Annotated in this window: 50 protein-coding genes and 1 pseudogene (1 of these 51 running past the window's edge); 29 read left to right on the top strand and 22 right to left on the bottom strand. The window is 39.5% G+C overall.

Features of this window, described 5'->3' with window-relative positions:
* The 3 genes from nrdA to ubiG all read right to left on the bottom strand — a co-directional run.
* A protein-coding gene (nrdA, locus tag I6F48_RS07345; protein ID WP_165727487.1) for a class 1a ribonucleoside-diphosphate reductase subunit alpha crosses the window boundary here: on the bottom strand, nucleotides 1-645 show its 5' end (the start). Its footprint begins 1,638 nt before the window's first position; the window shows 645 of its 2,283 coding nt (coding positions 1-645); its start codon is at nucleotides 643-645; its stop codon lies off the left edge, out of view.
* 1,064 nt (nucleotides 646-1,709) lie between these two features.
* Nucleotides 1,710-2,390 (bottom strand): HAD family hydrolase, encoded by a 681-nt coding sequence (locus I6F48_RS07340; protein ID WP_166419022.1) that lies wholly within the window; start codon nucleotides 2,388-2,390, stop codon nucleotides 1,710-1,712.
* Nucleotides 2,390-3,100: a bifunctional 2-polyprenyl-6-hydroxyphenol methylase/3-demethylubiquinol 3-O-methyltransferase UbiG gene (gene ubiG / locus I6F48_RS07335; protein ID WP_166419021.1), complete on the bottom strand. Its 711-nt coding sequence runs from the start codon at nucleotides 3,098-3,100 to the stop codon at nucleotides 2,390-2,392. The genes I6F48_RS07340 and ubiG overlap by 1 nt, the downstream gene beginning before the upstream one ends.
* Nucleotides 3,101-3,277: 177 nt before the next feature.
* Between ubiG and gyrA the strand changes: the two genes are divergently transcribed.
* From gyrA to I6F48_RS07285, 10 genes are all read left to right on the top strand, one after another.
* Nucleotides 3,278-5,977, top strand: coding sequence for a DNA topoisomerase (ATP-hydrolyzing) subunit A (gene gyrA / locus I6F48_RS07330; protein WP_165727490.1), 2,700 nt, complete (start codon nucleotides 3,278-3,280; stop codon nucleotides 5,975-5,977).
* A 118-nt stretch (nucleotides 5,978-6,095) separates the two neighbouring features.
* On the top strand, nucleotides 6,096-7,178 hold the full coding sequence (gene serC / locus I6F48_RS07325) for a 3-phosphoserine/phosphohydroxythreonine transaminase (protein ID WP_165727491.1): 1,083 nt from the start codon (nucleotides 6,096-6,098) through the stop codon (nucleotides 7,176-7,178).
* On the top strand, nucleotides 7,178-8,455 hold the full coding sequence (aroA, locus tag I6F48_RS07320) for a 3-phosphoshikimate 1-carboxyvinyltransferase (protein ID WP_197119159.1): 1,278 nt from the start codon (nucleotides 7,178-7,180) through the stop codon (nucleotides 8,453-8,455). The genes serC and aroA overlap by 1 nt, the downstream gene beginning before the upstream one ends.
* Nucleotides 8,456-8,561: 106 nt before the next feature.
* Nucleotides 8,562-9,272 carry a (d)CMP kinase gene (gene cmk, locus I6F48_RS07315; RefSeq protein WP_165727493.1) on the top strand — a complete coding sequence of 237 codons (711 nt, stop codon included), beginning with the start codon at nucleotides 8,562-8,564 and terminating at the stop codon, nucleotides 9,270-9,272.
* Between the two features lie 96 nt (nucleotides 9,273-9,368).
* Nucleotides 9,369-11,036 (top strand): 30S ribosomal protein S1, encoded by a 1,668-nt coding sequence (gene rpsA, locus I6F48_RS07310; protein ID WP_002961176.1) that lies wholly within the window; start codon nucleotides 9,369-9,371, stop codon nucleotides 11,034-11,036.
* Between the two features lie 67 nt (nucleotides 11,037-11,103).
* Nucleotides 11,104-11,391 carry an integration host factor subunit beta gene (ihfB, locus tag I6F48_RS07305; RefSeq protein WP_007583054.1) on the top strand — a complete coding sequence of 96 codons (288 nt, stop codon included), beginning with the start codon at nucleotides 11,104-11,106 and terminating at the stop codon, nucleotides 11,389-11,391.
* 21 nt (nucleotides 11,392-11,412) lie between these two features.
* Nucleotides 11,413-11,694, top strand: a complete 282-nt coding sequence (locus I6F48_RS07300) for a lipopolysaccharide assembly protein LapA domain-containing protein (RefSeq protein WP_024600249.1) — start codon at nucleotides 11,413-11,415, stop codon at nucleotides 11,692-11,694.
* 2 nt (nucleotides 11,695-11,696) lie between these two features.
* Nucleotides 11,697-12,833 carry a lipopolysaccharide assembly protein LapB gene (gene lapB / locus I6F48_RS07295; protein ID WP_165727494.1) on the top strand — a complete coding sequence of 379 codons (1,137 nt, stop codon included), beginning with the start codon at nucleotides 11,697-11,699 and terminating at the stop codon, nucleotides 12,831-12,833.
* Between the two features lie 43 nt (nucleotides 12,834-12,876).
* Nucleotides 12,877-13,581, top strand: a complete 705-nt coding sequence (gene pyrF, locus I6F48_RS07290; protein WP_197119158.1) for an orotidine-5'-phosphate decarboxylase — start codon at nucleotides 12,877-12,879, stop codon at nucleotides 13,579-13,581.
* A 93-nt stretch (nucleotides 13,582-13,674) separates the two neighbouring features.
* Nucleotides 13,675-14,049 (top strand): hypothetical protein, encoded by a 375-nt coding sequence (locus I6F48_RS07285; protein ID WP_197119157.1) that lies wholly within the window; start codon nucleotides 13,675-13,677, stop codon nucleotides 14,047-14,049.
* 43 nt (nucleotides 14,050-14,092) lie between these two features.
* Here I6F48_RS07285 and I6F48_RS07280 read toward each other — a convergent pair whose 3' ends face one another.
* Nucleotides 14,093-14,926, bottom strand: coding sequence for a CvfB family protein (locus I6F48_RS07280; RefSeq protein ID WP_024590152.1), 834 nt, complete (start codon nucleotides 14,924-14,926; stop codon nucleotides 14,093-14,095).
* Nucleotides 14,927-14,928: 2 nt separating this feature from the next.
* Nucleotides 14,929-16,257 carry a DEAD/DEAH box helicase gene (locus I6F48_RS07275; protein ID WP_197119156.1) on the bottom strand — a complete coding sequence of 443 codons (1,329 nt, stop codon included), beginning with the start codon at nucleotides 16,255-16,257 and terminating at the stop codon, nucleotides 14,929-14,931.
* Nucleotides 16,258-16,465: 208 nt separating this feature from the next.
* Here I6F48_RS07275 and trhO point away from each other — a divergent pair, with 208 nt between their 5' ends.
* The 3 genes from trhO (at nucleotide 16,466) to I6F48_RS07260 (ending at nucleotide 20,231) form a co-directional block, all read left to right on the top strand.
* The gene (trhO, locus tag I6F48_RS07270; RefSeq protein WP_007583069.1) at nucleotides 16,466-17,473 is read left to right on the top strand and encodes an oxygen-dependent tRNA uridine(34) hydroxylase TrhO; all 1,008 of its coding nucleotides are present in this window, start codon (nucleotides 16,466-16,468) and stop codon (nucleotides 17,471-17,473) included.
* Nucleotides 17,474-17,621: 148 nt separating this feature from the next.
* The gene (locus I6F48_RS07265) at nucleotides 17,622-19,517 is read left to right on the top strand and encodes a DUF294 nucleotidyltransferase-like domain-containing protein (RefSeq protein WP_165727499.1); all 1,896 of its coding nucleotides are present in this window, start codon (nucleotides 17,622-17,624) and stop codon (nucleotides 19,515-19,517) included.
* 3 nt (nucleotides 19,518-19,520) lie between these two features.
* Nucleotides 19,521-20,231 carry a 3'-5' exonuclease gene (locus I6F48_RS07260; RefSeq protein WP_166419014.1) on the top strand — a complete coding sequence of 237 codons (711 nt, stop codon included), beginning with the start codon at nucleotides 19,521-19,523 and terminating at the stop codon, nucleotides 20,229-20,231.
* Nucleotides 20,232-20,489: 258 nt separating this feature from the next.
* Here I6F48_RS07260 and I6F48_RS07255 read toward each other — a convergent pair whose 3' ends face one another.
* Entirely contained in the window at nucleotides 20,490-22,070 is a 1,581-nt protein-coding gene (locus I6F48_RS07255) for a BCCT family transporter (RefSeq protein WP_166419013.1), read from the bottom strand.
* Nucleotides 22,071-22,697: 627 nt separating this feature from the next.
* On the opposite strand from I6F48_RS07255, the gene egtB reads away from it, so the two are divergent.
* Both egtB and egtD read left to right on the top strand, forming a co-directional pair.
* Nucleotides 22,698-23,969, top strand: coding sequence for an ergothioneine biosynthesis protein EgtB (gene egtB / locus I6F48_RS07250; protein ID WP_197119155.1), 1,272 nt, complete (start codon nucleotides 22,698-22,700; stop codon nucleotides 23,967-23,969).
* Entirely contained in the window at nucleotides 23,966-24,940 is a 975-nt protein-coding gene (gene egtD, locus I6F48_RS07245; protein ID WP_197119154.1) for an L-histidine N(alpha)-methyltransferase, read from the top strand. The genes egtB and egtD overlap by 4 nt, the downstream gene beginning before the upstream one ends.
* A gap of 18 nt (nucleotides 24,941-24,958) precedes the next feature.
* Here egtD and I6F48_RS07240 read toward each other — a convergent pair whose 3' ends face one another.
* The 6 genes and pseudogenes from I6F48_RS07240 to pxpB all read right to left on the bottom strand — a co-directional run bounded on the left by I6F48_RS07240 (nucleotide 24,959) and on the right by pxpB (nucleotide 30,035).
* Nucleotides 24,959-25,849 (bottom strand): PhzF family phenazine biosynthesis protein, encoded by an 891-nt coding sequence (locus tag I6F48_RS07240; RefSeq protein ID WP_197119153.1) that lies wholly within the window; start codon nucleotides 25,847-25,849, stop codon nucleotides 24,959-24,961.
* The gene (gene asnB / locus I6F48_RS07235) at nucleotides 25,833-27,506 is read right to left on the bottom strand and encodes an asparagine synthase B (protein ID WP_010552851.1); all 1,674 of its coding nucleotides are present in this window, start codon (nucleotides 27,504-27,506) and stop codon (nucleotides 25,833-25,835) included. Before asnB ends, I6F48_RS07240 begins: the two co-directional genes overlap by 17 nt.
* 153 nt (nucleotides 27,507-27,659) lie before the next feature.
* Nucleotides 27,660-28,328 (bottom strand): pyroglutamyl-peptidase I, encoded by a 669-nt coding sequence (pcp, locus tag I6F48_RS07230; protein WP_080670012.1) that lies wholly within the window; start codon nucleotides 28,326-28,328, stop codon nucleotides 27,660-27,662.
* Nucleotides 28,321-28,428, bottom strand: a pseudogene (locus tag I6F48_RS21485) (5-oxoproline transporter, DUF979 family subunit); the annotation flags it as partial. The pseudogene I6F48_RS21485 and the gene pcp, both read right to left, overlap by 8 nt.
* A gap of 22 nt (nucleotides 28,429-28,450) precedes the next feature.
* A complete protein-coding gene (locus I6F48_RS07220) occupies nucleotides 28,451-29,377 on the bottom strand; it encodes a biotin-dependent carboxyltransferase family protein (RefSeq protein ID WP_166376327.1) in 927 nt (308 codons plus the stop codon).
* Complete coding sequence (gene pxpB, locus I6F48_RS07215) at nucleotides 29,370-30,035, bottom strand: 5-oxoprolinase subunit PxpB (RefSeq protein WP_197119152.1); 666 nt, start codon at nucleotides 30,033-30,035, stop codon at nucleotides 29,370-29,372. Before pxpB ends, I6F48_RS07220 begins: the two co-directional genes overlap by 8 nt.
* Before the next feature lie 256 nt (nucleotides 30,036-30,291).
* On the opposite strand from pxpB, the gene msrA reads away from it, so the two are divergent.
* Entirely contained in the window at nucleotides 30,292-31,581 is a 1,290-nt protein-coding gene (msrA, locus tag I6F48_RS07210) for a peptide-methionine (S)-S-oxide reductase MsrA (RefSeq protein WP_197119151.1), read from the top strand.
* A 135-nt stretch (nucleotides 31,582-31,716) separates the two neighbouring features.
* On the top strand, nucleotides 31,717-32,493 hold the full coding sequence (locus I6F48_RS07205; protein WP_197119150.1) for an amino acid ABC transporter substrate-binding protein: 777 nt from the start codon (nucleotides 31,717-31,719) through the stop codon (nucleotides 32,491-32,493).
* A 771-nt stretch (nucleotides 32,494-33,264) separates the two neighbouring features.
* Here the strand turns inward: I6F48_RS07205 and I6F48_RS07200 are convergent.
* The 9 genes from I6F48_RS07200 to I6F48_RS07160 form a co-directional block, all read right to left on the bottom strand.
* Nucleotides 33,265-34,146, bottom strand: a complete 882-nt coding sequence (locus I6F48_RS07200) for a LysR family transcriptional regulator (RefSeq protein WP_197119149.1) — start codon at nucleotides 34,144-34,146, stop codon at nucleotides 33,265-33,267.
* A gap of 334 nt (nucleotides 34,147-34,480) precedes the next feature.
* Nucleotides 34,481-35,137, bottom strand: a complete 657-nt coding sequence (locus I6F48_RS07195) for a CoA transferase subunit B (protein ID WP_007580251.1) — start codon at nucleotides 35,135-35,137, stop codon at nucleotides 34,481-34,483.
* A 14-nt stretch (nucleotides 35,138-35,151) separates the two neighbouring features.
* On the bottom strand, nucleotides 35,152-35,850 hold the full coding sequence (locus I6F48_RS07190) for a CoA transferase subunit A (protein WP_197119148.1): 699 nt from the start codon (nucleotides 35,848-35,850) through the stop codon (nucleotides 35,152-35,154).
* Between the two features lie 63 nt (nucleotides 35,851-35,913).
* A complete protein-coding gene (locus I6F48_RS07185) occupies nucleotides 35,914-36,810 on the bottom strand; it encodes a hydroxymethylglutaryl-CoA lyase (protein ID WP_197119147.1) in 897 nt (298 codons plus the stop codon).
* On the bottom strand, nucleotides 36,810-38,828 hold the full coding sequence (locus I6F48_RS07180; RefSeq protein WP_197119146.1) for an acetyl/propionyl/methylcrotonyl-CoA carboxylase subunit alpha: 2,019 nt from the start codon (nucleotides 38,826-38,828) through the stop codon (nucleotides 36,810-36,812). Before I6F48_RS07180 ends, I6F48_RS07185 begins: the two co-directional genes overlap by 1 nt.
* An 8-nt stretch (nucleotides 38,829-38,836) precedes the next feature.
* Nucleotides 38,837-39,607, bottom strand: coding sequence for an enoyl-CoA hydratase/isomerase family protein (locus tag I6F48_RS07175; protein WP_197119145.1), 771 nt, complete (start codon nucleotides 39,605-39,607; stop codon nucleotides 38,837-38,839).
* 12 nt (nucleotides 39,608-39,619) lie between these two features.
* Complete coding sequence (locus I6F48_RS07170) at nucleotides 39,620-41,227, bottom strand: carboxyl transferase domain-containing protein (protein WP_197119144.1); 1,608 nt, start codon at nucleotides 41,225-41,227, stop codon at nucleotides 39,620-39,622.
* Nucleotides 41,228-41,237: 10 nt separating this feature from the next.
* Entirely contained in the window at nucleotides 41,238-42,413 is a 1,176-nt protein-coding gene (locus tag I6F48_RS07165) for an isovaleryl-CoA dehydrogenase (RefSeq protein WP_165727515.1), read from the bottom strand.
* A 46-nt stretch (nucleotides 42,414-42,459) separates the two neighbouring features.
* A complete protein-coding gene (locus I6F48_RS07160; protein WP_166376336.1) occupies nucleotides 42,460-42,894 on the bottom strand; it encodes a MerR family transcriptional regulator in 435 nt (144 codons plus the stop codon).
* Nucleotides 42,895-43,224: 330 nt separating this feature from the next.
* Between I6F48_RS07160 and I6F48_RS07155 the strand changes: the two genes are divergently transcribed.
* The 12 genes from I6F48_RS07155 (at nucleotide 43,225) to I6F48_RS07100 (ending at nucleotide 56,412) form a co-directional block, all read left to right on the top strand.
* Nucleotides 43,225-44,406: a thiolase family protein gene (locus I6F48_RS07155; protein WP_197119143.1), complete on the top strand. Its 1,182-nt coding sequence runs from the start codon at nucleotides 43,225-43,227 to the stop codon at nucleotides 44,404-44,406.
* Nucleotides 44,407-44,531: 125 nt separating this feature from the next.
* Nucleotides 44,532-46,022 (top strand): CoA-acylating methylmalonate-semialdehyde dehydrogenase, encoded by a 1,491-nt coding sequence (locus I6F48_RS07150; protein ID WP_197119142.1) that lies wholly within the window; start codon nucleotides 44,532-44,534, stop codon nucleotides 46,020-46,022.
* Between the two features lie 169 nt (nucleotides 46,023-46,191).
* A complete protein-coding gene (locus I6F48_RS07145; RefSeq protein WP_165727517.1) occupies nucleotides 46,192-47,349 on the top strand; it encodes an acyl-CoA dehydrogenase family protein in 1,158 nt (385 codons plus the stop codon).
* A 10-nt stretch (nucleotides 47,350-47,359) separates the two neighbouring features.
* Nucleotides 47,360-48,151: an enoyl-CoA hydratase gene (locus I6F48_RS07140; RefSeq protein ID WP_024590175.1), complete on the top strand. Its 792-nt coding sequence runs from the start codon at nucleotides 47,360-47,362 to the stop codon at nucleotides 48,149-48,151.
* The gene (locus I6F48_RS07135) at nucleotides 48,151-49,293 is read left to right on the top strand and encodes an enoyl-CoA hydratase/isomerase family protein (RefSeq protein ID WP_197119141.1); all 1,143 of its coding nucleotides are present in this window, start codon (nucleotides 48,151-48,153) and stop codon (nucleotides 49,291-49,293) included. The genes I6F48_RS07140 and I6F48_RS07135 overlap by 1 nt, the downstream gene beginning before the upstream one ends.
* Nucleotides 49,294-49,317: 24 nt before the next feature.
* Complete coding sequence (gene mmsB, locus I6F48_RS07130; RefSeq protein ID WP_197119140.1) at nucleotides 49,318-50,217, top strand: 3-hydroxyisobutyrate dehydrogenase; 900 nt, start codon at nucleotides 49,318-49,320, stop codon at nucleotides 50,215-50,217.
* A gap of 9 nt (nucleotides 50,218-50,226) precedes the next feature.
* Nucleotides 50,227-50,997 (top strand): SDR family oxidoreductase, encoded by a 771-nt coding sequence (locus I6F48_RS07125; RefSeq protein WP_197119139.1) that lies wholly within the window; start codon nucleotides 50,227-50,229, stop codon nucleotides 50,995-50,997.
* A gap of 409 nt (nucleotides 50,998-51,406) precedes the next feature.
* The gene (locus I6F48_RS07120; protein WP_197119138.1) at nucleotides 51,407-51,838 is read left to right on the top strand and encodes a hypothetical protein; all 432 of its coding nucleotides are present in this window, start codon (nucleotides 51,407-51,409) and stop codon (nucleotides 51,836-51,838) included.
* A gap of 86 nt (nucleotides 51,839-51,924) precedes the next feature.
* Nucleotides 51,925-52,212 (top strand): DUF6984 family protein, encoded by a 288-nt coding sequence (locus I6F48_RS07115; RefSeq protein ID WP_197119137.1) that lies wholly within the window; start codon nucleotides 51,925-51,927, stop codon nucleotides 52,210-52,212.
* A gap of 568 nt (nucleotides 52,213-52,780) precedes the next feature.
* Nucleotides 52,781-53,176, top strand: coding sequence for a hypothetical protein (locus tag I6F48_RS07110; RefSeq protein ID WP_197119136.1), 396 nt, complete (start codon nucleotides 52,781-52,783; stop codon nucleotides 53,174-53,176).
* A gap of 115 nt (nucleotides 53,177-53,291) precedes the next feature.
* Complete coding sequence (locus I6F48_RS07105; protein ID WP_197119135.1) at nucleotides 53,292-55,286, top strand: hypothetical protein; 1,995 nt, start codon at nucleotides 53,292-53,294, stop codon at nucleotides 55,284-55,286.
* Nucleotides 55,287-55,398: 112 nt separating this feature from the next.
* Nucleotides 55,399-56,412 carry a hypothetical protein gene (locus I6F48_RS07100; RefSeq protein ID WP_197119134.1) on the top strand — a complete coding sequence of 338 codons (1,014 nt, stop codon included), beginning with the start codon at nucleotides 55,399-55,401 and terminating at the stop codon, nucleotides 56,410-56,412.
* 49 nt (nucleotides 56,413-56,461) lie between these two features.
* Here I6F48_RS07100 and I6F48_RS07095 read toward each other — a convergent pair.
* The coding region (locus tag I6F48_RS07095; RefSeq protein WP_197119133.1) for an IS110 family transposase at nucleotides 56,462-57,671 on the bottom strand (1,210 nt) is incomplete at its 5' end.

The raw sequence follows: 57,671 nt of genomic DNA, 5'->3' as shown, positions 1-57,671 counted from the left end.
TACACCTGCCATAATAGGCGTTGGTAGTGATATTTTAAATAACGAGACTGCATCGTAAAAACGCTTAATGTAAGAAACGCGTGTTTCACGTGGGTAGTCAGAAAATAAGCTCGCCGCTACTAAAATATATAAAAACTGTGCACTTTCGTAAATCTCACCCGATACACGGTTTTGAACAAGGTATTTACCTTCAAGCTGCTTTACAGCCGCGTAGCTAAAATTAAGATCGCGAGAATGATCAAGGTACGCATCAAGCTCGTCTAGTTCTTGCTCAGTGTAATCTACAAGTAAGTGGGCGTCGTAGCGTTTATCGCCAACCATTTTTGTTACATGGTCGAATAAACGTGGTGGCTCAAATTGGCCGTACGCTTTTTTACGTAAATGGAATACAGCTAAACGTGCCGCTAGGTATTGGTAATCAGGCGATTCTTTTGAAATTTGATCTGCAGCAGCTTTAATAATGGTTTCGTGTATGTCTTTAGTGCGAATACCGTCGTAAAACTGAATGTGTGATTTTAATTCAACTTGCGAAACCGATACGTTTTTTAAACCTTCGGCGGCCCATTCAATAACGCGATGGATCTTATCAAGATCAAGTGGCTCTTTACGCCCGTCACGTTTGCTTACAGATAACTGTTGGTTCATTTGCCTGTATTCCTTGGGAATTATGTATTTTGACTAATGCGTCATACCTCGCAATGGCAAGGTAAGTACTCATTTATTATAAGTTTCACCGTAATGGCGAATTTAATTGAATAACATTTGGCCACAATATCTGGTGTTGTTCAATTTAGAGATCACAAGATAGTGTGGTCTGAGTTGTTTTGCAAGGGACATAATTGCCCCTATTTGTGGATAACTTTGGGATAACGCATTTGTGTTAGTAGACACTCACCTTCGAACAATCATTTAAGTTAGAATATGCAGAAATCAACTAATGATCTGCTAAATTTACGCATTTTAAAAATAAATTCTGACTGCTTTTTTTATCGACAAGCTTTGTGTGAAAACTAACACAATCACAATATATAGTGTTTAATAATTAACATAGCACTATATATGGTTTTAATGGACTATCTAAGTTAGTTGTTTAATGTTCACGATTCAATGCTTTCAGAAATAAAAAGCATAATTAGGGGTAAGAAATAGAAATGGGCTAAAAGATAGCCCATTTAAGTTTATGCGAAGAGCATGCTACCCAGTGTAATAATTTTAAAAAGAATCATTATTACACTCTCTGAAATTTCTATAGAAATATTGAGTTTCAACTTTAGTTATCCTAAATCTGAGTTAGTCACTTGCCGATAATATAAGAATCAGTTACGCTCAAATTTCCACACTTGGGCGCTTTCCTAAATTTTAGCAAGTGTCTTTGCTAACATCATATTCAAACCTTGAGTATGGTGTTAGCCCCTCCACCTAGTTGAAATATCAATTCCATCAAAGTGTTAATAAAACTTTAATGTGGTCTGAGTTGTTTTGCAAGGGACATAATTGCCCCTGTTTGTGTATAACTTTGGGATAACGCATTTGTGTTAGTAGACGCTCACACTTAAACGACCATTTAATTAAAGGCGTTTAAAAAGTAAACTAATGTTCTGCTAAATTTGCGCATTTTAAAAATAAATTCTGACTGCTTTTTTTATTGACAAGCTTTGTGTGAAAACTAACACAATCACAATATATAGTGTTTAATAATTAACATAGAACTATATATAGTTAAAACCATCAATTGGACTTTGCCAGTTAAAATCAGCATTCCAGCTGTTGGCTTCATCAATACTTGGTATGTAACCCCAAAGTGCCGTTGCAGTGTGCATACCTGCCGCTTTGCCTGCTTGTATGTCACGCTCGGCATCACCAATGTACAAACAACGGTTTGGTTTTACCCCCATAAGCTTTGCACAATGTAGTAGTGGTAGCGGTGATGGTTTGGCCTCAGCCAAGGTATCGCCACTTATGACTACACTGGCGTTTTTTAAAGCGGGGATAGCAGCCACTAAAGGATCGGTTAAAAAGCCAGGTTTGTTGGTCATGATCCCCCACTTGATCTTTTTTTGATCAAGGGCGATAAGTAACGATTCAACACCAGAGAAGCAATGCGTATGTTTTGCTATGTTTGCAGCGTACTCGTCAACTAATTGCTTAATAAGCTCGCTTTGGTGTTGTTTAGCCCATAACTTTTTAAAACCAGCCTCTAATAATGCACCTGCGCCGTTAGATGCCGCAGGGCGGTATACATCACTACTAACAGGTGTGATTTTATTACTAATAAGCACTGCGTTTAAAGCAGCGCCTAAATCATCAGCGGTATCGAGTAGGGTGCCGTCTAAATCAAATAAAAATGCATCGTACTCAATAAGAGATAGAGGGGATTGAGAGCTAGCCATTAAGCTAACTTCTCAAAATAAAGTATGTAATTTACGCTAACGTCGTTATTAAGCGTATATTGCTTTGATAGTGGGTTATAAGAAAGCCCTGTACTTGCACGTACTTTTAAACCCGCTTGCTCTGCCCATGCAATAAGTTGCGCAGGTTTAATAAACTTTTTATGGTCATGTGTGCCTTCAGGTACCATTTTTAACAGCTTTTCGGCGCCAACTATCGCGTATAAGTATGCTTTAGGCGTTTTGTTCAGCGTTGAAAAAAACACATCTGCACCTGGCTTTGCAAGTGCTGCTACTGCATGAATGATAGAAGCAGGGTCGGGTACGTGCTCAAGCATTTCCATACACGTTATTACATCAAAACGTTCTGGGTTTTGTGATGCATACTCTTCGGCAGGTACTTTTATGTAATCTACATTTACGCCTGTCTCTAAACTATGCAATTTAGCAACAGTTAAAGGCTCTTGTCCCATATCGATACCGGTTACTTTAGCACCCATACGCGCCATGCTTTGGCTTAAAATGCCGCCGCCACAGCCAACATCGAGTGTTTCTTTATCGAATAAGCCTTGCGTTTTGTTTGCTATAAAATCTAAACGTAACGGGTTAATTTCGTGAAGAGGTTTGAATTCTCCGTCTAGGTCCCACCAACGCTCTGCGATGGCTTCAAATTTTGCTATTTCTGCGTGATCTACATTTTGATGTTCGGTCATAAAATACTTCCTCGTCAATCTGAGGCCATTATATAGGGCTAAATTGATAAATCGCAAAGTTTTGCGCCTGTAAATTGAAATTAATTGTGATAGCATGGCTGTTAGTAATAATAACAAATACTCTTAATACCCAATACCGGGTTGTTGAGAGCTGATACTGAAGGAATGTGATATCAAATGACTGATCTCGCCAATGAAATTCTGCCAGTCAATATTGAAGACGAGTTAAAAAACTCCTACTTAGATTACGCAATGAGCGTAATAGTAGGACGTGCATTACCAGACGTACGTGACGGTTTAAAACCTGTTCACCGCCGCGTTTTGTTTGCAATGAACGAGCTTAGTAATGACTGGAACAAGCCTTACAAAAAATCGGCCCGTGTGGTCGGTGACGTAATCGGTAAATACCACCCACACGGCGACAGTGCAGTTTATGACACGATAGTTCGTATGGCTCAGCCATTCTCACTACGTTACATGCTTGTAGATGGCCAAGGTAACTTCGGTTCGGTTGATGGTGATTCAGCAGCGGCAATGCGTTATACAGAAGTACGTATGGCAAAAATGTCGCATGAGTTATTAGCCGATCTTGAAAAAGAAACGGTTGATTTCGTTCCTAACTACGATGGCACAGAGTTCATCCCTGATGTTTTACCAACGAAAGTTCCTAATTTATTAGTGAATGGTTCGTCGGGTATTGCAGTAGGCATGGCTACAAACATTCCACCACATAACTTAACTGAAGTTGTGAACGGGTGTTTGGCACTTATTCAAAATCCTGATTTAACTATTTTAGAGTTAATGGATTATATCCCTGGTCCTGATTTCCCAACGGCTGCAATTATCAACGGTAAGAAGGGCATCGAACAAGCCTACTTAACTGGCCGTGGTAAAGTGTACATGCGTGCACGCGCCGACGTCGAAACCGATGAAAAAACAGGCCGTGAAACAATCATCGTTCACGAAATTCCTTATCAAGTTAACAAAGCTCGCCTAATTGAAAAAATTGCTGAGCTGGTTAAAGATAAGAAAATTGAAGGTATTAGCGCGCTACGAGATGAATCAGATAAAGACGGTATGCGTATCGTTATTGAGATCAAACGTGGTGACGTAGGCGAAGTTATTCTAAATAACTTATATTCACAAACTCAGTTACAAACTGTGTTTGGTATGAATATGGTTGCTTTAATTAATAACCAACCTAAGTGTTTTAATTTAAAAGAAATGCTTGAAGAGTTTATTATTCACCGTCGTGAAGTAGTAACTCGTCGTACCGTGTTTGATTTACGCAAAGCCCGCGACCGTGCACACACGCTTGAAGGCTTAGCGATTGCACTTGCAAACATTGACCCAATTATCGAGCTTATTCGTAAATCTCCTACACCTGCTGAAGCTAAAATTGCTTTAACAGCACGTCCGTGGGAACTAGGTCATGTACAAGGCATGCTTGAGAAAGCGGGTGAAGACAATGTAGCTCGTCCTGATTGGTTAGCCGCTGATTTAGGTATTCGCGACGGTCAATATTATATTTCTGAGCAACAAGCTCAAGCAATATTAGATTTACGTTTACATAAGTTGACTGGTCTTGAACACGAAAAAATTATAAGTGAATACCAAACCTTATTAGATTTAATTGCTGATCTTTTATATATTTTGGCTACGCCTGAGCGTTTAATGGAAGTTATTCGTGACGAACTAGTAGAAATTAAAGAGCAATATGGCGATGAACGTCGTACAGAAATTAACGCCGCAGCTCACGATATAAGCTTAGAAGATTTAATTACTGAAGAAAACGTTGTAGTAACGCTTTCTCACGAAGGTTATGTGAAGTATCAGGCATTGTCTGATTACGAAGCGCAGCGTCGTGGTGGTAAAGGTAAGTCAGCAACGAAGATGAAAGATGAAGATTTCATTGAACGTCTGTTAGTTGCAAATACGCACGATACTATATTGTGTTTCTCTACAGCGGGTCGTTTATATTGGCTTAAAGTTTATCAGTTACCACTAGCAAGTCGTGCAGCGCGCGGCAAGCCAATTGTTAACTTGTTACCACTTGAAGCTGATGAACGTATTACAGCTATATTGCCAGTACGCGAGTACGCAGAAGATAAATACATCTTTATGGCAACTGCATTTGGTACTGTTAAGAAAACACCATTAACGGCTTACAGTCGTCAACGTGCAAGCGGTATTATTGCTGTTAACTTAAATGATGGCGATAGCTTAATTGGTGTTGATATTACCGATGGTAGCAACGAAATTATGTTGTTCACCGATGCTGGTAAAGTAGTACGCTTTAAAGAAGCTGAAGAAACAACCGTTGTTGATGAAAACGGTAACCCAGTACTTGATGAAGAAGGCAACCCTGAGATTCGCTTCAAAGGTGTTCGCCCAATGGGTCGTACTGCTACCGGTGTTCGTGGTATTAAAATGCCAGACGAGCAACGCGTAGTATCGTTAATTGTACCAAAAACTGACGGTGCTATTCTAACGGTAACTGAAAATGGTTACGGTAAACGTACACAGCTTGAAGATTATCCATCTAAGAGTCGTGCAACACAAGGTGTTGTATCTATCAAGGTGAGTGAACGTAACGGTGCTGTTGTTGGTGCTGTGCAAGTTGATGACAACGATGAAATAATGATTATTTCTAATCGTGGTACCTTAGTACGAACTCGCGTTAATGAAGTTTCTACGGTTGGACGTAACACGCAAGGTGTTATTTTGATCAGAACTATTGACGGAGAGCAAGTAGTTGGTTTACAACGTATAGAAGAGATTGAAGTTACTGAGAGTGACTTAATTGATATCGAAGACGTTGAAACAGTTGATACGGTTATTGAAGAAGTAGTGGATGACAATCCTCCTTCTGAATAATTGAAATTGAAAAAGCGGCTTTAGCCGCTTTTTTTTATGTTGTTGAATAAAACTAATACAGCTTGTTTGCAGTGCGATCAGGCTTGAAATTTTTAATTACTGGAATGAGGCAAAGGTAATGAGTAAATATAATTTTTGTGCGGGACCGGCTATGCTTCCGCAAGCGGTGATGAAAAAAGCGCAAAAAGAGTTCCTAGATTGGCAAGGTTTGGGTGTTTCTGTGATGGAAATAAGCCATCGTAGTAAAGAGTTTTTAGCGGTTACTGCAAAATGTGAAGCTAGCCTTCGCCGCTTAATGAATATTAGTGATGAGTTTGAAGTGTTGTTTATGCATGGTGGTGGCCGAGGACAATTTAGTGCTGTACCGCTAAACTTACATCAAGAAGGTAAAACCGCTTTTTATTGCGAAAATGGCGTATGGTCAAAAAGCGCGAGAGATGAAGCGAGTAAATTTACTCAAACGACTTTTACCGACATACGTAATGATGCTGATGGCGAGTTTTCTATTAAAGCGGTTGCTGACTGGGATTTACCAGCAGATGCAGCGTATATCCACTATTGCCCTAACGAAACCGTTGATGGCTTAGAGATTTTTGATGTGCCTAGCCACCCAACAGCACCAATTGTTGCTGATATGTCGTCAACTATTTTATCGCGCGAAATAGACGTTAATAAATTTGATTTAATTTATGCCGGTGCACAAAAGAATATTGGTCCATCAGGTATATCAATCGTTATTGTGCGTAAAACATTACTAGAGCGTGAAGGTTTAGCAAAACCTGGTATTTTAGATTACGCACTTGAAGCAAAGCAGGGCAGTATGTTTAATACCCCACCGACTTTTGCTTGGTATTTAGCGGCTGAAGTATTTGAATGGCTTGAAAGCAATGGTGGTGTAAAAACCATGGAAGCACAAAATATTGCTAAAGCAGATTTACTGTATGATTTTATCGATAACTCTGATTTTTATTCAAATATTGTTGCTAAGCATTGTCGCTCACGTATGAATGTTCCTTTTTGGTTGAATGATGAAAGCTTAAATAGCAAATTTGTTGCTCAATCTAACGAAGCGGGTTTACTTGCTTTGGAAGGTCACCGAATAGTGGGCGGTATGCGCGCCAGCATTTACAACGCAATGCCACTTGAAGGTGTTCAAGCACTAGTTGACTTTATGGCTGCCTTTGCAAAGGAAAATAGCTAATGGAGCAGCTTCGTTTAGAGCCCATTTCTCGTGTAAATGGCACAGTTACCTTACCTGGGTCAAAAAGTTTATCAAACCGTATTTTATTATTAGCAGCGCTTGCTAGTGGTACAACTGTTGTAGAGAACTTACTTGATAGTGATGATATTCGTCATATGTTGGGTGCTCTGAAGCTTTTAGGTGTAAATGTAACACTTAATGAAGAACGCACTGTAGCCACTGTAGAGGGTGTTGGTGGTGTGTTTAAAACACCGAGCGAACCATTATTTTTAGGTAATGCAGGTACTGCCTACCGACCTCTAACCGCCGTACTAGCTGCTGTAAGTGGTGAGTACGAGCTAATAGGCGAGCCGCGTATGGAAGAGCGTCCAATAGGGCACTTAGTTGATGCTCTACAAGCGCTGGGTGGTGATGTTACCTATACAAAACACAAAGACTATCCACCACTTAAAATCGTAGGTGGTCAAATAAAAGGCGGTGAAGTTGAAATTGACGGCAGTATTTCAAGCCAATTTTTAACTGCCTTGTTAATGGCAGCACCTTTATTTAACGGCGATACAAATATAACTATTAAGGGTACTTTAGTATCTAAACCTTATATTGATATTACGTTAGGTGTTATGGCGCGCTTTGGTATTGATGTTGAGCACAGTGACTATGCAACTTTTAACGTTAAAGGTGGTCAACAGTATCAATCAATCGAGCGTATTATGGTTGAAGGTGATGCTTCATCGGCTTCTTATTTCGTTGCAGCTGCAGCGATTGCCGGTGGCGAGATAGAAATTAAAGGTGTTGGCGCTAAATCGGTTCAAGGTGATATTGGCTTTGCTAAAGTCATGGAGCAGGTTGGCGCTAAAATTGATTGGTATGATGAGCGTTTAGTTGTTCGCAAAGGCGAGCTTAATGGCGTAGATATAGATGCGAATGCAATTCCTGATGCAGCAATGACACTGGCAACAGTTGCTTTGTTTGCTAAAGGTAAAACCGCTATTCGTAATATTTATAACTGGCGCGTTAAAGAAACAGACCGTTTGTACGCAATGGCAACTGAGCTTAGAAAAGTAGGCGCTGAAGTTGTAGAAGGGCATGACTTTATAGAAATTACACCGCCTAAACACTTCAACGATGTAGCAATAGACACTTACGACGATCACCGTATAGCTATGTGTTTTGCTATGGTTGCCGTAGGCGGAAAGCCAATAACGATTAATGATCCAAAGTGTACTTATAAAACATTTCCTACATTTTTCAATGTTTTAGCATCAGTCAGTGAATAAGCTATTTAGAAGTAATTACAAAAGTTACACACTAATAGCAGATATATTTTAATAACTGACGTATAATGTCGCGGTTTATTTAGGTGTGCATTGCAGGAGGTTTTAAATGCAGGCGTTATTAATGCCCGTGATCACCGTTGATGGCCCAAGTGGTTCAGGTAAAGGAACTGTTTGTCGCTTGTTAGCCGACAAGTTGGGGTGGGATGTACTAGATAGTGGTGCGATTTATCGCGTTTTATCTTTAGCTGCACTTCATCACCAAATTGCATTAGACAATGAAGAAGGGCTTGTCCCTCTTGCTGCAAATTTAGATGTGCAGTTTTTGGTAGATAGCCAAACTAATGCAGGAAAAGTTATTTTAGAAGGCGAAGATGTAACGACTACTATTCGTAATGAAGAAGTAGGCGCTGCAGCGTCAAAGGTTGCAGCATTACCTCGCGTTCGTGAAGCATTATTACGCCGTCAGCGTGCATTTCGCACTGAAAATGGCTTAATCGCCGATGGTCGTGATATGGGCACTGTGGTTTTTCAAGATGCACCGTTAAAAATATATTTAACAGCAAGCGCAGAAGAGCGTGCTCGTAGACGTTTTGTTGAGTTGAATACGCGCGGTCTTGATGTTACACTAAGTGGTCTATTACAGGATATTCAAGCTCGTGATGAGCGCGATATGAATCGTGCCATTGCTCCGCTTGTGCCTGCAGAGGATGCTATTGAGATCGATACTAGCGAACTTAATGCACAGCAAGTGTTTGATAAAGTAATAACTTTATTAGATATTGCTATCTCTGAAGGTAAGCTTCCTAAACGAAGCTAAAACACATTTTATGCGCCAGCAGGATGCCAGTGCTATTTTAACAACCCCATGCAGCATGGTTGCTTATTGGTATAATATATAGAGACGTATATTCGTATGTCAGAAAATTTTGCGCAGTTATTTGAAGAAAGCTTAAAGGGTTTTGAAGCAGAGCAAGGCTCTATCGTTAAAGGTACAGTAATCTCAATCGAGAACAACATTGTACTTGTAGATGCTGGTCTTAAATCAGAAAGTGCTATCCCTGCTGAGCAGTTCAAAAATGCTGCTGGTGAACTTGAAGTTGCTGTTGGCGACGAAGTAGATGTTGCACTAGATGCAATTGAAGACGGTTTCGGTGAAACTATTCTTTCTCGTGAGAAAGCTAAGCGTCACGAAGCATGGATCCGTCTTGAGAAAGCATGTGAAGAGCAAGAAACTGTTACTGGTGTTATCAACGGTAAAGTTAAAGGCGGTTTCACAGTTGAAGTTGATTCAATCCGTGCTTTCCTACCTGGTTCACTTGTTGATGTTCGTCCAGTACGTGACACAACTCACCTTGAAGGCAAAGAGCTTGAATTTAAAGTAATCAAGCTTGACCAAAAACGTAACAACGTTGTTGTTTCACGTCGTGCAGTTATCGAATCTGAAAACTCACAAGAACGTGAAGAGCTTCTTGCTAACCTTGTTGAAGGTCAAGAAGTTAAAGGTATCGTTAAGAACCTTACTGACTACGGTGCATTCGTTGACCTTGGTGGTGTTGATGGTCTACTACACATTACTGATATGGCTTGGAAGCGTGTTAAGCACCCTTCAGAAATCGTTAATGTTGGCGACGAAATCGCAGTTAAAGTTCTTAAATTCGACAAAGATAAAACTCGTGTATCTCTAGGCCTTAAACAGCTTGGTGAAGATCCATGGGCAGCTATCGCTGGTCGTTACCCAGAAGGTTCTAAACTTTCTGGTCGTGTTACTAATCTTACAGATTACGGCTGTTTCGTGGAAATCGAAGAAGGCGTTGAAGGTTTAGTACACGTTTCTGAAATGGATTGGACTAACAAAAATATCCATCCTTCAAAAGTTGTTAGCTTAGGCGACACTGTTGAAGTTATGGTTTTAGAAATTGACGAAGAACGTCGTCGTATTTCTCTTGGTCTTAAGCAATGTATTGCTAATCCTTGGCAGGAATTTGCTCGTCTACAGAACAAAGGCGATCAAGTTACTGGTAAGATCAAATCAATCACTGACTTCGGTATCTTTATCGGTCTTGACGGTGGTATTGACGGTCTTGTACACCTTTCAGACATTTCTTGGAATACACCTGGCGAAGAAGCTGTACGTGAATTCAAGAAAGGCGACGAAATCACTGCTATCGTATTGCAAGTTGACCCAGAGCGTGAACGTATCTCTCTAGGTGTTAAGCAAATCGAAGCTGACCCATTCAATAACTACCTTGATGCAAACAAAAAAGGTGCTATTGTTAAAGGTAAAGTGACTGAAGTTGATGCGAAAGGCGCAACTGTTGAACTTATCGAAGGCGTTGAAGGTTACATCCGTGTAGCTGATATCGCTCAAGAGCGCGTTGAAGATGCAACTACTGTTGTTTCTGTAGGCGACGAGATTGAAGTTAAATACGTTGGTGTTGATCGTAAGAACCGCACTTTAAGCTTATCTGTAAAAGCTCTTTTCGAAGCAGAAGAGAAAGAAGTACTAGAGAAGCTTAAGAAAGAAGAGCCAGTGTTTGAAAACGCAATGGCAGCTGCTTTCGCAAATGCACAAAAAGACTAATATATAATTAGTTTTTAGTTGGAAGGGCATTTTTTGCCCTTCCTATATCTCTTTTTAAGGAAACGCTATGACTAAGTCAGAACTGATAGAAACACTTGCGGAACAACACGCACACGTTCCAGTGAAAGATGTTGAGAATGCTGTAAAAGAAATTCTTGAACAAATGGCCGGCTCATTATCTACTTCAGATCGTATTGAGATCAGAGGTTTTGGTAGTTTCTCTTTGCATTTCCGCGCTCCTCGCACAGGTCGTAATCCTAAGACTGGCGATACAGTTGAGCTTGAAGGAAAGCATGTACCTCATTTTAAACCAGGCAAAGAATTACGCGACCGCGTAAATGAAAGCATTGCCTAGTTAACTTAGTGGAGTAGTTACTTGTTCAAGGTATTAAAAATTATTCTGGTTGCACTATGCCTGATCAGTGCATTTGTATTAGGGTCACAAAACCCACAGTTAGTACAAATAAATTATATTATAGCCAGTAATACATTACCTTTAGCTGTAATAATAAGTATCTGCTTTTTATTAGGTGTTTTGATTGGTTGTTTTATTAGCTTTAAATTATTTTCGCAATTAAAGTGGCAAAACTACCGTTTAAAAAAGCAATTAGCGCCTGAAAAAGATAAAAAAAAGCTTGCCGCGAATAAAGACACCTAACTATGATTGAGCTTTTGTTTTTACTATTACCTGTTGCCGCCGGTTACGGTTGGATTATGGGTAAAAACAGTGCTAAAAACCAAGCTCATCAACTTAATCGTCAGATCACTTCTGAATACAGCAAAGGCTTAAAGTTTCTACTCGACAGAGAAGAAGATCAAGGCTTAGAGCATTTAATTAACTTACTTGAAGTGTCAGCCGACTCGGTTGAACACTATTCTACACTTGCCGCTATGTTTCGTCGTAGAGGTGAATTAGACCGCGCAATAAAAATTCATGAACTTTTATTAAAACACCCAAGCTTAAATGAACAACAAGCTGCAACAAGCCGTTTAGAACTTGCCGAAGATTACATAATGGCTGGGCTACTAGACAGTGCGGAAGAGCACTTAGTTTGGTTAGTTAAAGCAGGGCATGTAGAAGCGCTAGATCCTATTATTACTTTATACTCGCAAACCCGTGAATGGGAGAAAGGCATCAACATGTTTGAAGCCCATAGCGAGCTATTTTCAAAAGAACAACAATTTAAAGCGATTGCTAATTTTTATTGTGAGTCGGCTTTAAGTGACAGTACCCCCCAACTAATGAGAAAAGCGATTAGCTTAAATTATAAAGCTGTGCGTCCCCTGTACGAATTAGGTTTAGTTGCTTACGCAAAAGAAGATTACGTTAAAGCTATTTATTACTGGCGTGAACTTGTTACTCAATTCACTTTGTTTGCGCCTTTATTTATTGATGAGCTTGCCCACAGTTATAAACAATTAAATTTAACGCATCAATTTCATGAATTAGTCAGTGATTTATTAGAAAAGGGCGGTGTATTAATTAAAATAAAACATTGCCAAGCCTTACTTGAACAAGGGCATACAAAACAAGCCTTTGAATTTTTAACTGATAGCTTAAAACGTCAACCTACTATTCGTGGTTTCAGTTTTTTACTGCAATTGATGGGCGATCAAAATAAAAATACCAAAGAAGTACTTAACGAAATTGATAAACTTGTAACCTCTTATATTGCTACAAAGCCTGACTTTCAATGTCAGCATTGTGGTTTTACAAGTTACACAATATATTGGAATTGCCCCTCTTGTAAGCATTGGGAAACCATTGTTCCAAGTCGAGGCTTAGACGGATTTTAATAACCCCATATTAATAATTTTACTGCCATACATTAGGATAGTCATGTCTTTCGAACACTCAAAAAAAATTCTTATAGCATTAGATTACGATGATCAAGAAGTTGCCTTAAACTTTGTTAAACAACTTTCTCCTAATACATGTCGTCTTAAAGTCGGCAAAGAAATGTTTACTTATTTTGGGCCTGCATTTGTTCAAGAGTTAATTGATTTAGGTTTTGATGTTTTTTTAGATTTAAAATTTCATGACATTCCTAATACAGTAGCTAAAGCGGTTACTGCCGCTGCGAAAATGGGTGTATGGATGGTTAATGTACATGCATCTGGTGGCTTTGAAATGATGAGTAAAGCTAAGTCTGCTCTTGAGCAATTTGGTGACAAAGCGCCACTACTTATTGCTGTTACTGTATTAACCAGCATGGATGAGACAGAACTTAAGCGTTTGGGTGTTGATAAATCAGCTCAAGAACAAGTTATATATTTAGCTAAGCTTGCAAAGGAAGCAGGGCTTGATGGCGTTGTGTGTTCTGCGCAAGAAGCTAAAGCATTAAAAGCAGAGTTAGGTGAGAACTTTAAACTTGTAACACCAGGTATACGTCCTGAAGGCAGTGATGCCGGCGATCAAAAGCGTATTATGACTCCTAAGCAAGCTATAGATGCAGGAAGTGATTATTTAGTAATAGGAAGGCCCATCACTCAAGCGGATAATCCCGTAAAATTGCTCAACGATGTTAATAGTTCTATAGTATAAATTAACAAAAAGCAGCAATATAGTGCTAATAACCCTTACCTAATGTGTGTTTTATGTTACATTATTAGAATGAAGATGAAGTAGGGGTTTGTTTTGAAGTTATTATTTGGTTCATTAATAATTATTGTTGTGGGATTTAGCGTAAATAAATATGTTTTTTCTAACAAAGCATATGACGGTGTAACAACCGTTACAGATATAATTCAAACATATCCAATCAATATGTTTGATTTTAAAAAAACAATGCAAGATTATGCTCATCACCTGTGTTACAAAAATGAAGATACACTCATATCTCAGCATGTAAGTGTGAGTGAATGCATATCGAAACTTGATGATAAAAAAACAGAATGTGAAAAAAAGGTTTTTCGTTTAGCGCCACTCAATATTGAGTCGAAAGGTGAAGTGCTTGATTACTCTAGGCAATATACGCAATGTACATTGCCTTATAAGTATATTTTAGGTTAATTACCAACAGATATTATTGGTAATTCAAGCCTATTATTTATGACTAAGATCTTAAGCGAATGGATTTCGCTTCAATATCTATTAACTCTTGTTTAAACAATCCACCAATCGCTTTTTTATAATTAGCTTTACTAGTAGAAAACATCTTTTTAATCGCTTCAGGTTCAGACTTATCGCCTAATGGAATAACTCCACCTTCGTTTTTAAGTTTTTGCATAATAGTTTCACCAAGGTCACTTACTTTACCCATACCTGGCTTTTCTAGTACAACATCAATTTTTCCGTCTTCACGTACTTTTTGAATGAACCCTTTAAGCTTTTGGCCTACAAATAAACTTTTAAATACCATATTGTAAAAAACAACACCGAAGTGCGATTCTTCAATTAATACCTTGTAGCCAATATCTGTTTTGCCAGCGACGATTAAATCCACTTCTTGTAAGTGAGTATATTGCGGCTCATCTTTAGATAAGAAACGATTAAAGTTGTTTGATGCACAAATACGTTGGCTTGCATTATCAAGGTACAAACGAACTAAATATGAATGACCTTCTTGCATGCGTGGTTTTTGTTCGTTGAACGGAGTTAGAACATCTTTTTCAAGACCCCAATCTAAAAATGCACCAATACTATTAATTTCTTTAACGCGAAGTAGGGCATATTCACCTACTTGTGCGTGTGGCTTTTTAGTTGTCGCAGTCGCTAAATTAGCATTATCTAAAAAGATAAATACACTAATGCTATCGCCCGCTTCAAGCTCATGTTTAATTTCTTGTTTTGGTAAAAACACTTCACCTAAATCATGACCGTCTAAGTAAGCACCTTCGTTACTCACTTCTTTTACAAATAATGTTTGTGTGGTTCCTAGGTAACTCATAATTATTCCTGCTCAGTCTTTTTTTTACGGCGCATTGGTGTATCGCCATCAATGTTCATTGGTGCTTTAATAGGTGCTGTTGGCTTTTTAGCTTTGGCTTTGCGTTTAAATACAGGCTTTTTAACAGCGGCGGATTTTTCTTTAGATTTATCCCACGTTGCCTCAGGCTTTTTCTCTTTTAAGCCTTTAAACTTAGCTTTTAAGCCCTCTACGCTCGCAAATTTTAACTCATCATTTAAAAATGCTTTAATAGCTAAATAACTTGCCCAATCTTTTGGGCCAACTAATGAAATTGCGTTACCTTTAAAGCCTGCTCGTCCTGTACGACCTATGCGGTGTACATACTCTTCAGCGTGTTTTGGTAAATCAAAGTTAATAACATGCGTTACACTTAGTAAATCTAAACCACGAGATGCAACATCGGTGGTGATTAATATTTTAAAGTTTTCGCGACTAAACGAATCCATTATATCTAAACGTTTATTTTGTGTTAAATCACCAGCAAGCGCTACAGACTTGAAGCCTTTAGCATTAAGCGCTTCACTCAAGCGACTCGTGTCAGAACGTGTTGCTGTAAAGATAATGCACTGGCCAACATCATCTTGATTCAAAAAGTGCTCTAAAAGCGCTTCTTTATGATCAAGGTGATCGGCAAGGTATAACGTTTGTTTAATATCGCTATGTTGCTCGTTCGCCGCACTTAGCGTAATTTGCTTTGGTTTTTTTAATAGGTTACGTGATAGAGCATCTACTTGAGCATGGTCAAGTGTTGCAGAAAACAATAACGTTTGACGTAAACGGTGATTAGCTTGCTCGTTAATCATTTTTAACTGCTCGGTAAAGCCTAAATCTAAAATACGATCGGCTTCATCAAAAATAAGCAGTTCTAGTCCACTCAATTGTAATGAACGTTTTGTAATGTGATCAGCTAAACGCCCTGGTGTAGCAACTACGAATTGTGGGTCGTTTCTAAGTGCTTTTATTTGGTCATTAAAGTTTTCGCCACCAAGTATTTTTACGGCCTTAATGGCTGTGCCTGCAATTAATAAACGCAGCTGAGTAAATACTTGCGTAGCAAGCTCACGAGTAGGAGCAACAATAAGTACACGAGGATCGCGTTTACTGAGTGCTTTTTGTTTCATAACCCTTTGTACAGCAGGTAATAAAAACGCCAAGGTTTTGCCCGACCCAGTTTTAGACTGAGCGAAAATGTCATGCCCTGCAAGTGCGGTAGGCACTGCATGCGCTTGAATATCGGTGGGCTGGGTGATCCCTTGATGTGCTAGTTGTGTTTCAAGGCGTGTATCAATCCCAAGATCAGTAAACTGCAATGTGTGTTTCTCCAAAATGAGCAAATTAAGTCTATAAATTTATCAGCGCATTATAGCTTACACAGATAGGTCGCTAACAGTAAAAACCAATCTATAGCGCTATTTTTTGCAATTAAACTAAAAAAGCGTAAAATACGCGCCCCATATGCGCCGGATTTACGATTCGGTAAACGCCAATACTGGCTAATAAGGCAAAATAGGAAATATAATGACTGTTGTTCATAAAGATAATGTAACGGGCGATCACTTTGTAGTATGTGCGCTGTATAAATTTGTTGGTTTACCTGAATTTGAAGCTATCCGTAAGCCGTTGCTTGAAGTGATGGAAGCAAATGAAGTACGCGGTACTTTACTACTCGCTGCCGAAGGTATAAACGGCACTGTTTCTGCAAAACGTGAAGGGATAGACAACTTATTAGCCTGGCTTGATGAGCAACCAAACTTAAAAAACATTGTAACAAAAGAATCTTACGATGATGAATGCCCGTTTTACCGCACTAAAGTAAAACTAAAAAAAGAAATTGTAACGATGGGCGTTGAAGGCGTAGATCCGCTTAAAGTTGTGGGTAGCTATGTAAAGCCAAATGAGTGGAACGCACTTATATCTGACCCAGAAGTAATTTTAATTGATACACGTAATGATTACGAAATTGAAATTGGTACATTTCAAAATGCAGTCGATCCAAATACTAAAACCTTTCGCGAATTTCCACAGTGGGCTAAAGAAAACTTAGACCCTGAAAAACATAAAAAAGTAGCGATGTTTTGTACAGGTGGTATCCGCTGCGAAAAATCGACGGCCTACATGAAAGAGCAAGGTTTTGATGAAGTTTATCATCTTGAAGGCGGCATTTTAAAATATCTAGAAGAAGTGCCAAAAGAAGAAACCATGTGGGAAGGCGAATGTTTTGTATTTGATAATCGCGTTGCGGTTGATCACGACTTACAAAAGGGCTCTTATGATCAATGCCACGCGTGCCGTATGCCAATTACAGAAGACGAAAAGTTAAAGCCTGAATACATGGAAGGTGTATCTTGTCATCATTGTATTGAAGAAGTGACAGACGAGCAACGGACACGTTTTGCGGAGCGCCAAAAGCAAATAGAATTAGCGCAAGCCCGTGGTGAAGGTCATATTGGTAATGAGGCACAAGCTGTTTTACAGCAACGTAAAGAAGCCAAAAAAGCCCAAAAAGACGCTCAGCGTGGTAAATAAATTTTTACAATAAGTATTACATTTAAAGAGTCTATTTAGGCTCTTTTTTTGTGCCCAAAATTGTGCAGTAATTGTTTTCACACTCCGATGATAGTGTTAATCTGCAAAACATATTTAGTCATTTTAATGCGCATACAGGAAGGGATTTATGCAAGCCGAACAAGTTGAAATCGCACAATTTTTAGCACAACATCCTCCTTTTGATGACTTACCTCAAAAAGCGCTTAATGAGCTAGCTCAACAAGTAGAAGTTGCTTATTTTAGAGCAAAAACAGACATTTTAAGTTTTGGACAAGACATATCTGATTTGTATGTGATTAGAAGTGGTTCTGTAGAAATGTATCGCCGAAATGGTGAGCTATACAATCGTTTGGCCATTGCAGGAATATTTGGTCAAATGGGTTTATTGATGAACCGTAAGGTGCGTTTTCCTGCAACTGCTCTTGAAGATACGTTAGTTTATTGTATAAATGTTGAGCTATTTAATCGTTACTGTGATGAGTTTGATGCGTTTGCTGATTACTTTGAAACAGATGGTAACGTGCGTTTACATCAAGCTATTGTTGAACAAGCCGATGGCAATGACCTTACAACAGCTAAAGTAAAATCATTAATTCACAGAGATGTAGTCACCGTAGATGCAACATCTACAATACAAGATATTGCAAAATTGATGACCGAAGAGGCCGTTTCGTCAGTTTTGGTAACTGATGTAAATAAACCTATAAATGATGACCCTGAGGAAGATGATGGGCAAGTCGTTGGCATAATAACCGATAGGGATTTACGCTCAAAAGTAGTGGCTAAAGGACTTGATTTTAATACTCAAGCAAAAGAGATTATGTCGACTAACTTAGTGCTTTTAGATGCTAATGACTATATTTTCGAAGCCGTACTGGCCATGCTTAGAGACAACTTACATCATTTGCCTGTAGTACAAAAAAGACGTCCTATAGGAGTTATATCACTCTCTGATATTTTACGTTATGAATCGCAAAGCAGCTTATTACTTGTGCGCGGCATACTTGCTCAACAAACAATTGAGGATTTAGCGCATTATGCACGCCAATTACCCAATGTATTTGTACGCATGGTTAATGAAGATGCAAATTCACACATGATTGGTACTGCCATGGCTGTTATCGGGCGTACATTTAAGCAAAGATTACTCGTATTAGCTGAAGAAAAATTTGGCCCACCTCCCGTTCCTTATTGCTTTATTGCACTGGGCTCAATGGCTCGCGACGAGCAACTTATTGTAACTGATCAAGATAACGCATTAATTTTAGATGACAGTTACGACGACGAAAAACATAATGAATATTTTCAAAATATCTCAGACTTTGTTTGTGATGGCCTAGCGCAATGTGGTTATACCTATTGTGATGGCGAAATAATGGCGTCGTTTAAAAAGTGGCGTAAAACTCGCTCAGAGTGGTTTGATCAATTTGCTGATTGGATTGCTCAGCCAAAACCACAAGCGCTGCTTAATAGTTCTATATTTTTTGATTTAGACGGGGTGTGGGGTAAAACTAAGTGGGCTAATGAGCTTAAAATATTTATAGCGAAACAAAGTAAAGCGAATCGTATATTTCTAGCTAACATGGCAGCAAATGCTCGAAATAGAACACCGCCACTTGGTTTTTTTAAAGGCTTTGTTATGGAGCATAATGGCCAGCATAAACGTTCAATGAACTTAAAGCGAAGAGGTACAGCACCGCTTTCTGATGTTATACGCGTGCATGCGTTAGCGATTGGTTCGCGTAAACAAAATTCGTTTGAGCGTTTAGAAGATATTATTGAAGCTAAACTATTACCGCAGGGTAAAGCCCAAGATTTACGTGATGCACTTGAGTATATTGCTATGATGCGAATTCGTCATCAAGCGTGGCAAATAGAGAAGGGCGAAGAGCCTGATAATGACTTAGATCCACATTTATTGTCTCCGTTCGAGCAGCGAAATTTAAAAGAGGCGTTTGCTATTTTAGAAAAAGCACAAAGCTATTTAAAATTTAGCTACACAGCAAATTCTGGTGTGAAGTAGCCTATGAATCCACGTAATTATAAAGTACTTGATTGGCAAGCTAGATATAACGAGCTTGCCAACAACACCAAAAATAAATTGTTAAAACACTTTTATGCAGGTGCTTATAACCAAGATAAAGCCGCAGTAGAAGATGTGCCTTTTGTAGCAATGGACTTTGAAACAACAGGTTTAAATAGCCAGAACGACGATATTGTGAGTGTTGGCTTAGTGCCATTTAATTTAAAGCGTATTTATTGTAAGCACAGCCGGCATTGGGTTGTTCAACCTAGACGTAACCTGCATGAAGAGTCTATTTTAATCCATGGAATAACGCACTCTGAGGTGGATGACGCTCCTGACTTTAACCGAATTATTGAACCTTTACTTGAAGCGCTAAGTGGCAAAGTTGTCGTGGTGCATTACGCTGCAATAGAGCGCCATTTTTTAAATAATGCGTTATTACTGAGGCTTAAAGAAGGTATTGAGTTTGCACTTGTTGATACAATGGAGTTAGAAAAAAGAGCACTAAAAGCAAGGCAGGGAGTATTAGGTCGATTGTTTAACACAAAACTTGGCTCACTCAGATTAACAGATTGCCGTGCGCGTTATTCTTTGCCCGCGTATCAAAACCATAATGCATTAACAGATGCTCTTGCTACCGCTGAGCTATTACAAGCGCAGCTGAGTCATCATTACCGTGTAGATACTCCAATTTCAGAGTTGTGGGTATAATACCAATTAGATCACTTTATTAAGCGAATTGATAATCTTAAATAGTTATACCAACCTGCATAAATCTTTGATCAATTTAACGAATTAAATTTTACTATAACGTCGTTAAAAATTTTTGCCTAGTTCTAGCGTAATTTTCTTAACGTTAAATAGACCCTATATAAGCAGATTGGTATTAAACAAAAAAGCGCCGCAAAAAATTGCGGCGCTTTGTTACTAAGTAAAAGTACTACTAAGTAAAAGTGTTACCTAAAAGTATTATTTAATTGGGCGAGGCTCAGTTCGCAAACCTAAAACTAAGCTTAAACACATAAATAACAATACAATAGTGAAAGGTAATCCTGCTGATACAGAGCCAGCTTGAAGTGCTTGAATCGCTTCAGTTCCGCCTATCCAAAGTAATGCAGCGGCTACCGCACCTTGAGTCACTGCCCAAAAAATACGCTGTGGTACTGGAGCATCAATTTTGCCACCGGCAGTAATTGAATCAATTACCAAAGAACCAGAGTCCGATGACGTAATAAAAAACACTAATACTAGTACAATCGCAATAAACGATAAGATATTAGATAGAGGTAATGCATCAAACATCTGGAACATAGCCAGAGGTACTTCAGTTAAGCCATTAGCACCTAATTCACCCACACCATTAACTACTTGATCAATAGCAATGCCGCCGTAAATCGACATCCATAAAATAGTAACAGCAGTAGGGACAAGTAATACCGCAATTAAAAATTCACGAATTGTACGACCACGAGAAACACGCGCGATAAACATACCTACGAACGGTGACCAAGAAATCCACCATGCCCAATAAGATACAGTCCAACCGTGCATCCAAGTTTCATCTTCACGACCATGAGGATTACTTAGTGGAATTATATTTTCTATATAGCCCATAACAGTAGTCGGGATATTACCTACAGAAACAGCAAAGCCTACTAAAAAAACAAAGATAAGCAAAACTAAGGCGATTAGCATATTGGCATTACTAAGTACCTTAACGCCGCCATCAATCCCACGAACTACTGAAACAATAGCTAAAAGTGAAACACCTATAATGACTAAGATTTGCGAACCAACTCCGCCTGAGGTACCAAATACATGGTCTATACCTGCAGAAGCTTGCTGTGCCCCAAGCCCTAAAGAAGTAGCAAGACCAAACAGGGTTGCAAGCACGGCTAAAATGTCGATAAGGTGACCTGGCCAGCCCCATGCTCTATCACCTAAAATAGGATAAAAGATAGAACGAATAGAAAGCGGTAAGCCTTTATTATAAGTAAAAAATGCAAGTGAAAGCCCTACAACGGCATAAATAGCCCACGGGTGAAGGCCCCAGTGGAACATAGTTGCGCCCATTGCTACTTTTGCTGCCTCGGGTGTATTAGGTGTTACGTTCAGTGGTGTTTCAAACCAGCCTGTATAATAAGCGAGTGGTTCAGCAACGCCCCAAAACATTAAGCCAATACCCATACCAGCAGCAAATAACATAGCTAGCCATGAAATACGTGAATGAGTAGGTTTAGCATCATCACCACCTAAACGAATGTTACCGTAAGGTGAAACAATAAGCGCTAAACAAAAAACAACGAAAAAATTAGCAGCCCACATAAATAAGGCGTCAAAGTTATTGATGATATCTGTTTTTATACCATCAAGCGCAGATTTAGCCGTTTGTGGATCGGTAACAAGAATGGCGATTAAAAAAATGACAATCAGTCCGGCACTTATGCCGAAAACAGAGTTATGTATATCAAGCCCCCATTTTTGTACGTTGTCTTGACCTACAGTGTAGTCTGTACTGTCAATACTATATTTGTCATGATTTTCCTTCATGCAATACCTCTTTAGTTGTCCTAACAAGCCGAAAATAAATTCGGCGTCATATCGAATTACATTAGCCTTTAAATATTAAGTAAAAGTAATACCGTAATTATTTGAAGACTAACTAATTTGAAGAGTGATCATACAGCTAGTAGTGTATGAGTTAAATATTAAATGTAAATGAATTTGTATTTAAATCGCTGTTTATATGGCCAAATTCATGATTCTTTTGTTTAAAAGCTCTAAAATTATAAATTCAGTGAACGTTAAAAATTAGTTTGCTATTAAAAGTATTAATTTACTTGGTTAAGTAAAAAAAGATCACTTTTAAGCAACTTAATTAATGCTTAAATGTTAGAGCTTGTTGACCTTTTAGGATTAAAAATTGTTCTATTTAGGAGTAGTTTAATCGATCCTAGGTTTGTAACCTAACGGTGCGGTTACAAACCTGCGTTATTCTACATGCTCACATACACATGAGAATAATTAAAAACTGAGCAGCAAAGAGCAAATTTCTCTCTAGGGCTAGTATAAATTTATAAGCTGAGAAGTATATTTAATCAAGTTGTAATATGAATATGATTTAACACAGCCCTAAGCTATATTTTATAAATAGATAGGAAAAGGATTAATACTATTATGAGTGAATGCGCTTTAAACAATACCAATAAAAACGAACTTGTTAAACGCTTTTGCAGCGTTAGAGGCGAAAGTCTGGCTATTATTGAACCACTCACTGTAGAAGATTGCCAACTACAAGCTATGGCAGATGCCAGTCCAAGCAAATGGCATTTAGCGCACACCACCTGGTTTTTTGAAACGTTTTTACTTAGTGTTTATTGCAAGCAGTACACTGTGTTTAACTCTCACTATAGAATGCTTTTTAATTCTTACTACAATGGTATTGGAGAGCAATTTAAGCGCGCCAACCGAGGTAGTTTATCCAGACCTAGTTTAGATGAAGTGTTAGCTTATAGAAAGCATGTAGATAGCTGTATTATTGAATTGCTTAAGAGCGAAGTTAGTCCACAAATTAAAGATATTATTGATCTTGGATTAAACCACGAGCAACAGCATCAAGAGCTGATGCTTATGGACATCAAATATAACTTTTCAGTAAACCCATTATTTCCACAATATCAAACATCACTTTTAACTAATCAAAATAAACCAATTCATATTAAGCCTCTTAATTTTATAAACTTTGAGCAAGCCATTATTAATATAGGCACAAATGCCGACGACGAATTTGCATATGATAACGAGCTACCTAAGCACCAAGTATTAATTCATCCATTTAGCTTTGCTAACAGGTTAGTCACTAATGGTGAATATTTAGAGTTTATAAATACCGGTGGATATAGCGACCCACAGTATTGGCTGAGCGATGGTTGGGCAAACATTCAAAATAACAAATTAACACAGCCATTATATTGGCATCGCATAAATAACGAGTGGTTTGAGTTTACACACTATGGGTTGAAGCCTCTTAATTTAAATGCCCCCATCTGCCATGTTAGTTATTTTGAGGCCAGTGCCTATGCTAATTTTGTAAAAGCGCGTTTGCCTACAGAGTTCGAATGGGAATATGCGGCTAAGAACGATTATTTGGTTGAAGCAGAAGAACGTTATCTCACACCTCAACCAGTAAAAGATGATACTAAAATAAGTCAGTTAACTGATTCATGCTGGCAATGGACGAACAGTGCATATTTACCATACCCCGGTTTTAAAACTATTGAAGGCGTAGCAGGGGAATACAATGGTAAGTTTATGAATAACCAAATGGTATTACGCGGCGGGTGTGTGTTTACCCCTCAAAACCATTTACGACAAACATACCGTAATTTTTATTACCCGCATCAAGCGTGGATGTGCAGCGGAATAAGACTAGCTAAGGATATAGTATGAGCCAAGTAACAGCGATTAAGCAAAGCAACATAACCGACACTGAATTTTCAAATGACGTTGTGGATGGGTTAACTCAACAACAAAAAACACTTCCGTGTAAATATTTTTATGATGATAAAGGCGCTGCATTATTCGAGCAAATAACAACCTTACAAGAGTATTACGTAACACGTACGGAGCTTTCTATATTAGAGCAACATTCGAAGTCGATTGCTCAAATGCTACCTGAAAACCTCTCTATTATAGAGCCCGGCTGTGGCTCGGGTAAAAAGGTAGCCTATTTATTAGCGCATATGGCAAACGTTAAAACCTTTGTACCGTTTGAAATATCTGAGGAGATGCTCAGTTATTCACTTGCACATTTGTCACCGTTATTTCCAGATTTGGCAATTTCGCCATTATTAGGAGACTTTACACACAGCCAAATGGTCAAACAGTTAACCAAAGACACCGCTTTAGACAGCCAAACTAATTTGGTGTACTTTCCGGGCTCCACTCTTGGTAATTTTGCCCCAGTTAAAGCCATAGAAATTATGAATAATTTCCATCGCTTATGCGGTGTAAATGGTTATGTATTAATTGGGGTTGATTTAGTAAAAGAGCGCCAAGTGTTACTTGATGCATATAACGATAAAGCGGGAGTTACCGCTGCTTTTAATAAAAATTTACTACAACGTATTAATAACGAGCTAAACGGCACATTTAATATAGATAACTTTAGCCACGAGTCACGCTTTAACGAGCAACATAGCCGTATCGAAATGCATTTAGTAAGTAATCGTACTCAAAGCGTGATTATAAATGATCAGCAAATAGACTTTATAGAAGGCGAAAGTATCCATACAGAAAACTCTCACAAGTACACGCTCGAGTCGTTTAAGCAGCTTGCAGCGCAAGCTAATTTAAAGTTAGAGCAAACATGGCAAGACGATAGTAACTATTTTGCCCTGTGTTTATTAAGACCGCTTTAAGCATTACTTAAGTTATGTTTAGTAAATGACAACTTTAGCATTGTTAAACTCATAGTTTAGCAATGCGCCACTATTTGACTGCTGTACAAGCATAGCTTTATTTAAACCGTGTAGTCTAAATAGCAGGGGGGCAATAACAGATACCGCAGAGCCTGTAGCACTGTCTTCATTTACACCAAACTGAGGGGCAAAGTATCTAAACTGCGCTATGGCAGTTTTTTCATTTCTATTTTGTATATTAAGCGCAATAACGGCATTTTTATGGGCTTTACTCAAAGCTTTAAAATCAATGTGTAAATTTTTTAAGTCCTGTTTTTCATCGGAGTTTTTTTCAAGTTCTTTATCGAATTCTTCATCAAATTCTTTATTAAATAATACAACCGTGTAACCGTTTTTATCACCGGTGCTATAGGCTGCTTTTATTGCTACTGAAAACACACTTTGTAACTCACCTTCAGCTAACTCGCTTTTTTTAGGCTCTATGCTTTTTAGTAACAGCTGAGCGCGTTGTTTTTTTACTCTTATAGTAAAGCGCTCATTACTCATTGAAGTAAATACTTCAGGGCAATAACCCAAATGGTCTATTAAAAAATTAGCGGCTGCTAAAGTACCATGTCCACAGCGTTTAATTTCACTCGCTTGATTAAACCAGCGAATTTTACAATGGCGTTTAGTTATCTCATTTTGATTTAAAAATACGGTAGCAGGGTAAGTTGATTGTGATGCAATATATTGCATTGTTTTTGATGTTAACCCATTTTTATAAATAACAATTAAAGCACTTGAGCCTTTTAAGTTATGTGCAGGGCTATAAAAAACAGATTTGGTGGAAGTGAGCTCTATAAAGCGAAGCGTAAGCCATTTAGGCTTACGCTTCGCTAAACAAAGAGTATTAACCTTTGCTTGCATATGCGTCGTTATGAACGCCTGCAGCACGACCTGATGGATCAGCATTGTTTTGGAACGATGCGTCCCATGCAAGTGCTTCAGGAGTCGAACACGCTACTGATTTACCATGCGGTACACATTTAGCTGATGCATCACCAGGGAAATGCGATTCAAAAATAGTACGGTAGTAGTAAGCTTCTTTTGAATCTGGTGTATTAATAGGGTATTTAAATTTTGCATTTGCAAGCTCTTGATCGCTTACTTGCTCGTTTACAAACTCTTTTAACGTATCAATCCAGCTGTAACCAACACCATCTGAAAACTGCTCTTTTTGACGCCATAGCACTTCATCAGGTAAGTAACCTTCAAAGCCTTCACGTAAAATGTGTTTTTCAATTTTGCCATCTTTACACATTTTAGCTTCAGGGTTGATACGCATAGCAACATCAACAAATTCTTTATCAAGAAACGGTACACGTGCTTCTACGCCCCATGCCGCCATTGATTTATTAGCACGTAAACAGTCAAACATATGCAGTTTTGATACTTTACGGTTTAGCTCTTCATGAAACTCTTGTGCGTTAGGGGCTTTATGGAAGTATAAGTAACCACCAAATAGCTCATCAGCACCTTCGCCAGATAACACCATTTTAATGCCCATTGCTTTAATTTGGCGAGCCATTAGGTACATAGGTGTAGAGGCACGAATTGTTGTTACGTCGTAGGTTTCTATGTGGTAAATCACTTCACGTAATGCATCAATACCTTCTTGAATGGTAAAAATGATAGGGTGGTGAATAGTACCAATCATGTCAGCTACTTTTTGTGCAGCCGCTAAATCAGGTGAGCCTTCAAGACCTACTGAAAAAGAATGCAGCTTAGGCCACCATGCATCGCTTTCGTCGTTATCTTCAATACGTTTTGCAGCAAAGCGCTGGGTAATAGCAGAGATAACCGATGAGTCTAAACCACCAGACAGTAATACACCGTAAGGCACGTCACACATTAATTGGCGTTTAACGGCCGCTTCTAATGCATCTTTAACGTCTTGCGCTTCTGCGCTGTTATCTTTAACTGCATCAAATGTTTCCCAATCACGTTTGTAATAAGGCGTCATTTTGCCATCTTTGCTGTACAGGTAATGCCCTGGAGGAAATTCTTCAATATGCTTACAAATTGGAGAAAGTGCTTTTAGCTCAGAAGCAACGTAAAAGTTACCGTGCTCGTCGTGACCGGTGTAAAGCGGGATAATACCAATATGGTCACGGCCAATTAAGTAGGCGTCATTTTCTTCATCGTATAAACAAAATGCAAAAATGCCATTTAGGTCATCTAAAAAGTCAGGCCCTTTTTGTTTATACAGCGCTAAAATAACTTCACAGTCTGATTGAGTTTGAAAAGTAAAATCAACATCTAGCTCTGCTGCAAGTTCTTTATGATTATAAATCTCGCCGTTAACCGCTAAAATATTTGTTTTTTCAGGATTGTATAAAGGCTGCGCACCGCTTGATACACCAACAATAGCTAAACGCTCATGCACTAAAATAGCTTTTTCAGATGCATATACACCAGACCAATCTGGGCCACGGTGTCTAAGCAGCTTTGACATTTCAATTGCTTGGGTACGCAATTGAGTGGGATCAGATTTAATATCTAATACCCCAAAAATTGAACACATAGTAACTCCTCATTCCTATTATGTGTGCAGCAGAGCCAATTTGCTGTGCTGCGAAACCTTGTTTTATCAGAAAAAATTACTCAAGTCACATAGCTTTTACAATTAATTAAGAATAATTTATGCACCAAGCTAGATGTAATTGCACCAAAGTGGTTAATGCGTGGTTCCTGCTGCTATTTTTACGTCGCTATTATTGTTCAAAGCTTGTGCAATCATAACTCTCAGGGCATTAATAACGGTTTCTTCGCTCATGCTTGGTGCGCCATTGTGGTGCACAGCTTGGCTTGGTAAATAAGGAATATGCACAAAGCCACCTTTCATTACAGCGCAGTGATCATTTATGTAATGCATAAGACCATACATAACGTGATTACACACATAAGTACCTGCTGTATTGGAAATGGCAGCAGGTATATTGCTGTTGTGCAATGCTTGTAACATGCGCTTTATTGGTAAGTTTGTGAAATAGGCATCAGGGCCATTTTTTTCTATTGGTGTATCGATAGGCTGCTTACCTGCATTGTCTTTAATGCGTGCATCGTCAACGTTTATTGCAATACGCTCAATTGATATTTCGCTGCGCCCACCAGCTTGGCCTATACATAAAACAACCGCCGGATTGTGCGACTCAATGGCGTTTATAAGCTGACTGATAGACGTATTAAATTCACAGGCAAGTTCTAGTGTACATATTTTGTGTTTCATGATGATAGTTTCATCAAGTTTTTGCACTGCTTGCCAAGAAGGGTTTATAGCTTCGCCACCAAAAGGAGCAAAGCCAGTTATTAATACACACGGCATAGTAGAAGTTGATTTAGTCATTAAACACCAAGCTATACATTAAAATAATATTAACGGCGAGTAAGGAAACGGCCGTCGGAATTTGAACCTTTATTACATGGTACCTATTTTTTAAATCTAGGGCGTGTTGATTCTAGAATATTTTATAGGTTATTTTTAAGTGCAAGGCTCAATTGATGTAGGTGCCCGTCAAGTTTCTGCTTCGCCTTTGCTGCTTCTTCAAACGTTACATATTTAAATTCAACAGTATCTAAAGGTCTAAATTGTGCAAATTGATGTAAGTCGGCTTCAATTACAGTCCCTAAAAGAGGGTAGCCCCCGGTTGTTTGACCATCGTTAAGTAGCACAATAGGCTCACCATTCGGTGGCAGTTGAATACTCCCAGGACTCACCCCTAGTGATGGCAAAGAGTGCGAATGTGCCAAATTATTTTTATGCTCAAGCCTTACGCCCATTCGGTTGCTGTTACTACTAACTTTAAATGCGGTAGATACAAAGTTGTTAAGTAAAGGCTCGCCTAATAAATTAGCATGAGGACTTGGGTGCAGTCGTATAAGCTTGCGCTGGGCGGGAGCAATTGCGCCTACTTTTATAAACTCTCCATAATAAGGAGTAATAGGTATTTCATCACCAGTGGCGAGAGCTCTACCTTCAATACCACCAAAACATGCGTTTAAATCTGTAGATTTAGAGCCCATAACATCAGTATTTTGTATACCGCCTTTCACTGCTAAATAAGCTCTTAAGCCGGCTCTACCAGTAGCAAAGCTCAGTACTTGTTTGTTTTTTACTGCGTATGTCCAACCAGGGTAAATTGCTTGTCCATCAAGGGTTGCTTGCAAATCTGCACCATGAAGCGCAATTACTGTGTCGCAGGTGAATTCCAGCTCGCACAAACCAACGGTTATTTCTAAAACGGCATCATTGTCGTTATTGTTAAGTAATCTATTAGCAATTATTTGTGCAAATGGGTCTAAGCTACCCGCTTTGCTTACACCTAAATGGCGGTAGCCTTCACGGCCAAAATCTTGAATTGTAAGTAATACACCACTTCTAAGTACTTTAATCATGAGTTGCTCCTTTATTAACTAGCGGAACAAATTCAAGCGTATCGCCTGGTTGAATTAAACAAGGTTGCTCCGAGGTCGAATCAAACAAAGCAGTATCTGTATGACCTATTATGTGCCAACCACCAGGGGTATCTGCGGGGTAAATTCCGGTTTGTTCAGCACCTATCGCAACAGAGCCTTTAGGAACTTTAATGCGTGGCTCATCACGCCTTGGTGTATGTAATTGCTGATTTAAGCCATGTAGGTAGGCAAAACCGGGCTGAAAGCCTAAAAATAAAACGTGGTATTTGGTTTTACTATGAATATTAATAACCTCATCAGCGCTTAAATTATGATAACGAGCCACGTAATTAATATCCTCACCCTTGTATATGGTTTCGATTAAGTGATGTTGCCCTTTAAAAGTACTCGTTTTAATATCATTCCACAGCGAAGGTAGCACTTTTAACCACTTATTTAAGTGTTTATCTGATTTTAAATAGAGAGTGAGCGAGTTCATGGCTGGCACCAAATCGGTAAATTCATCAGTGCATTTACAGTGGCTGGTTAAAGCCCAAATTTTCTTTTGAATAGAGAGTCTATCTATAGCGTCTAAATGCGATGCATCAAGCAGTAAACTACTGTTTGTTAATGCATAAATATGGGGAGCTGGCTTCATTAAATAAACCTATTTGTACAACATAATTTAAACGTAACACAGTTTTATTAATTTATTTACACCATTGCGACTAAGTCGTTATGTTTAGTGTTTATTTACCCAGCTTACTTTAAGAGTGTTTTTATATTCAATTAATCGTATTTAACTTATTGAGGACTAAAACTTAATACATTTCGTACTAAATAAGTAATTAGGTTGAAATGAAAATTAAGATAAGGAGGTCTTAATTAGCACGCACTTGTTTATGAGGTACTTTATGAAACACCAGCATTTATTATATTTATCAGGCGCTGCTATTATATTTAGCGCAGGCAGCTTTGCTTTATCTATGGAAAAGGTAGAACACAGTAATGTAGAAGCCACCATGCATGTAGAAACCATTGTACTGGGGTCTGGTTGTTTTTGGGGAGCAGAAAAACGCTACGAAGCGCTTAATGGCGTTATTGATGCTGAGTCGGGTTATGCTGACGGTAATGGGTTTAAAGCAACGTACAGAAATATTACTGATCAGTCTCGTCGTTTTGACGAGAACAATTATGCTGAAGTTGTGCAAGTTATGTATAACAGCAATATAATTTCAGCAGAAGATCTCTTAAAAAACTATTTTGAAAGTCACGATCCTACGCAAAAAAATCGCCAAGGTAACGACATCGGTACGCAATACCGTTCAATTGTATTAACGACTACTGATGCACAAGCTAAAGTAGCTGAGCAAGTTAAATCGCAATATCAGCAGCTTTTAACTGATGCGAGCTACGGCAAAATCGAAACGGTTATTAAACCGCTTACAGGTTTTGTATCGGCAGAAGAATATCACCAAAATTATCTAGAAAAGAACCCTAATGGCTATTGCCCCGATCATTCTACAGGCATAGTTTTTAATAAAACACCCGTAGAAAAAGCAGACAACAGTGCTCTACTCGCAGGTAAGCAAATAGTGGTACTTGATTCCCGTGATTACTGCCCGTACTGTGAAAAATTTAAAAAAGCAGTCGCAAATGATTACAAAGGCACAATACCTATGACATTTCGCCATGCTGACCAACTTAATGATTTAACTATTAAGTCAGCCACGTGGGCAACGCCGACTATTTTGTTTCTAGAAAATGGCGTTGAGGTATATGGCCGTCAAGGCTATGCAACACCTGAAGAGTTTTATAAAGCATTAGGCGCTTTTAAATTAGGTAACAGTGATGCTTATAAAGTTGCATTCGATGCACGAACAGATAGACCTTATTGTAAAGAGTACAAAGAGTTTAAAAATACACCTGATGGTACTTTTGTTGATAAATTAAGTGGAGAGCCACTATTTGATACAAGCGATAGGTTTAACTCCGGTACTGGTTGGTTGTCGTTTAAGCACCCAGTAAAAAGTAGTGTAACGCAGCATGACGATAGCAGCTGGGGAATAACACGTATTGAGCTACGTTCTAAAAGTACAGGTATTCATCTTGGTCATTTATTCCCAGGAGAAGGCCCTAGAGGCACAGACCGCTACTGTATAAACGCAACAGTACTCGATTTTGTACCAAGAGATAAAAGCTAAACCTTTTACTTTGTAAAGCCTGATTTTAATCAGGCTTTTTTTTTGCATAAAATAAAATAGATTTATCATATTCTTTGCAAATTTGTTAAAATTAAAGCGTTGAGCTACACATCAATAATATTACTTAGGTTGTAAATGAATCAATTTATAAAAATAACAACGCAGTTAATGTATTTGCCTTTAGCTTTATTAATTTTTATTACAGATGCTAAGTCGGCAACCCACTATGTCGTCGGCGTAGAGAATATAGAGTATCTACCTTACTTTGATGGTAGTGGAACAAATGGTGCAGATTATTATGGCTTCAGTCAAAAATTACTTACTTTGTTCGCCCAGCAGCACGATTTTGAATTTGAGTTTTACACGCTGCCAATTAATCGTCTTTATAAAGAATTTATTGATCACCATCATGTTGATTTTAAATATCCAGATAACCCTCAATGGAAACCAAGTTATAAAGCTTCCTTTGATGATTTAAATGAAATTATTTATTCGCAGCCAACCGTTGTGACTAAAACGGGTATTGCGAGTTTAAATAAAAATATCACTATTGATGAATGCGTTAGTTTTGCAACGGTGAGAGGGTTTACGTCTCAAAGCTTTAAACCTTTAATGAATAACGAAAACGTTGAGCTAATTGAAACCGCTAATGTAATGGAATTAATAGAGATGCTTTTGAAAGAGCGAGTGGAGTGTATTTACATATCTAACGATGTATTAAACTATAATATTGTTAAATATTTCAAATTAACCCGACCCGTTTATTTTCAAAACGAATTGCCGACAGATTTACAAGCCTTTTTATTATCGTCGATTGACTACCCTGAGGTAGTTAAGCAATTTGATACATTTTTGCTTTCACATAAAGTGCAAATAAGTAAATTAAAAAAAGAGTATCAAGTAAAAAATTAACTAAAAAAGCCCCGTAAGTTATAACTTACGGGGCTTTTTAAAATGTATTAATCTGTATATAGCTATATTATGTATGTGGTTTAATAATAAAAACAGTTCAAGCCAAGTCACCACCTAACTTGAACCGTTTTTCACACTGACAACATCTTCACACACAATATAAAGATTCTGTTTGCTACGCTCTCAAAGCATTTGTATTGCATATCATGTGGTTTGAGCCAAGAATAAAAACAGTTCAAGCCAAGTTACCACCTAACTTGAACCATTTTTCACACTGACAACATCTTCACACACAATATAAAGATTCTTTTCACTGCAAGGTTTGAGTCACTAAAACTCAAAAGGTTGCATTTATTACTCTTAATAAACAATTAAACTTAATTGTTTCGAGCTGATGAAGTAACTTTAATATTTAACTCTATTTTCGACAAACGATAAAAATGAAACCAATGAGTGAAAAAAATTTAACTATAGACTTTAGTCTAGTCTGTGGTTTTAATAGATTGTATTTTAAAGAAATTACTGAAAAATAACACCAATTCCATTAAGTATGTGATCTAAATTTTACGCCGAAAAAATAATTCAGTTCTAGGCGTAAATTGATGTAAATGGTTGTTCCCTTTGCGAAATTTACAACAAAGAAATGGGTTGTTTTAGCAAGTAAAATAGATCAGCTATTTATTGGAGTTGGTATAAAGTGAGGTTTAGGATTTAGACGAACCATAAATACAACACACAATGGCTGTATTAATAAGTTCGCCTAATAGAGAGTTACTCTTGAATTTTTCTAAACGTATTTACAACCCACTTCGCAAATAAATCAAGCGGGTGATTAGGCGTGCTTGATTCGTGCTGCACTAAATAGTATTTATCTTTAGTTGTTAAAGGCTGTTCGAATAATTTATAAAGCCATTGCTCATCTAACCAGCTTTGACTAATAGGCAGTGGGATAAGCGCAATGCCCATGCCTTGCTGCGCTGCACGCGCTACACCAAACATGCTATCTATTTGAATAATCTGCGAAGGAGAAAAGTCATCAATCCCCGCTTTTTCGGCCCACTGGTGCCATGCCCAAGGGCGAGCTTTGTGGAGGATGAGCGGAACTTGGTTAAGCGCTTGACGATGATCGTCTTTCCATTGAACGAGCAATTTTTTATTACATGCAGGAATATATTCAAGGTTAAACAACTCTGTTGCTAATCCTTCAGTAGGTTTACCTGAGGACAATACAATAGATAAATCGCTATGGCGCGTTAACTCTTTGCGCGTCTTGAGCGTGTCCATTTGTAAATTTATATTAGGATGCTCTGACGTCCACTCACTTAATTTAGGCATGAGTAGCTCGCTGGCAAAAAACTCAGGCAACGTAATTGTCAAATTTGTATTTTGCTGCATCTGACTAAACTCGTTAATGGTGCCCTCTAACATTGTGATGATAGGAGACACTGCATCAAAAAAGTTTTTACCCGCTGTGGTTAAGCTAATTGAACGCGTTTTACGTTGAAAAAGTTCAATACCAAGTTGTTCTTCAAGTTGTTTTATTTGATGGCTTACCGCAGACGGCGTTAAGTACAGCTCATTAGCTGCATGCTTAAAACTTAGGCTTCTTGCGGCAAAGCAAAAAGAGCGAAGGCCACGAATAGGAGTTTGCATGTTTTCCAGAATTATTTAATTTATTGAGACGCCTTACTTAGGCAAAATTTGAACCAACTATTTAATATATAAATATCAGTAGGTTAAAAATAAATTTAACGCTAGTTCACAAAAAGGGTGCAGACTATCCACAAAATAGTGCAAAGAATCTAAGCGCTTACATTTAATTTATATTTGTATTATAGATAAAATTTACTACAGATGTATGAATGACGGTAAAAATAATGGCAAAAGATAAAAAAAATCCCTCGTGAGAGGGATTTTGGGTAACTCAGCGCCATTGGCACTGGGAATGAGGTCGGTACAGGGGAAAGCGTTATTTTTAAGCTAAAGCCTAAAAAACCATTTCTGGTACTTCACCGTCAACAAGTAATTTACCTGCTGTTTTACTAATGATTTCATCAACAGTTACGCCCGGAGCGCGTTCTAATAAATGAAATGCGCCGTCTTTAACTTCTAGTACGGCTAAATCTGTCACTATTTTTTTAACGCAATTAACGCCAGTAAGCGGTAAAGAGCAGGCTTCTAATAGTTTAGAGTCACCATGCTTACTTGCATGGGTCATAGTAACAATAATGTTTTTCGCGCCAGCGACTAAATCCATCGCGCCACCCATGCCTTTAATCAGCTTTTTAGGGATCATCCACGATGCGATGTTGCCGTTCTGGTCAACTTCAAATGCACCCAGAACAGTTAAGTCTACATGACCACCCCGTATCATGGCAAAACTATCTGCACTATTAAATATGGCTGCACCTTTAGCTGCTGTCACGGTTTCTTTACCCGCGTTAATCATATCGGCATCTAGCTCTGCTTTAGTAGGGTACGGGCCCATGCCTAAAAGGCCATTTTCGGACTGTAACATAACTTCAATATCATCCGGTACATAGTTTGCGACGAGTGTCGGAATTCCTATGCCCAAATTTACGTAGTAACCGTCTTGAAGTTCTTGTGCAACGCGCATTGCAACTTGTTCACGTGATAATGCCATAATTATGCTCCTGCTTAATCTCGTGTTGTTACACGTTCAATGCGTTTTTCAAAGCTGCCTTTAATAACGCGATTTACAAAAATACCCGGGGTATGAATTTGGCTTGGTTCAAGCTCGCCCGGCTCTACAATTTCTTCTACTTCGGCAACGGTAATTTTACCAGCCGTTGCTGCCATTGGATTAAAGTTCATGGCGGTGTGTCTAAACACTAAATTACCGTATCGATCGGCTTTCCATGCTTTTACTATGGCAAATCCACCTGTTATAGACTCTTCTAAAATATACGGGCGACCATTAAATTCTTTTACGTCTTTCCCTTCAGCCACAGGAGTACCGTAACCGGTAGCGGTGTAAAACGCAGGTATACCCGCGCCACCAGCACGCATTTTTTCAGCAAGTGTACCTTGAGGTGTAAGCTCTACATCAATTTCGCCACTCAATAACTGCTGCTCGAATAGGGCGTTTTCGCCAACGTACGAGGCAATTACTTTTTTAATTTGTTTGTCTTGTAATAAAATACCTAAACCAAAGTCATCAACACCACAGTTATTAGATACTACAGTTAAGTTTTTTGTTTGCATGTGCTTAATTTGTTTAATTAAGCCCTCAGGAATACCACATAAACCAAAACCACCGGCAATAATGGTATCGCCGTCTTTTAATCCTTCCATTGCAGCTTCGTAGCTATAAACTACCTTATCAAAACCGGCCATGAGTCTCTCCTCATTGTGTGCTATTTGTTGTTAACTATCTTGAATTATCATTTTATAAGATAGCTATTTAGTGTGTAGTGCCACAGATACTTTGCTCACAGGTTGCTTACCAAGTGCTTTGGTTATCTCCCAGCCAGCGTCACTTAACCTTTGTAAATCAATTCCGTGTTCAATGCCAAGCCCTTGCAGCAAGTAAACTACATCTTCGGTGGCAACATTTCCTGACGCACCCTTAGCATAAGGACAGCCACCAAGGCCTGCAACTGCTGCGTCAACCGTTGCTATACCTAGGCTTAAGGCTGCGTAAATATTTGTAAGCGCTTGGCCGTATGTATCATGAAAATGCACGGCAAGTTTGGTTTTATCAATGTGCGTTAAAAGTAACTCGATTAATTGCGTTACTTCTTTAGCGGTGCCAACACCAATGGTATCGCCAAGGCTTACTTCGTAACATCCTAAATCTAATAGCTTTTGCGATACACTCAGTACTGCTTGCCGGTTAATTTCACCCTCATAAGGGCAACCTAGCACACAGCTTACATAACCACGTACGCGGATATTATTCGCTTTAGCAAACGCCATTACTTCACTAAAACGCTCAATACTTTCATCAATTGAGCAGTTTATGTTTTTTTGACAAAACGACTCACTCGCAGCGGTAAATATAGCAAACTCTTTAATGCCAACAGCGTGCGCTGCTTGCGCACCTTTTAAGTTAGGTGTAAGGGCACTTAAATTCACATCAGGTAAATCAAGTGCTGATATTACATCAGCCGAGTCTGCCATTTGCGGAACCCACTTAGGGGATACAAACGCGCCGGCTTCAATGTCTTTTAAACCTGCCGTACTTAGCGCGTTAATAAGCGCTACTTTATCCGCTGTACTGACTGTTTTTTCGTTTTGAAGGCCGTCTCGCGCGCCAACTTCAACAATACGGACTTTACTCGGAAAAGCACTCATTATGCACCTTCCTCAGTCGTATCTTCGACTATCGCAAGCAGGGCACCATGCGTTACCAATTCACCTTCACCAAAGCAATAGCTTTTTAAAATACCGTCGTGAGGCGCGTTAAGCGTGTATTCCATTTTCATGGCTTCAATAATAACAACCGCATCGCCTTTGGTAATTGTGCTGCCAATGTCAATTAAGTGTTTTACTACCGTGCCATTGAGCGGGGCGGCAAGTGGAAGTGCTTCGCTTTCGTGCGAACTAATATAATGTTTATCAACTAGTTCAAGCTTAGTTTGCAGTGCTTTATTCATCACTGTCACACTATTAGCTACTGTACTATTGCCAACGGTATTATTACCTACCGTAGTTACGTGTGCGCTGTGTTTTTCGCCGTTAATAAATACAGTGCATAGGCCGTTATTTAATGTGCCTTGTAGGGTAAATACGTGCTCGTTATGCGTAATACTATAGCCCGCTGTCGTTTTTATAGCGCTTAGCTGTAAATCGGCAAAAGGAATTTTAATTGCTTGCGGCGCATTGAGTGTAAAACCGCTTAGTTGTTGCCACGGACTTGCGCTGCTTGGCGCATTTTGTGTGTTAGTTAACGATTCTAAATATGCAAAAGCACCAATAAGTTGGCTTGCTTGCAACAGCTGCTCATCAACCGCTACTAACGAGTCACCTTGCTCTGCAATAAAGTGCGTACTGGGCGCACCTTGTTTAAACGTAGGGTGGCTTGCTAAATTATGTAAAAAACCAATGTTAGTGCTAAAACCCGCTAAATGAAATTGCTCAAGGGCGTGTTGTAAACGGCCCAGTGCTTGTTCGCGATTATCGTCGTGCACAATCAGCTTTGCAATCATCGGGTCGTAAAATGGGCTGATTTCATCGCCTTGTGCAATACCTGTATCAATGCGTACAAATTCACTGTTAAGCGGTGTATGCAGTGCTTCAATAGTGCCCGAGCACGGGATAAAGTCGTTAGCTGGATCTTCTGCGTATATACGCGCTTCAAAACTATGACCCTGCAATTGAATATCACTTTGTGTTAGTGGCAATGTTTGCCCACCCGCAATATTAATTTGCCAGTTGACTAAATCTACACCGGTTACCATTTCGGTCACGGGGTGTTCTACTTGAAGGCGCGTATTCATTTCCATAAAGAAAAATTCATCGCCACACAGTAAAAACTCAACCGTACCTGCGCCTCTATAATTTATAGCCAGTGCACAACGTACAGCTGCTTCGCCCATTTCTTTGCGTAGCTCGTCAGATAAACCCGGAGCAGGGGCTTCTTCAATTACTTTTTGATGACGGCGTTGCAAAGAACAATCACGATCGCCTAAATAAACACAGTTGCCATGGTTATCTGCAAATACTTGCACTTCAACATGGCGAGGCTGGTTTACGTAACGCTCAAGCAATACTAAATCGTTACCAAAACCGGCAATGGCTTCACGTTGCGCACCTTGTAATGCGCTCATAAAGTCTTGTGCTTTTTCAACCACACGCATGCCTTTACCGCCGCCGCCAAAGGCGGCTTTAATTAGTACAGGGTAGCCAATTTTTTCAGCTTCACTTTGTAAAAAAGCAGGGTCTTGTTTATCACCGTAATAACCAGGTACTAATGGCACATTAGCAGCTGCCATTATTTCTTTAGCGCGGGTTTTAGATCCCATTGCTTCAATGCTACTTGCTGGTGGCCCTACAAAAGCAATATTGTTCGCTTCGCAGGCCTTAGCAAATTCACTGTTTTCAGATAAAAAACCATACCCCGGGTGAATACAATCAGCGCCGCAGTCTTTGGCTACTTGTAAAATTTTGTCTGCCACTAAATACGAGTCTTTACTTGGCGCAGCGCCAATATGGTAAGCCTCGTCAGCCATTTTTACGTGCTGGGCATGTTTGTCTGCATCAGAATAAACCGCGACCGTGGTTAAGCCCATTTGTTTTGCGCTGCGCATTACGCGGCACGCAATTTCTCCGCGATTGGCAATCAGTATTTTTTGTAATCGTTGTGTGTTCATAATTAATCCTACAGTTGCCAAGCGGGTGAGCGTTTATCAAAAAAAGCACTTAGCCCTTCTTGACCTTCTTCAGATACGCGAATTTTTGCAATACGCTCAGCGGTAAGCTCAATGAGTTCATCGGTAATCGGCTTATTTGCTACATCGTTAATTAATGCTTTGGCGGCTTTTACTGCTATAGGCCCGTTATCAATCAGTGTTTGCAACATGTTATCGAGTGCACAGTCTAAATTACCGGTTACTTGATGAATTAAACCCAGTTGCTTAGCGGTATGCGCATCAAATACCTCAGCCGTTAAAAAGTATCTGCGAGCAGAGCGCTCACCAATGGCTTTAATTACATACGGGCTAATAACAGCCGGAATAAGGCCCAGCTTTACTTCGCTTAAACAAAATTGCGCATCGTCTTTACTAAGGGCTATGTCGCAACAAGCTATTAAACCCAGTGCACCACCAAAAGCAGCCCCTTGCACGGCGCAAATTGTAGGGTGTGGCGAGTTTGCCAATACCTGCATTAATTTAGCCAATTGCATTGAATCAGCTAGGTTATCGGTGTAGTTGTTATCCGCCATCGATTTCATCCAGGCTAAATCGGCACCGGCTGAAAAATGCTTACCTTCAGTTTTTAAAACCAAAGCGCGAATATCAAGCGTATTTGCATGTTCAATACACTGAATCAGTTCGTGTATTACTTCACTGTTAAATGCGTTTCTTTTTTCTGGGCGGCTTAACACAAGTACAGCCACATTAGATTTTGTTATTTGTAGTGTTACTGACATTTTGCGCTCCGGTTACATTCTAAATACGCCAAATTTCGAATCACGTTTTGGTGCGTTGTTCGCAGCCGTTAACGCAAGCCCTAATACATTACGCGTATCGGCAGGGTCTATAATGCCGTCATCCCACAAGCGGGCGCTGGCGTAATACGGATGACCTTGCTCTTCGTACTGATCAATAATTGGCTTTTTAAAGTCACTGATTTCTTGCTCGCTCATGCTTTGACCTTTGCGTGCTAAACCATCTTGTTTAACTTGCGCCATTACACCGGCTGCTTGCTCGCCGCCCATTACCGAAATACGGGCATTAGGCCACATCCACATCATGGTAGGTTCAAATGCACGGCCACACATTCCGTAGTTACCTGCGCCGTAAGAGCCGCCAATAAGTACTGTAAATTTAGGCACATCAGCACACGAAACCGCCATCACCATTTTAGCGCCGTGCTTTGCAATGCCTTCGGCTTCGTATTTTTTACCCACCATAAAGCCAGTAATATTTTGTAAAAACACCAAAGGAATATTGCGCTGAGCACACAGCTGAATAAAGTGCGCGCCTTTTTGCGCCGACTCACTAAATAAAATACCGTTATTAGCCACTATGCCAACAGGGTTGCCATAAATGCTGGCAAAACCGGTGACGAGTGTCTCACCAAAGTAGCGTTTAAATTCATCAAATGATGAGTCGTCCACTGTGCGCGCTATTACTTCGCGTACATCAAATGGCTTTTTAAGGTCGGTGCCTACAATGCCGTAAAGCTCGTTAATATCGTAACGCGGTGGTTTTACATCCTCTAGAAGAGGGGCTGTAGGGCGTGTGTAATTAATTCGCTCAATACACTGGCGCGCAATAGAAAGCGCATGAGCATCATTCTCAGCAAAGTGGTCGGCAACACCCGACACTTTACAGTGCACATCGGCGCCGCCAAGTTCTTCGGCTGTTACTTCCTCGCCTGTTGCTGCTTTTACCAGCGGCGGGCCTGCTAAAAATATAGTGCCTTGATCTTTTACAATAATGCTTTCATCGGCCATTGCAGGTACATATGCACCCCCTGCAGTACACAGCCCCATTACCACGGCTATTTGTGGGATACCTTTACCCGACATACGCGCTTGATTATAAAAAATACGACCAAAATGCAGCTTATCGGGAAATACATCGTCTTGCTCTGGCAGGTTTGCACCGCCCGAATCAACCAAATAAATACACGGTAAGTGGCAACGCTCTGCGATATCTTGTGCACGTAAATGCTTTTTAACAGTAAGCGGAAAGTACGTACCGCCTTTAACCGTGGCATCGTTTGCAATAATCATGCATTCAATGCCTTTAACACGGCCAATACCGGCTACAACACCGGCGCACGGTATTGCTTGTTCGTACACACCAAATGCCGCAAATTGTGAAATTTCTAAAAACGGTGAGCCTTCGTCAATTAACGTACTTATACGGTCGCGTACAAATAACTTACCACGGCCTTCGTGGCGCTCTTTTAATGCGGCGCCTCCGCCTTGGCTAATAGTGGCTACTTTACTGCGTAAATCATCCACCAGCGTCGACATGTTTTTATGGTTTTGCACAAACGTTGGATCGTGAGGATTAACGCTCGATTTTAAAATCGTCATGGTTTAATCCTTAACGGCTTTCAGTGAAAAGTTCGCGGCCAATAAGCATGCGGCGTATTTCTGATGTACCTGCACCAATTTCGTATAATTTGGCGTCACGCAGCAGGCGGCCTGTTGCGTATTCGTTTATGTAGCCATTGCCACCTAAAATTTGAATCGCATCTAGCGCCATTTTGGTTGCAAGCTCTGCGGCGTATAAAATTGCACCGGCGGCATCTTTACGGGTGGTTTCACCTCGGTCACAAGAGCGAGCTACCGTGTATACATATGAGCGCGCAGCATTCATTTGTGTATACATGTCGGCTACTTTGCCTTGAATTAACTGAAACTGCCCAATAGGGGTGTCAAACTGTTTACGCTCATGAATGTACGGTACTACTATATCCATACACGCTTGCATTATGCCAAGCGGGCCTGCTGCAAGTACTACGCGTTCGTAATCAAGGCCACTCATAAGTACTTTAACGCCTTCGTTTAAGTTACCTAGAATGTTCTCCTCGGGTACTTCGCAGTTTTCAAATACCAGCTCACAGGTGTTTGAGCCACGCATGCCTAGTTTGTCTAGCTTTTGCGCCGTAGAAAAACCCGGAAAGTCACTCTCTACAATAAACGCGGTAATGCCTTTAGCACCAGCATCTAAATCTGTTTTAGCGTAAATAACTAATGTATGTGCGTCTGGGCCATTAGTGATCCACATTTTGTTACCGTTTAAAATGTACTTATCGCCTTTTTTCTCAGCTTTAAGTTTCATTGATACAACGTCAGAGCCTGCATTAGGCTCACTCATTGCAAGGGCACCAATGTGCTCACCACTAATAAGCTTAGGTAAGTATTTTTCTTTTTGAGCTTGTGTGCCATTACGGTTAATTTGATTAACACACAGGTTTGAATGCGCGCCATAGCTTAGGCCAATAGAGGCACTGGCACGGCTAATTTCTTCCATAGCAATAACATGTTCTAAGTAACCTAACCCCGCGCCACCTAACTCTTCAGATACGGTCATACCCAGTACGCCCATTTCGCCCATTTGTGCCCAAAGTTGATTTGGAAAAGCGTTATCTAAGTCAGTTTTTTCAGCAAGCGGGGCAATTTCCTGACTCGCAAAACTGTTTACGTGGTCGCGGATCATATCGGCGGTTTCGCCTAGGCCAAAGTTCATTTCTTTATATAGTGAAATAGTGCTCATGATTCATTCCTGTGTGTCGTCAGTGTGTTGTTATTCTTAAAATAGGCTACTCGTCTATTTTGTTAAGTGTGTCTCTGCAGCGGCGTTCGGCCGTCACTAATTCCATAAGAACAACTTTAATGTCGTCCATTTGTTGAGATAGGTCAGACTTTTTATCAGCTATTAAATCAAGCATGGTAACCAGCTGCTTAGCGCTCGACTTATCAGCGTCGTACAGTTCAAACAAACGGCCGGTTTCGGCAAGCGTAAAGCCCAATCGTTTACCACGTAATATTAGTTTTAAGCGAACTTTGTCGCGTTTTGAATAAATACGTGTTTGACCATTACGCTCTGGGGTTATTAGCCCTTGGTCTTCGTAAAAGCGAATAGAGCGGGTAGTAATGTCAAACTCTTTAGCGAGTTCGCTAATGCTAAATGTTTGTTCATTACTTGCTGGCACCTTGGCAGAGCTTGCAAAGTTTGTTTGATTATCTGGTTTCATAGTTGTATTTACCTCATTCGAATAACCCCAATATAAGTGAAGTTTACGTAAAGGTAAAGCTTGGCGTGATTTGAAACTATTTATAAAGGAGTGTTGGTGTAAAATGTTAAATTATATTATTAATATTCAATGGTTTAATTTCATTTGTTTGATGCAGACTTACGACTGGAAAATAATGCTTACACTTTTAAAACTAAAAATTAAGCTGTTTTTAGTTGACGTTGGCGTAAACGTTAGTATTGTGTGTAGGTATTAAATAATAAATGAATACTAAATTAATAGAGCAAATATACTAACAATTATTTGCATTAAATTACAACGGAGTTAGTTATGACTTTAGAATCAGTGGTAATTGTAGCAGCAAAACGCACCCCAATGGGTGGTTTTATGGGAGCGTTAAGTGATGCGCAGTCTACCGAGCTTGGCGCAACCGCCATTGCCAGTGCACTTGCACAAACTGGTTTAGCTAATGATGCAATAGACGAAGTAATTATGGGTTGTGTATTACCAGCAGGCCTTGGGCAAGCACCCGCACGCCAAGCCATGTTAAAAGCAGGGCTTGCACTTAGCACCGGTGCTACAACAATCAACAAAGTATGTGGCTCTGGTTTAAAAGCGGCCATGCTTGCAAACGATTTAATTAAAGCAGGCTCTATTCAATCTGCTATTGCCGGTGGCATGGAAAGCATGACTAACGCACCGTACTTTATTCCAAAAGCGCGTGGCGGAATGCGTATGGGCCACGGCGAAATAAAAGATCACATGATGAGCGATGGCCTTGAAGATGCTTACGACAACAAAGCAATGGGCTGTTTTGCACAAGACACCGCCGACGAATACGGCATTGGCCGCGAGCAAATGGATACGTTTGCACTGGGCTCATTAAGTAAAGCAAAAGCCGCTATACAAAATGGTAGCTTTGATAACGAAGTTGCCCCACACACTATGCAAACACGCAAAGGCGATGTAACAGTATCGATTGACGAGCAACCAGGTAACGCCCGCCCAGAAAAAATCCCTACCTTACGTGCAGCGTTTAAAAAAGACGGCACCATTACAGCAGCTAATTCATCGTCAATTTCAGACGGTGGTGCAGCGCTTATATTAATGAGCGAATCAAAAGCAAAAGAGCAGGGCTTAACACCGCTTTGTAAAATTGTAGCGCACAGCACACATTCTCAAAAACCAAGTGAATTTACAGTTGCGCCCGTAGGCGCAATGAATAGCGTGCTTGAAAAAGCAGGTTGGACTACAAACGATGTTGACCTTTGGGAAATTAACGAAGCATTTGCCATGGTAACTATGCTGGCTATTAACGAGTTAAAACTTGATGAAAGCAAAGTAAACGTAAATGGCGGTGCATGTGCACTTGGCCACCCAATTGGTGCAAGCGGCGCACGTATTTTAGTAACGCTTATTCATGCCCTTAAAAATCGAGGCCTTAAAAAAGGCATTGCGTCTTTATGTATTGGTGGCGGTGAAGCGGTTGCTATGGCCATAGAAGCATATTAACTAGGTATTTAATAGTTATAAGAAAGCTGTACGAATAACTATAAAAGCGCTGCACTAATAATACTAACAAAGCGGCGCTACCAATTTTAAAAGAGAACACACAACTCACACACTAGGATTTAATCATGCACCAAGTACCACTACTTATTAATGGCGAATTTATTCAATCAGCATCAAAAGAGCTTATCGATGTTATAAACCCAGCAACTCAAGAAGTACTTGCACAAGTGCCATGTACCACAGAGTCAGAAATGGACGCGGCAATTGCCTCAGCCTCTGAGACGTTTAAAACATGGAAAGATGTACCTATTACAGAACGTGCTCGCATTATGATGAAGTACGCGGCGCTATTAAAAGAACATCACGATGAGCTTGCTACTATTATTTGCCACGAATTGGGTAAAACATTTGAAGATGCAAAAGGCGATGTTTGGCGTGGTATTGAAGTAGTAGAACAAGCAGCTAATGCTCCATCATTAATGATGGGTGAAACAATGGAAAACGTAGCGCGCAAAATCGATACGTATTCTTACATGCAGCCACTTGGTGTATGTGCGGGCGTTACTCCGTTTAACTTCCCTGCAATGATCCCACTTTGGATGTTCCCGCTGGCTATTGTGTGTGGTAACACCTTTATTTTAAAACCGTCTGAACAAGATCCTCTAACACCAATGCGCTTAGCTGAGCTATTTATTGAAGCCGGCGCACCAAAAGGCGTATTACAAGTTGTACACGGTACAAAACCACAAGTAGACCGCCTATTAGAAGATAAAGCAGTGCGTGCTATTTCGTTTGTTGGCTCGTGTGGCGTAGGTGCTTATATTTATTCTAAAGGCACACAAAACCTTAAACGCGTACAAGCGTGTGTGGGTGCTAAAAACCACATGGTTATTATGCCTGATGCAAGTAAATCGCACGTTGTAAATAACCTAGTAGGCGCATCGGTAGGTGCTGCTGGCCAGCGTTGTATGGGTATTTCGGTTGCTGTATTTGTAGGCCAAGCGAGCGAATGGGTAGACGAAATTAAAGCTGGCTTTGAAAATGTACGCCCAGGCGTGTGGGATGATGCAAATGCGGCATACGGTCCACAAACATCAAAAGCAGCAAAAGCACGAATTTTATCGCTTATTGCCGGTGGTAAAGAACAAGGCGCTACCTGTTTAATTGATGGTTCTGACTTTACAGTTGAAGGTTTTGAGCAAGGTAACTGGGTTGGCCCAACGTTATTTACTGACGTAACCAAAGAGATGGATTTATACAAAGAAGAAATATTTGGCCCCGTACTAGCGTGTATGTTTGTAGACACGCTTGATGAAGCAATCGCACTTATTAACGACAGCCCTTATGGTAACGGCACCTCGTTATTTACCTCAAGCGGCGCAGTAGCTCGTAAATTCCAACACGAAATTGAAGTAGGGCAAGTCGGTATTAATGTGCCAATTCCGGTGCCACTTCCGTTCTTTTCGTTCACTGGTTGGAAAGGCTCGTTTTACGGCGATACGCACACGTACGGTAAGCAAGGTATTCGTTTTTACACAGAAACTAAAACGATTACCTCACGTTGGTTTGAAGACGATATTGCTTCGGGTCCAAACATGAGCATTAACTTAAAATAATCGTAATTAAAAAATGAGTAAATAAAAGAATAACTAATAATAAAGATGGGCGCGAAGGCTACTTCACACACAACACACACATAAGCCTTCGCCGCTCGTCACGATATCCCCGTAACGGGAAACGCTAACAACACAACTAACATAACTTACACAATTAAAGAGGTCTAACATGGACTTTAACTTATCTGAAGATCAACAAGCCTTTGCGCAAACAGCACGACAATTTGCCGAGTCAGAACTAGCACCTTATGCAGCAAAATGGGACCGCGAACATATTTTCCCTAAAGACACGATTAAAGCAGCAGGCGAGCTTGGTTTTTGCGGTTTATACACGCCAGAGGAAGCCGGCGGCCTTGGTTTATCTCGTTTAGATTCGAGCATTATTTTTGAACAGCTTGCTATGGGCTGTACAGCAACCACGGCCATGTTAACCATTCATAATATGGCCACGTGGATGGTAGCAAGTTTTGGTACCGATGCAGTTAAAGACCAATACGTAGAGCAATTAGTAATGGGCGAGCTACTTGCCTCTTATTGTTTAACAGAGCCAGGCTCGGGTTCAGACGCCGCATCACTCAAAACAAAAGCTGTGCTTGAGGGCGATGAGTACGTTATTAACGGCTCAAAAATGTTTATATCGGGCGCTGGCGAAACCGAAGTATTAGTGGTAATGGCACGTACAGGCGGCGAAGGCGCAGCGGGTATTTCTGCATTTGTAGTCCCTGCCGACGCAAAAGGCGTTGAATACGGTAAAGCAGAAGAAAAAATGGGGTGGAACGCACAACCTACACGCCTAATTAGCTTTGAAGATGTACGCATTCCTGCGCACAACTTATTAGGGGCTGAGGGCGAAGGCTTTAAATTTGCGATGCAAGGTCTTGATGGCGGTCGAATTAACATTGCCACATGTTCAATTGGTACAGCGCAAGCAGCGCTTAATACCGCCCGTGAATATTTAAAAGAGCGCACTCAATTTGGTAAACCATTGGCTGCGTTTCAAGCGCTGCAATTTAAAATAGCCGATATGAACACCGAGCTGGTAGCTGCGCGCCAAATGGTTAGGCTTGCTGCATTTAAACTTGATAATAACGACGTTGAAAAAACCACTTACTGCGCCATGGCTAAACGCTTTGCTACCGATGTTGGTTTTACCGTGTGTAACGACGCACTGCAAATTCATGGTGGTTACGGTTACATAAAAGAATACCCACTTGAGCGCCATGTACGCGATGTACGCGTTCATCAAATTTTAGAAGGTACTAACGAAATCATGCGCGTAATTATCGCGCGCCGTATTTTAGCCGAATCAGCAAGCGACGTTTTATAAGGAGCAATGTATGTCAGAATCTAAATCTAATCCGAGTATTGAACTTACAACCGAAGGTCATGTTGCAATTTTGACGATGTCTAATCCGCCAGCAAACACCTGGACAAAAGACACTTTAGTTGATTTAAAAAATACCGTTAATGAGCTTAATAATAATAAAAATATTTATGCCTTAGTACTGACTGGCGAAGGCGAAAAGTTTTTTAGCGCCGGTGCCGACCTAAACGTATTTGCAGGTGGCGATAAAGGCGTAGCCGCCGACATGTCTCGTGTATTTGGTGAAGCGTTTGAAGCACTTACTAATTTTAGAGGCGTGTCGGTTGCTGCTATTAACGGTTATGCAATGGGCGGTGGCTTAGAGGTTGCCCTTGCGTGCGATATACGTATTGCTGAAGAACAAGCACAAATGGCGCTACCTGAAGCTAAAGTAGGGTTATTACCGTGTGCGGGTGGCACACAAAATTTAGCATGGCTTGTAGGTGAAGGCTGGGCAAAACGCATGATTTTATGCGGCGAGCGCTTAAAAGCCGATAAAGCCCTGCAAATTGGCTTAGTAGAAGAAGTAGTACCACAAGGCGAAAGCTTTGCTGCGGCATTAAAGCTTGCTAACCAAGTAGCCGATCAAAGCCCTACTTCAGTAGCCGCGTGTAAAACATTGATTCAAAAAGGGCGTCATCAACCAATGGCAAGTGTATTGCCTCTTGAACGTGAATTATTTGTTGGTTTATTTGATACCGAAGATCAACAAGAAGGCGTAAATGCCTTTTTAGAAAAACGCCGCGCTAATTGGGTAAACGGCTAATGAGTGCTTTAACATTATTAAATAGCGCCGATGAGCCCGTGATATTTGAAACCGCAACCGCAGAAAACGGCAGTTTGATAGGGCTTATTACACTCAATGCGCCAAAAGCGTTAAATGCGCTTAATTTTGAGATGATCAAATTACTTGAGCCGCAACTGCGAGCTTGGCAAGACGATGATGCTATTGCAATGGTGTTGTTAAAAGGCGCTGGCGATAAAGCATTTTGTGCTGGTGGCGATGTTGTTAGCCTTCATCATGCAATGGCGCAAGGTAAACCAACAAGCCTAGTTGAAGAGTTTTTTACGCTTGAGTACAAACTTGATTATCTTATTCATACCTTTGATAAACCAATCCTTGTTTGGGGTAACGGCATAGTAATGGGCGGCGGTTTAGGGTTAATGGCCGGTGCTAGCCACCGCGTCGTAACTGAAACATCACGCATTGCCATGCCAGAGCAAACCATAGGTTTATACCCAGATGTAGGCGGCAGTTACTTTTTACATAAAATGCCACAAAGCGTCGGACTATTTTTAGGCTTAACGTCGGCCTCTATAAACTGCGACGACGCGCGTTTTGTATCGCTTGCCGATCACTTTATCGATAGCAACAAATATGATGCCATGCTTGCGCAAATTTTAACTGCCAAGTGGGGAAAAACTGCAAGTCTAAATCATGACAGGTTAACCGATTTACTCACCTATTTAGATAACCAGTCGGCGCGTATGCCCAAAGGTAACGTAAAAGCTAACCTAAAAACGATTCAAAAGCTGGGTGAGTTTACAACCTTGCAGGAGCAGGTTGATTATATTTTAGGATTAACCACTGACGATAAATGGCTACAACGCGCTCAAAAATCACTTAAGCATGGCTGCCCACTAAGCTGTGCACTGGTTAGTGAGCAATTAAAAATAAGCCAAGGCAAAAGCTTATTAGCGTGTTTTAAAATGGAACTGGGTATGTCGGTTCGCGCTGGCGAAGTAGGTGAGTTTCAAGAAGGTGTAAGGGCGCTATTAATAGATAAAGACGGTGCGCCAAATTGGCAATACAAAACACTTAGTGATGTACCACAAACAATAATAGATAGCTTTTTTGTTAACCGCTTTGGCGAAAATCACCCGCTCAATGAGCTTGCTGTTAAATAAAATTGGTATCTAAAAGGAACAACTATGAGTAAATTAAACATAGGTTTTATTGGTTTAGGTAATATGGGCGGCCCAATGGCGGCTAATTTAATTAAAGCTGGGCATACTGTTAGCGTGTTCGATTTAAACCAATCGGTCGTAAATGAGCTTGCAAGCAAAGGCGCAAAAGCAGCAGTTGATGCAAAGCAGTGCGCAACTAATGCTGACGTACTTATTAGTATGTTACCTGCGGGCAAACATGTTAAGTCGCTGTACTTAGGTAATAACGACGACAACGGCCTAATTAACGTGCTGAGCAAAAATACATTAGTAATTGATTGTTCAACAATAGATGCAGAATCAGCACGTATTGTAGGCAGCGCACTTGGTGAACAAGGCATAAGCTTTGTAGATGCACCGGTGTCGGGCGGCGTTGCAGGCGCAACTGCTGGCACACTTACTTTTATTGTTGGCGGCGAAAAAGCAGCGTTTGATAAAGCAAATACAGTGCTGAGTGATATGGGTAAAAACATATTTCATGCAGGCGATATTGGCGCAGGGCAAGTTGCCAAAATATGTAACAACATGCTACTTAGCATTTTAATGGCAGGCACCAGCGAAGCACTGCAAATGGGTATTAATAACGGCCTAGATCCTAAAGTACTTAGCGACATAATGACCGCAAGTTCTGGCCGTAACTGGACGCTCGAACTTTACAATCCTTGCCCAGGTGTAATGGATACCGCACCTGCAAGTAACGATTACAAACCAGGCTTTATGGTTGATTTAATGGCTAAAGATTTAGGCCTTGCTATGGAAGCCGCGCAGCAAAGTAATTCATCAACCCCTATGGGTTCAATGGCTAAAAATTTATACACTATGCTACAGCACCAAGGTGCAGGTAGTGATGATTTTAGTGCCATTTTTAAACTGTTTTCTAAGTAGGAGCAACGCGTGGAAATTAAAAATAACACGGTAGTAATAACCGGTGGCGCACAAGGTTTAGGCTTTGCAATGGCGCAAAAGTTTGCACTTATGGGCGCAAACATTGCTTTAATAGATATGGCGCAAGAGCTTCTTAATACAGCATGCGAGCAACTCACACAGCTTGAAGGTGTCACAGGCAACATTAAAGGGTATGCCGCAAACGTAACCGCTGAAAGCGAAGTAGAAAACGTATTTAATACCATTAACAGTGATTTTGGCCACATTGGCGTGCTTATAAACAACGCCGGTATTTTACGCGACGGCATGTTTATAAAGGCTAAAGACGGCAAAGTCGTTAAAAAAATGTCTCTTGAGCAATTTCAATCAGTGATTGATGTAAACCTGACAGGTGTGTTTTTAGCAGGGCGCGAAGCGGCAAGCCACATGATTGAATCAGGCAAAGGCGGCGTAATCGTTAATATGTCGAGCGTAGCGCGTGCAGGTAACATAGGCCAAACAAATTACGCGGCATCAAAAGCAGGCGTAGTGGCACTTACCACCACATGGGCTAAAGAACTTGGCCGCTTTGGTATACGTGTAGGCGCTATTGCACCAGGTGTAATAAGCACCGCCATGACCGACGCCATGAAGCCCGAAGCCAAACAACGTATGCTCGCGGTAACGCCAGTCGGGCGCTTGGGCGAAAGCGACGAAATTGCCCATACCGCACAATACATAATCGAAAACGACTTTTTTACCGGCCGTGTGGTAGAAATAGACGGCGGGATTCGTTTGTAAACCGAACTGGATTAAGGTTTATTTAAAAAAGCATGGCGCTTGTGGGCTGTGCTTTTTTGTTTTAAATAAGGACGTTTATAATCTTGAAAAGGATTGATAACGGCATTGGCATTTTGTTGTAAACGCTTATTGTACATAAGATCTTTAATCATCTTTAGAAAGATAAATTTTATATATAATATTCAACTTCAAATGTGGACTGTATGTATAGACAGTGCCTTGTGTTTTGTCCAATAACATTATTAAAAGTCGTTTTGGTGTATTTTAACAACGGTAATTTTATAACATACGTAATTACTTGTTTACATTGAAGTTGTTTGGTGGAATTATTGAGCCATGTAATATATGCCGTTTTGGGGTGTTATAAACCCCCAAAGTGGTGTTCAATAAGCTGTTATAAGGCGCTAGCATGGATAAGCAACAGAGAATGGAACTCAGAAGGCAAGCTGGTTATAGGGACTTGCCTAAACCTCAGACAAAGGAAAAAGGACCTGAATATTCTTTATCTTATGTATGCTGTTCTTGTCGAACTTCAAATATGCGCCAATATAATCTTGAACCATGCCATTACCCTAAATCTATAGAGTGCCCAATTTGCAAAGGTGTTGCTGTATGTGTAGGTCGTCATTTCAAACCACCTAAAAAATCTGATACCGCACAATGGAAAAAAGTTGAGTACCTTATTGAACACGGTTTTATGTTTCAAAAAATTAGACCAGTTAAAAATTGCTATGATAGTGTTCCATATCCAGAAACTTTAGCTCAAGCAAAGGATTTTGTTGTAAAGTATCAACGGTATGCGGTTAAAACGCCTTATAACAAGGCAATCAAGCAGGACTAAATACAGCGGGCTGTTCGCTCCGCTCCATTTTAGCCCACTGTATTTAGCCTCTTATTGGGGCGTTATGTGTATCTCTTATGCGGAATTTGAATCCAACTGAAATTGTAATAATTACTAAACTGCTTAAGATGGCTAAGTTGGAAGTAGATATTTCCCAATTACTTGTCAATCCAATGAATGATGGTGGAATGGGAAGTTTAGCTATAGGTTATAACTATGACAGCCGTCAACTTGGTCAAGAGATCGCTGAATATATGTTTAAAGATTTGGATGGTACTCCTGTATCGGCAGCGTTAAACATAGATAAGCAAGGGAATTTATACGAGTTGGACATTTGGAAAGTAGATTTTTCTCCAACCCAAATGTTGGCGTAAATACACATAACAAGCCAATCAAGCGGGACTAAAAACAGTTTGCTCGGTTTCGCTTCGCTACACATTTTAGCAAACAATTTTTAGCCCCTTATTGGGGCGTTAGGTATTCAGGAGAGGTTCGAGTTTGTATAATCTATTAAAATTTATAAGTATCGTTTTACAATGCTTTTTACTCTTATCATTATTTAATTTCTTTTCAGGTTTATATTCCGCATTTCTAGAATTATCTACAAACGATCCTAAATTAGTTACAGGTCAAATTTCATCGGGTATCGTTATTTCTATTCTTCAAATAATTCCAGCTTTAATCGGATTAATTATTAGTATTTGGTTAATTAATAAAAAAAGTAGCTCCAAACTATTTATCATTTTCTGCAAATACTTCGCGTATCTATGGCTTTTATTTATTCCAATTGGTACATTCTTAGGTGCTAAGCAACTAAAAAGGTTAAAGAATACCTAACAAGCTGTTCAAGAGGGACAAAAAACAGTTTGCTGTTTCGTTCCTCAACATTATAGCAAACCATTTTTTGCCCCTTAACAGGGCGTTAGCTACCAAGGAAGAGTTGTGGAGTTTATCCCAAGATATTTAGCCCAAAAATTTAGTTTCTTTGAGTCAATCTCAATACCAAAGTTCTTTTTATTATTCTTTAGTGCATTTTTTATTACTGCTTTCATCTCAATGCAACTAGGAGAGCATGTTGTAAATATCTTAGCTCCTATTTTGGTCTCGCTAATATTTATTTGTTTTGCTAGTTTTGTGTCTGTTCAGCATTTTTCGAGAAAGCCTTGGGTTCCGACTAGCCCCTTGATTGTACAATTTACTTCTCAAGCTTGGTTTAATTCTCTTTTAACCATACTTTCTATTATTCGGCATTGGAGCGTTTTGACCTTTGTTAATATTGCGGTGGTTATGGTTTTAGTTATAAATGTTGTTGCTATTATTCAGGCGTTTGGTAGCTAACAAGCCAATTAAACGGGACTAAAAACAGTTTGCTGTTTTCGTTCCTCAACATTTTAGCAAACAATTTTTAGCCCCTTATTGGGGCGTTATGCCGATATTCGAGAATGGAGTTCACTTGTCTGCTGAAAGTAAAATAATTGAAAAATCATTAAAGTATGTTTCTTATTTGCAAAAAGGTAATAAACCTCGGAATAATAAAGAAGCTTTAAAATACTTTGTGACGTTTTTAAACACAATCGAAGAATTATCCAAAGATAAAATACGCTATTCAATCAAAGTTGGTATCGACACAGCTGAAGGAAGAAAAGAAGTTAACCTGCTAGACGATTGTGGTTTTGTATTACATCACCTATATCCAGTTATATTAACTTCTCCAGATTTAGATGAATTCGAACTGTATTTTAAAGCAACAACTAAGTTTCTTGATTCAACTCACGTTTCTTTAATATCTAAAACATGCGTAATTGATTTTGAGAATAAGAACTTTAAAGAACAAATAGAAAAATCTTTCGCAATAAGCTCGCAAGGTTTAGCCGCACTAAATGCTAGACTAAAATTCGGTCGCATAGCTCTTTCAAGTTCAGGTAATGAGATATTTGGAGATAAAGACTCTATACGTAATGTTTTTTCAATATACGTTTCTAAAGCGGTTGAATTCTTTGTTTATAAGGGACAATTCATACAGGCAGGTGATTTTTTAAGCGAGTTACTAAACACTGCAAACTCATCAATTGAAAAATCTGTTTTAGTCAGTACTATCGTGTCTCACAACGCTACATATAATTTAAGAAGTCGGACTGAACTTAATTCCTTTATAGAAGAGTATGAAGAGTTAATAAAGGAAGAAGATTTAGATTATTTAAAAAGCACTGTGAATTCTGAACCAGGAGGTGTTGAAGTACATGGCTTTTCATTTGGTAATGGGACGCTATCAACAAATACGACAAAAGATAAAGATATAGTAACGCTAATACGTTTTTCAATCCCATCTGTTTGTTCCGATGTTGATCAACAAGTAATCGAAATTGATGATAAATTAGAAATTATATTATCCCCCATATCTGCTTTTTGGGCTGATCCCATGTTTAGAATAATGAGTGGGTGGAATATAGCAAATATGGGGTGGAGCCATTTTTGTGATATTGAACCTGAAGAAGGGAAGAATTACACCCATATTCTTATAGCAATTAGGGAACTATATATCCCTGACGTTAAATTAAATGAAAATGGCTATGACAATATAGATTTTTCAGAAAAGGAAGCCTTAATTGGACGTACTTATTACCCACACAAAGAATTTGTTGTTAAGACTCTTCTATCAAATTTAACTGCATTGCAAAAGCATATAGAAATAGACAAAAAGGATATAAATGTAAATATGTTCTCTAACTATTTTGTTCAACACATTGACGAAATAACTAAAGAGAATATACATCACAAGTTGTACGCAATAACAAACCCTGATTCTTACTCTAAGACTCTAACTAGGTTTGTTGAGAGACTTAATAGCGTAAACTTGGCTGATGCATTTATTGATATTCGAGAATTAATGCTTTCAACCAAAATTGAAACCGAAAAAAGTTTAAAAGAGTTTGTTTTTCGGTGCGTAGATCTATTTGTTAAGCACAATATCGAAAATCATGGTGGCTACAAATATTTATGGAAGAACGATGTTAATGGTAATCAGGTTCCTTGCCGAGAGCCAGAAACGCAACCTTATATATTTAGCCATTTAAGAGCTATTTTTGATTTTATGGGAATCCAAATTTCTCGAGAAGTAGAAAGTTCAAATGGAGAAGTAGATTTCTTGATTTCATTTACGAATAGTCAAAATAAACTACTCAAGTTATGTGTTGAATTAAAATTAGCTCACGCCGAAAATATTGAGAAAGGCTTAACTAAACAATTGCCCGCTTATTTGAAAGGTGAGCGCTGTAAATATGGTGTTTATTTGGTTCTATGGTACAAATGTGAGTTGTTTGATCGGCCAAGAAAGTATAACGCTTTGAGTGAATTGGAAACTCAACTTAATAAAATAAATGCTAATAAAAACATATCCAATCTTATTATTAACTGTACTAAGCCTGTATCTCCTTCGAAGTTGAGGTGATAATCGGCATAACAAGCAATTCAACAGGACTAAAAACAGTGGGCTGTTCGCTTCGCTCCATTTTAGCCCACAATTTTTAGCCCGTTAATTGGGCGTTAGGAGGTAAAGTAGCATGGAGCTTAATCAAGATATGGAAGAGTCTGTAATATTAGCAATAAAAGAGTTTGCGAGTTCTATGAACTCGGGACAAAAAGTGGTTGCTGATATGTCTACCCTGATTAATGCTACATCTTGCTTACCATTATCGAATTTAGATTATTTGGAACGATTAATTCGATGTGAGTTTTCTTCTGCACTGGAATCTACAGTTCAACCTAAATGGAAGGTTTGGGTTAAGCCTTCTCCATTTTTAACATGGATTGATTTATGCAGTTGGGATGGATACAAACGAGAGAAAACACTGCGCACTTTAACTGAAGGTGCTCCAAATAGTTTTTTCTTTGCTATTACCCTTCGTAGATTGAATGACTGGGTCCCTGAGGTACGAAAAGCAGCAAGAGAAAAGCTTCCACTAATTGCTAACTTATCTAATCCTACTCATGTTGCAGACGCTTTAAGTTTAGCTCTTTCAAATTGGAACTCTTGGGGGAGAATTGAAGATTCAGATAAAGAAGTATTACTTGGTATTATAAGTAACAAAGAGATTGGCAAGGCGCTCAGGTCAAAAATCACTTTAGATACTTCAGGCCCTTTAACGTCTATTTTTTCTCAAATTGGCCGTACACCAATATTTGATAAATACCTTGATGAAATAGCTAATAATGCAATTCAACCTTCTGTCAGAGCTAAAGCATATAGAAGTCAATTTGAAGGGGAAATGAGTTGGTTTGAAGGTCGAAAGTGGGAATGGACTGATATTAGGTACTGTAAAGGCCGCATGAAACCAATAACTTCTGAGAGAAAGTTAACTGTAAATAATCCTTTCTTGAAAACGTTAAAAAGTGCGTCAATTGATCGCTCTTCAATAGTAAGAAGAATCGCAGCAGAATTCCTTATTAAAAGAATAGAGTTACTTGGTGATGAGTCTCTAACACTTGCAAACTTATTCTCAAAAGATACATCTAAGGCGGTTTCTGAGCGAGGAGTATTTGCATTAAAAATGTTAAAAGAAAAAGGGATTGGATAAGCGTAAAAACCTCCTAACAACACGCCCTGAGGTGGACGACTAGTAAAATTTAGCTATTAACTGCAAATTTTAAAAGTGGTGAGCCTCTGCGTTTTAAGGCCGCTAAATACGTCGATTCATCGTAAGGTGTATTCGTTTTCCAACACTTAAATACAATCCTTATCCATTTAAAGGCCAGTGATCTAATTATGCTGTTATGCGGCTTACCCTTGGCTTTTTGTTGCTCATAATACGCTTTAGCCCAAAACGAATAACGAATAGAAAAGCCAGCCCATTCTACAAATGTTTGCCTTAAAAAAGTGGGGCAACTATAACGCCAATGAGTCCACATTTTTTGACCACTGCGCTCAATAACAGGCGCTATACCCGCGTATTTTTGAAGTTCTGCAGCATCATTATAACGCGCACGATTACTCCCAAAAGCAACAAGTAAACGTGGGGCGAGTTGTGGACCTGCACCAGGTAAGCTATCAAATATCTTTTTATCCTGCTGGGCTTTATAAGCCGATTTTATTGCTTTATCGAGCTTTTCAATACCTTTTAATAACACTTTAAATTGCGTAATAAGCACTTCAACGAGCATTTGATTAGGCACAATGACGCCTTCATCCAGAGTTAATGGCATTGAATTTTTAATACTGTCTAGTCGTGCATTATTGACCGTGGAATAGTGTGAGTTATGACTCTCAAAAAAGTCGAGTAAAGTCTGTTTTCTTGCTTTTTTAACCGCAGTGAGTGACGGCCATTTCTGAATGAAGTCGCAGAATATATACGTGTCCTTTTCTTTAAACCATTCAAGTGCCTGTGGGTAATAATTCTTTAATGTCGCCGTTATTTTATTGGATAAATCGACACTGTCTTGCACTAAACTTCGGCGATATTCAACAAGCTGAGACAGCGTTCGTATAGCTGCTGACTCAGGCTCAATGACAGACAGCTTATCCATGTGTAACGTGAGAATTTCAACTTGTACAAAGGCATCTGATGGGTCATCTTTTGCGCCACTGGGCGTAAAAGCCTGGCGGTATTTAGCAACAGCACAAGGATTAACGGTAAATAAAGTAAGGTGGTCGTATTTAGCTAATGCATAAATAAGCGGGCCTTTTTTAAGCTCACAAACAATCGCTATTTTCTGCTCTGGATAACGCTGTTTAATATCCATAGCCCATTCATGCAACGCTTCAGGTGTGTGTTTAATAACGGTGTAATGATATTTATTAGTGCCTGTTGGGTGTTCACAAATATCATGTTTTTTATCG

This window comes from Pseudoalteromonas sp. SWYJ118 (assembly GCF_015864505.1).
In the GTDB taxonomy this organism is placed as follows: domain Bacteria; phylum Pseudomonadota; class Gammaproteobacteria; order Enterobacterales; family Alteromonadaceae; genus Pseudoalteromonas; species Pseudoalteromonas arctica.
This window is presented reverse-complemented; position numbering and strand designations above follow the sequence as displayed.

Excerpts from the sequence above, each read along its gene's own strand:
- I6F48_RS07340 (WP_166419022.1), bottom strand. The coding sequence starts at position 2,390 with ATGGCTAGCTCTCAATCCCCTCTATCTCTTATTGAGTACGATGCATTT.
- ubiG (WP_166419021.1), bottom strand. The coding sequence starts at position 3,100 with ATGACCGAACATCAAAATGTAGATCACGCAGAAATAGCAAAATTTGAA.
- gyrA (WP_165727490.1), top strand. The coding sequence starts at position 3,278 with ATGACTGATCTCGCCAATGAAATTCTGCCAGTCAATATTGAAGACGAG.
- serC (WP_165727491.1), top strand. The coding sequence starts at position 6,096 with ATGAGTAAATATAATTTTTGTGCGGGACCGGCTATGCTTCCGCAAGCG.
- aroA (WP_197119159.1), top strand. The coding sequence starts at position 7,178 with ATGGAGCAGCTTCGTTTAGAGCCCATTTCTCGTGTAAATGGCACAGTT.
- cmk (WP_165727493.1), top strand. The coding sequence starts at position 8,562 with ATGCAGGCGTTATTAATGCCCGTGATCACCGTTGATGGCCCAAGTGGT.
- rpsA (WP_002961176.1), top strand. The coding sequence starts at position 9,369 with ATGTCAGAAAATTTTGCGCAGTTATTTGAAGAAAGCTTAAAGGGTTTT.
- ihfB (WP_007583054.1), top strand. The coding sequence starts at position 11,104 with ATGACTAAGTCAGAACTGATAGAAACACTTGCGGAACAACACGCACAC.
- lapB (WP_165727494.1), top strand. The coding sequence starts at position 11,697 with ATGATTGAGCTTTTGTTTTTACTATTACCTGTTGCCGCCGGTTACGGT.
- pyrF (WP_197119158.1), top strand. The coding sequence starts at position 12,877 with ATGTCTTTCGAACACTCAAAAAAAATTCTTATAGCATTAGATTACGAT.
- I6F48_RS07280 (WP_024590152.1), bottom strand. The coding sequence starts at position 14,926 with ATGAGTTACCTAGGAACCACACAAACATTATTTGTAAAAGAAGTGAGT.
- trhO (WP_007583069.1), top strand. The coding sequence starts at position 16,466 with ATGACTGTTGTTCATAAAGATAATGTAACGGGCGATCACTTTGTAGTA.
- I6F48_RS07265 (WP_165727499.1), top strand. The coding sequence starts at position 17,622 with ATGCAAGCCGAACAAGTTGAAATCGCACAATTTTTAGCACAACATCCT.
- I6F48_RS07260 (WP_166419014.1), top strand. The coding sequence starts at position 19,521 with ATGAATCCACGTAATTATAAAGTACTTGATTGGCAAGCTAGATATAAC.
- I6F48_RS07255 (WP_166419013.1), bottom strand. The coding sequence starts at position 22,070 with ATGAAGGAAAATCATGACAAATATAGTATTGACAGTACAGACTACACT.
- egtB (WP_197119155.1), top strand. The coding sequence starts at position 22,698 with ATGAGTGAATGCGCTTTAAACAATACCAATAAAAACGAACTTGTTAAA.
- egtD (WP_197119154.1), top strand. The coding sequence starts at position 23,966 with ATGAGCCAAGTAACAGCGATTAAGCAAAGCAACATAACCGACACTGAA.
- I6F48_RS07240 (WP_197119153.1), bottom strand. The coding sequence starts at position 25,849 with ATGCAAGCAAAGGTTAATACTCTTTGTTTAGCGAAGCGTAAGCCTAAA.
- asnB (WP_010552851.1), bottom strand. The coding sequence starts at position 27,506 with ATGTGTTCAATTTTTGGGGTATTAGATATTAAATCTGATCCCACTCAA.
- pcp (WP_080670012.1), bottom strand. The coding sequence starts at position 28,328 with ATGACTAAATCAACTTCTACTATGCCGTGTGTATTAATAACTGGCTTT.
- I6F48_RS07220 (WP_166376327.1), bottom strand. The coding sequence starts at position 29,377 with ATGATTAAAGTACTTAGAAGTGGTGTATTACTTACAATTCAAGATTTT.
- pxpB (WP_197119152.1), bottom strand. The coding sequence starts at position 30,035 with ATGAAGCCAGCTCCCCATATTTATGCATTAACAAACAGTAGTTTACTG.
- msrA (WP_197119151.1), top strand. The coding sequence starts at position 30,292 with ATGAAACACCAGCATTTATTATATTTATCAGGCGCTGCTATTATATTT.
- I6F48_RS07205 (WP_197119150.1), top strand. The coding sequence starts at position 31,717 with ATGAATCAATTTATAAAAATAACAACGCAGTTAATGTATTTGCCTTTA.
- I6F48_RS07200 (WP_197119149.1), bottom strand. The coding sequence starts at position 34,146 with ATGCAAACTCCTATTCGTGGCCTTCGCTCTTTTTGCTTTGCCGCAAGA.
- I6F48_RS07195 (WP_007580251.1), bottom strand. The coding sequence starts at position 35,137 with ATGGCATTATCACGTGAACAAGTTGCAATGCGCGTTGCACAAGAACTT.
- I6F48_RS07190 (WP_197119148.1), bottom strand. The coding sequence starts at position 35,850 with ATGGCCGGTTTTGATAAGGTAGTTTATAGCTACGAAGCTGCAATGGAA.
- I6F48_RS07185 (WP_197119147.1), bottom strand. The coding sequence starts at position 36,810 with ATGAGTGCTTTTCCGAGTAAAGTCCGTATTGTTGAAGTTGGCGCGCGA.
- I6F48_RS07180 (WP_197119146.1), bottom strand. The coding sequence starts at position 38,828 with ATGAACACACAACGATTACAAAAAATACTGATTGCCAATCGCGGAGAA.
- I6F48_RS07175 (WP_197119145.1), bottom strand. The coding sequence starts at position 39,607 with ATGTCAGTAACACTACAAATAACAAAATCTAATGTGGCTGTACTTGTG.
- I6F48_RS07170 (WP_197119144.1), bottom strand. The coding sequence starts at position 41,227 with ATGACGATTTTAAAATCGAGCGTTAATCCTCACGATCCAACGTTTGTG.
- I6F48_RS07165 (WP_165727515.1), bottom strand. The coding sequence starts at position 42,413 with ATGAGCACTATTTCACTATATAAAGAAATGAACTTTGGCCTAGGCGAA.
- I6F48_RS07160 (WP_166376336.1), bottom strand. The coding sequence starts at position 42,894 with ATGAAACCAGATAATCAAACAAACTTTGCAAGCTCTGCCAAGGTGCCA.
- I6F48_RS07155 (WP_197119143.1), top strand. The coding sequence starts at position 43,225 with ATGACTTTAGAATCAGTGGTAATTGTAGCAGCAAAACGCACCCCAATG.
- I6F48_RS07150 (WP_197119142.1), top strand. The coding sequence starts at position 44,532 with ATGCACCAAGTACCACTACTTATTAATGGCGAATTTATTCAATCAGCA.
- I6F48_RS07145 (WP_165727517.1), top strand. The coding sequence starts at position 46,192 with ATGGACTTTAACTTATCTGAAGATCAACAAGCCTTTGCGCAAACAGCA.
- I6F48_RS07140 (WP_024590175.1), top strand. The coding sequence starts at position 47,360 with ATGTCAGAATCTAAATCTAATCCGAGTATTGAACTTACAACCGAAGGT.
- I6F48_RS07135 (WP_197119141.1), top strand. The coding sequence starts at position 48,151 with ATGAGTGCTTTAACATTATTAAATAGCGCCGATGAGCCCGTGATATTT.
- mmsB (WP_197119140.1), top strand. The coding sequence starts at position 49,318 with ATGAGTAAATTAAACATAGGTTTTATTGGTTTAGGTAATATGGGCGGC.
- I6F48_RS07120 (WP_197119138.1), top strand. The coding sequence starts at position 51,407 with ATGGATAAGCAACAGAGAATGGAACTCAGAAGGCAAGCTGGTTATAGG.
- I6F48_RS07100 (WP_197119134.1), top strand. The coding sequence starts at position 55,399 with ATGGAGCTTAATCAAGATATGGAAGAGTCTGTAATATTAGCAATAAAA.